Source organism: Alishewanella longhuensis (genome assembly GCF_014653435.1).
Classification (GTDB): Bacteria; Pseudomonadota; Gammaproteobacteria; order Enterobacterales; family Alteromonadaceae; genus Alishewanella; species Alishewanella longhuensis.
Genome location: NZ_BNAO01000004.1, coordinates 128,073 through 185,743 on the forward strand (window position 1 = coordinate 128,073; position 57,671 = coordinate 185,743).

Annotated in this window: 58 protein-coding genes (1 of these 58 only partly in view); 39 read left to right on the top strand and 19 right to left on the bottom strand. The window is 44.4% G+C overall.

The features are described 5' to 3' along the window. The 9 genes from flgL to IE163_RS09685 form a co-directional block, all read left to right on the top strand. A protein-coding gene (gene flgL, locus IE163_RS09645; RefSeq protein ID WP_189432638.1) for a flagellar hook-associated protein FlgL crosses the window boundary here: on the top strand, positions 1–93 show its 3' end. Its footprint begins 1,131 nt before the window's first position; 93 of the gene's 1,224 nt are visible here — the last part of the coding sequence; its start codon lies off the left edge, out of view; it ends in the stop codon at positions 91–93. A 173-nt stretch (positions 94–266) separates the two neighbouring features. Next, complete coding sequence (locus tag IE163_RS09650; RefSeq protein ID WP_189432640.1) at positions 267–1,124, top strand: flagellin N-terminal helical domain-containing protein; 858 nt, start codon at positions 267–269, stop codon at positions 1,122–1,124. A gap of 296 nt (positions 1,125–1,420) precedes the next feature. Then, a complete protein-coding gene (locus IE163_RS09655) occupies positions 1,421–2,275 on the top strand; it encodes a flagellin N-terminal helical domain-containing protein (RefSeq protein ID WP_189432641.1) in 855 nt (284 codons plus the stop codon). Between the two features lie 70 nt (positions 2,276–2,345). Further along, positions 2,346–2,729: a flagellar protein FlaG gene (locus tag IE163_RS09660; RefSeq protein ID WP_189432643.1), complete on the top strand. Its 384-nt coding sequence runs from the start codon at positions 2,346–2,348 to the stop codon at positions 2,727–2,729. A 22-nt stretch (positions 2,730–2,751) separates the two neighbouring features. Next, positions 2,752–4,212 carry a flagellar filament capping protein FliD gene (gene fliD, locus IE163_RS09665; protein ID WP_189432645.1) on the top strand — a complete coding sequence of 487 codons (1,461 nt, stop codon included), beginning with the start codon at positions 2,752–2,754 and terminating at the stop codon, positions 4,210–4,212. Positions 4,213–4,224: 12 nt separating this feature from the next. Further along, positions 4,225–4,662 (top strand): flagellar export chaperone FliS, encoded by a 438-nt coding sequence (gene fliS / locus IE163_RS09670; protein ID WP_189432647.1) that lies wholly within the window; start codon positions 4,225–4,227, stop codon positions 4,660–4,662. Next, the gene (locus IE163_RS09675; protein WP_189432649.1) at positions 4,659–4,976 is read left to right on the top strand and encodes a hypothetical protein; all 318 of its coding nucleotides are present in this window, start codon (positions 4,659–4,661) and stop codon (positions 4,974–4,976) included. The genes fliS and IE163_RS09675 overlap by 4 nt, the downstream gene beginning before the upstream one ends. Next, positions 4,977–7,769: a motility associated factor glycosyltransferase family protein gene (locus IE163_RS09680; RefSeq protein ID WP_189432651.1), complete on the top strand. Its 2,793-nt coding sequence runs from the start codon at positions 4,977–4,979 to the stop codon at positions 7,767–7,769. It abuts the gene before it with no gap. Positions 7,770–7,828: 59 nt separating this feature from the next. Further along, positions 7,829–9,280, top strand: coding sequence for a CDP-glycerol glycerophosphotransferase family protein (locus IE163_RS09685; RefSeq protein ID WP_189432654.1), 1,452 nt, complete (start codon positions 7,829–7,831; stop codon positions 9,278–9,280). A gap of 2 nt (positions 9,281–9,282) precedes the next feature. Here IE163_RS09685 and IE163_RS09690 read toward each other — a convergent pair whose 3' ends face one another. From IE163_RS09690 to IE163_RS09700, 3 genes are read right to left on the bottom strand one after another with little or no spacing between them, the layout of a single operon-like run. Further along, entirely contained in the window at positions 9,283–10,629 is a 1,347-nt protein-coding gene (locus tag IE163_RS09690) for a glycosyltransferase family 2 protein (protein ID WP_189432655.1), read from the bottom strand. Further along, a complete protein-coding gene (gene asnB / locus IE163_RS09695) occupies positions 10,626–12,560 on the bottom strand; it encodes an asparagine synthase (glutamine-hydrolyzing) (RefSeq protein ID WP_189432658.1) in 1,935 nt (644 codons plus the stop codon). The genes IE163_RS09690 and asnB overlap by 4 nt, the downstream gene beginning before the upstream one ends. A 12-nt stretch (positions 12,561–12,572) precedes the next feature. Next, entirely contained in the window at positions 12,573–12,995 is a 423-nt protein-coding gene (locus tag IE163_RS09700; protein ID WP_189432660.1) for an FAD synthase family protein, read from the bottom strand. A 155-nt stretch (positions 12,996–13,150) separates the two neighbouring features. On the opposite strand from IE163_RS09700, the gene IE163_RS09705 reads away from it, so the two are divergent. The 13 genes from IE163_RS09705 (at position 13,151) to IE163_RS09765 (ending at position 25,808) form a co-directional block, all read left to right on the top strand. After that, positions 13,151–14,467: a glycosyltransferase family 2 protein gene (locus tag IE163_RS09705; protein WP_189432662.1), complete on the top strand. Its 1,317-nt coding sequence runs from the start codon at positions 13,151–13,153 to the stop codon at positions 14,465–14,467. Then, positions 14,460–16,253 (top strand): hypothetical protein, encoded by a 1,794-nt coding sequence (locus IE163_RS09710; protein WP_189432664.1) that lies wholly within the window; start codon positions 14,460–14,462, stop codon positions 16,251–16,253. The genes IE163_RS09705 and IE163_RS09710 overlap by 8 nt, the downstream gene beginning before the upstream one ends. A gap of 105 nt (positions 16,254–16,358) precedes the next feature. Beyond that, positions 16,359–17,129: a glucose-1-phosphate cytidylyltransferase gene (gene rfbF / locus IE163_RS09715; RefSeq protein WP_189432666.1), complete on the top strand. Its 771-nt coding sequence runs from the start codon at positions 16,359–16,361 to the stop codon at positions 17,127–17,129. Continuing rightward, a complete protein-coding gene (gene rfbG, locus IE163_RS09720) occupies positions 17,114–18,205 on the top strand; it encodes a CDP-glucose 4,6-dehydratase (protein WP_189432668.1) in 1,092 nt (363 codons plus the stop codon). Before rfbF ends, rfbG begins: the two co-directional genes overlap by 16 nt. Then, complete coding sequence (locus tag IE163_RS09725; RefSeq protein WP_189432670.1) at positions 18,193–18,753, top strand: dTDP-4-dehydrorhamnose 3,5-epimerase family protein; 561 nt, start codon at positions 18,193–18,195, stop codon at positions 18,751–18,753. Before rfbG ends, IE163_RS09725 begins: the two co-directional genes overlap by 13 nt. Then, positions 18,750–19,973: a class I SAM-dependent methyltransferase gene (locus tag IE163_RS09730; protein ID WP_189432672.1), complete on the top strand. Its 1,224-nt coding sequence runs from the start codon at positions 18,750–18,752 to the stop codon at positions 19,971–19,973. Before IE163_RS09725 ends, IE163_RS09730 begins: the two co-directional genes overlap by 4 nt. Further along, positions 19,970–21,124, top strand: a complete 1,155-nt coding sequence (locus tag IE163_RS09735) for a DegT/DnrJ/EryC1/StrS family aminotransferase (protein ID WP_189432674.1) — start codon at positions 19,970–19,972, stop codon at positions 21,122–21,124. The genes IE163_RS09730 and IE163_RS09735 overlap by 4 nt, the downstream gene beginning before the upstream one ends. 1 nt (position 21,125) lies before the next feature. Continuing rightward, positions 21,126–21,803, top strand: a complete 678-nt coding sequence (locus IE163_RS09740; protein WP_189432676.1) for a class I SAM-dependent methyltransferase — start codon at positions 21,126–21,128, stop codon at positions 21,801–21,803. Further along, positions 21,800–22,432, top strand: a complete 633-nt coding sequence (locus IE163_RS09745) for a formyltransferase family protein (RefSeq protein ID WP_229833511.1) — start codon at positions 21,800–21,802, stop codon at positions 22,430–22,432. Before IE163_RS09740 ends, IE163_RS09745 begins: the two co-directional genes overlap by 4 nt. After that, positions 22,408–23,145 carry a WbqC family protein gene (locus tag IE163_RS09750; protein ID WP_189432678.1) on the top strand — a complete coding sequence of 246 codons (738 nt, stop codon included), beginning with the start codon at positions 22,408–22,410 and terminating at the stop codon, positions 23,143–23,145. Before IE163_RS09745 ends, IE163_RS09750 begins: the two co-directional genes overlap by 25 nt. Further along, positions 23,129–23,905 (top strand): cephalosporin hydroxylase family protein, encoded by a 777-nt coding sequence (locus IE163_RS09755; protein ID WP_189432699.1) that lies wholly within the window; start codon positions 23,129–23,131, stop codon positions 23,903–23,905. Before IE163_RS09750 ends, IE163_RS09755 begins: the two co-directional genes overlap by 17 nt. A 90-nt stretch (positions 23,906–23,995) precedes the next feature. Next, positions 23,996–24,733, top strand: coding sequence for a hypothetical protein (locus IE163_RS09760; protein WP_189432701.1), 738 nt, complete (start codon positions 23,996–23,998; stop codon positions 24,731–24,733). A gap of 25 nt (positions 24,734–24,758) precedes the next feature. Further along, positions 24,759–25,808 carry a hypothetical protein gene (locus IE163_RS09765; RefSeq protein ID WP_189432703.1) on the top strand — a complete coding sequence of 350 codons (1,050 nt, stop codon included), beginning with the start codon at positions 24,759–24,761 and terminating at the stop codon, positions 25,806–25,808. A gap of 75 nt (positions 25,809–25,883) precedes the next feature. Here the strand turns inward: IE163_RS09765 and IE163_RS09770 are convergent, their stop codons facing one another. The 16 genes from IE163_RS09770 to pseB are packed head-to-tail and all read right to left on the bottom strand — an operon-like array spanning position 25,884 to position 40,306. Next, positions 25,884–26,873: a TylF/MycF/NovP-related O-methyltransferase gene (locus IE163_RS09770; RefSeq protein ID WP_189432705.1), complete on the bottom strand. Its 990-nt coding sequence runs from the start codon at positions 26,871–26,873 to the stop codon at positions 25,884–25,886. A gap of 38 nt (positions 26,874–26,911) precedes the next feature. Beyond that, positions 26,912–27,655 (bottom strand): phosphocholine cytidylyltransferase family protein, encoded by a 744-nt coding sequence (locus IE163_RS09775; protein WP_189432706.1) that lies wholly within the window; start codon positions 27,653–27,655, stop codon positions 26,912–26,914. Beyond that, positions 27,655–28,251: a gamma-glutamyl-gamma-aminobutyrate hydrolase family protein gene (locus IE163_RS09780; protein ID WP_189432707.1), complete on the bottom strand. Its 597-nt coding sequence runs from the start codon at positions 28,249–28,251 to the stop codon at positions 27,655–27,657. The genes IE163_RS09775 and IE163_RS09780 overlap by 1 nt, the downstream gene beginning before the upstream one ends. Then, positions 28,248–30,572: a PEP/pyruvate-binding domain-containing protein gene (locus IE163_RS09785; RefSeq protein WP_189432708.1), complete on the bottom strand. Its 2,325-nt coding sequence runs from the start codon at positions 30,570–30,572 to the stop codon at positions 28,248–28,250. Before IE163_RS09785 ends, IE163_RS09780 begins: the two co-directional genes overlap by 4 nt. 1 nt (position 30,573) lies before the next feature. Then, positions 30,574–31,137: an adenylyl-sulfate kinase gene (locus IE163_RS09790; protein ID WP_189432709.1), complete on the bottom strand. Its 564-nt coding sequence runs from the start codon at positions 31,135–31,137 to the stop codon at positions 30,574–30,576. After that, a complete protein-coding gene (locus tag IE163_RS09795; protein ID WP_189432710.1) occupies positions 31,130–31,897 on the bottom strand; it encodes a formyl transferase in 768 nt (255 codons plus the stop codon). The genes IE163_RS09790 and IE163_RS09795 overlap by 8 nt, the downstream gene beginning before the upstream one ends. Next, positions 31,890–32,408: a hypothetical protein gene (locus tag IE163_RS09800; RefSeq protein ID WP_189432712.1), complete on the bottom strand. Its 519-nt coding sequence runs from the start codon at positions 32,406–32,408 to the stop codon at positions 31,890–31,892. Before IE163_RS09800 ends, IE163_RS09795 begins: the two co-directional genes overlap by 8 nt. Positions 32,409–32,423: 15 nt before the next feature. Then, positions 32,424–33,140 carry an SDR family NAD(P)-dependent oxidoreductase gene (locus IE163_RS09805; RefSeq protein ID WP_189432714.1) on the bottom strand — a complete coding sequence of 239 codons (717 nt, stop codon included), beginning with the start codon at positions 33,138–33,140 and terminating at the stop codon, positions 32,424–32,426. Continuing rightward, a complete protein-coding gene (locus IE163_RS09810; protein ID WP_189432716.1) occupies positions 33,133–34,488 on the bottom strand; it encodes an ANL family adenylate-forming protein in 1,356 nt (451 codons plus the stop codon). Before IE163_RS09810 ends, IE163_RS09805 begins: the two co-directional genes overlap by 8 nt. 6 nt (positions 34,489–34,494) lie before the next feature. Further along, positions 34,495–34,752, bottom strand: a complete 258-nt coding sequence (locus IE163_RS09815) for an acyl carrier protein (RefSeq protein WP_189432718.1) — start codon at positions 34,750–34,752, stop codon at positions 34,495–34,497. A gap of 26 nt (positions 34,753–34,778) precedes the next feature. After that, entirely contained in the window at positions 34,779–35,363 is a 585-nt protein-coding gene (pseH, locus tag IE163_RS09820; RefSeq protein ID WP_189432719.1) for a UDP-4-amino-4,6-dideoxy-N-acetyl-beta-L-altrosamine N-acetyltransferase, read from the bottom strand. Between the two features lie 3 nt (positions 35,364–35,366). Then, on the bottom strand, positions 35,367–36,416 hold the full coding sequence (gene pseI, locus IE163_RS09825) for a pseudaminic acid synthase (RefSeq protein ID WP_189432721.1): 1,050 nt from the start codon (positions 36,414–36,416) through the stop codon (positions 35,367–35,369). Further along, positions 36,417–37,502, bottom strand: a complete 1,086-nt coding sequence (gene pseG, locus IE163_RS09830; RefSeq protein ID WP_268248627.1) for a UDP-2,4-diacetamido-2,4,6-trideoxy-beta-L-altropyranose hydrolase — start codon at positions 37,500–37,502, stop codon at positions 36,417–36,419. Then, positions 37,447–38,145: a pseudaminic acid cytidylyltransferase gene (pseF, locus tag IE163_RS09835; RefSeq protein WP_189432725.1), complete on the bottom strand. Its 699-nt coding sequence runs from the start codon at positions 38,143–38,145 to the stop codon at positions 37,447–37,449. Before pseF ends, pseG begins: the two co-directional genes overlap by 56 nt. Next, a complete protein-coding gene (gene pseC / locus IE163_RS09840; protein WP_189432728.1) occupies positions 38,142–39,308 on the bottom strand; it encodes a UDP-4-amino-4,6-dideoxy-N-acetyl-beta-L-altrosamine transaminase in 1,167 nt (388 codons plus the stop codon). Before pseC ends, pseF begins: the two co-directional genes overlap by 4 nt. Then, positions 39,305–40,306, bottom strand: a complete 1,002-nt coding sequence (pseB, locus tag IE163_RS09845) for a UDP-N-acetylglucosamine 4,6-dehydratase (inverting) (RefSeq protein WP_189432738.1) — start codon at positions 40,304–40,306, stop codon at positions 39,305–39,307. The genes pseC and pseB overlap by 4 nt, the downstream gene beginning before the upstream one ends. Positions 40,307–40,529: 223 nt before the next feature. On the opposite strand from pseB, the gene IE163_RS09850 reads away from it, so the two are divergent. The 17 genes from IE163_RS09850 (at position 40,530) to fliQ (ending at position 57,666) form a co-directional block, all read left to right on the top strand. Continuing rightward, positions 40,530–41,315, top strand: coding sequence for a flagellin (locus tag IE163_RS09850; protein WP_189432740.1), 786 nt, complete (start codon positions 40,530–40,532; stop codon positions 41,313–41,315). Positions 41,316–41,430: 115 nt separating this feature from the next. Beyond that, a complete protein-coding gene (locus IE163_RS09855) occupies positions 41,431–42,897 on the top strand; it encodes a sigma-54 dependent transcriptional regulator (RefSeq protein ID WP_189432742.1) in 1,467 nt (488 codons plus the stop codon). Between the two features lie 119 nt (positions 42,898–43,016). After that, positions 43,017–44,165: a sensor histidine kinase gene (locus tag IE163_RS09860; RefSeq protein ID WP_189432744.1), complete on the top strand. Its 1,149-nt coding sequence runs from the start codon at positions 43,017–43,019 to the stop codon at positions 44,163–44,165. After that, complete coding sequence (locus tag IE163_RS09865; RefSeq protein ID WP_189432746.1) at positions 44,158–45,537, top strand: sigma-54-dependent transcriptional regulator; 1,380 nt, start codon at positions 44,158–44,160, stop codon at positions 45,535–45,537. The genes IE163_RS09860 and IE163_RS09865 overlap by 8 nt, the downstream gene beginning before the upstream one ends. A gap of 192 nt (positions 45,538–45,729) precedes the next feature. Further along, on the top strand, positions 45,730–46,068 hold the full coding sequence (gene fliE, locus IE163_RS09870; RefSeq protein ID WP_189432748.1) for a flagellar hook-basal body complex protein FliE: 339 nt from the start codon (positions 45,730–45,732) through the stop codon (positions 46,066–46,068). 32 nt (positions 46,069–46,100) lie between these two features. After that, positions 46,101–47,804, top strand: a complete 1,704-nt coding sequence (gene fliF / locus IE163_RS09875) for a flagellar basal-body MS-ring/collar protein FliF (protein WP_189432750.1) — start codon at positions 46,101–46,103, stop codon at positions 47,802–47,804. Then, complete coding sequence (gene fliG, locus IE163_RS09880; protein ID WP_189432752.1) at positions 47,797–48,828, top strand: flagellar motor switch protein FliG; 1,032 nt, start codon at positions 47,797–47,799, stop codon at positions 48,826–48,828. The genes fliF and fliG overlap by 8 nt, the downstream gene beginning before the upstream one ends. Before the next feature lie 14 nt (positions 48,829–48,842). After that, positions 48,843–49,649, top strand: coding sequence for a flagellar assembly protein FliH (gene fliH, locus IE163_RS09885; protein ID WP_189432754.1), 807 nt, complete (start codon positions 48,843–48,845; stop codon positions 49,647–49,649). A gap of 39 nt (positions 49,650–49,688) precedes the next feature. Continuing rightward, positions 49,689–51,035 (top strand): flagellar protein export ATPase FliI, encoded by a 1,347-nt coding sequence (fliI, locus tag IE163_RS09890; RefSeq protein ID WP_189432998.1) that lies wholly within the window; start codon positions 49,689–49,691, stop codon positions 51,033–51,035. Then, positions 51,032–51,490: a flagellar export protein FliJ gene (gene fliJ, locus IE163_RS09895; RefSeq protein WP_189432756.1), complete on the top strand. Its 459-nt coding sequence runs from the start codon at positions 51,032–51,034 to the stop codon at positions 51,488–51,490. Before fliI ends, fliJ begins: the two co-directional genes overlap by 4 nt. Before the next feature lie 103 nt (positions 51,491–51,593). Next, a complete protein-coding gene (locus IE163_RS09900; RefSeq protein ID WP_189432758.1) occupies positions 51,594–53,996 on the top strand; it encodes a flagellar hook-length control protein FliK in 2,403 nt (800 codons plus the stop codon). A gap of 110 nt (positions 53,997–54,106) precedes the next feature. After that, on the top strand, positions 54,107–54,628 hold the full coding sequence (gene fliL / locus IE163_RS09905; RefSeq protein ID WP_189432759.1) for a flagellar basal body-associated protein FliL: 522 nt from the start codon (positions 54,107–54,109) through the stop codon (positions 54,626–54,628). A gap of 12 nt (positions 54,629–54,640) precedes the next feature. Beyond that, positions 54,641–55,729: a flagellar motor switch protein FliM gene (fliM, locus tag IE163_RS09910; protein ID WP_189432761.1), complete on the top strand. Its 1,089-nt coding sequence runs from the start codon at positions 54,641–54,643 to the stop codon at positions 55,727–55,729. 5 nt (positions 55,730–55,734) lie between these two features. After that, positions 55,735–56,112, top strand: a complete 378-nt coding sequence (fliN, locus tag IE163_RS09915) for a flagellar motor switch protein FliN (RefSeq protein WP_189432763.1) — start codon at positions 55,735–55,737, stop codon at positions 56,110–56,112. Further along, on the top strand, positions 56,112–56,645 hold the full coding sequence (gene fliO, locus IE163_RS09920) for a flagellar biosynthetic protein FliO (RefSeq protein WP_189432765.1): 534 nt from the start codon (positions 56,112–56,114) through the stop codon (positions 56,643–56,645). The genes fliN and fliO overlap by 1 nt, the downstream gene beginning before the upstream one ends. 38 nt (positions 56,646–56,683) lie before the next feature. Further along, the gene (gene fliP, locus IE163_RS09925; RefSeq protein WP_373297890.1) at positions 56,684–57,400 is read left to right on the top strand and encodes a flagellar type III secretion system pore protein FliP; all 717 of its coding nucleotides are present in this window, start codon (positions 56,684–56,686) and stop codon (positions 57,398–57,400) included. Next, positions 57,397–57,666: a flagellar biosynthesis protein FliQ gene (gene fliQ, locus IE163_RS09930; RefSeq protein ID WP_189432769.1), complete on the top strand. Its 270-nt coding sequence runs from the start codon at positions 57,397–57,399 to the stop codon at positions 57,664–57,666. The genes fliP and fliQ overlap by 4 nt, the downstream gene beginning before the upstream one ends. Positions 57,667–57,671: the final 5 nt, after the last annotated feature.

The window sequence follows — 57,671 nt, forward strand, 5'->3', positions numbered from 1 at the left end:
ACGGAAATTAAGCGGCAAGAGTTTGCTTTGCAAGCGGTATCACAGACATTTTCAAAAGTTAACTCTACAACGTTATTTGATTTTATCCGCTAGATTAAGTGCAGACGACAAAGTCTGCACTTAATATTTTGATTTATCTAAGTAAAATTTCGAGCAAAAAAATTCTAAAGTTTCCCCGCTAAGCGCCGATAAATATTTAACACGGCAAGAAACAGGCAATACGCAGTTTAGTTTGCCTTAACAGGTTAAATAGCGAGGAATACATCATGGCTTTATTCGTAAACACCAATACATCTTCACTGAATGCACAACGTCAGATGATGAGCTCAGGTAACGCGTTAGACGTAGCATTTAAACGTTTATCATCAGGTTTCCGTATTAACAGTGCAGCTGATGATGCCGCAGGCTTACAAATTTCTAACCGTTTAACCAGTCAGATTAATGGCTTAGATCAAGCGTCACGTAATGCCAATGACGGTATCTCTTTAGCTCAGGTAGCTGAAGGAGCAATGGATGAAATTACAAACTCTTTGCAGCGCATGAGAACGCTTGCTGTTCAAGCACAAAATGGTATTAATTCTTTAACAGACCGCGGCGCGATACAAAAAGAAATCGCTCAACTTACCACTGAGATCAGCCGGATTGCTTCAACTACACGTTTTGGTGATCAGTTGTTGTTAAATGGTGGTACTGATAAAGGTTTTAATTTCTTAGTTGGTGCTAAAGGTGATGCTGACGAATATATTAAAGTTGGTTTATCTAGAACGGGTGGTTGGGGTGCAACGGGTTTAGGTATTAACACTATATCTGTATCGGGTGCCACAACAGCCGCTGCATCAGCTGCTTCAGGGTTAGCTATCACCGCCATCGACTTAGCTATCGCAGCCGTTGACGGGAAAAGAGCCGATATGGGTGCTGTGCAAAACCGGTTCCAGGCAACCATTCGAAATCTGACTAACGTATCAGAAAACGTCTCGGGTGCACGTGCACGGATCCGCGATACTGATTTTGCTAAGGAAACTGCAGAATTAACCCGTGCTCAGATTTTACAACAAACGAGCCAAACAGTATTGGCTCAGGCAAATCAGCGGCCACAAGCGGCACTAAGCTTACTGCAAGGTTAAGCTAAACCAGGCTGAGGCAACAGGGTTATTGCAGTAATCTTGGTTCTTGCCGGAATAGCTTCAGTGGAGTGACTCGCTTATAATAAGGCTGCCTTTGGGCAGCCTTATTACTTTCAAAATTAACCTCTAGTTCCCGCAATAAAATTCCTAATTTTTTTTCGAAATAATCCTAAAGTTCTGATTTACCCTGCCGATAACATAGTTAAGTCAAGTTGCAGCTTGGCCAGAAAAGCGGTAAAACCGTAATTTAAACATAGGTTTGCGATCTAATCAGATCAAAGACTAAGGAGTGACTCATGGCTTTATTTGTCAATACAAATACATCATCTCTGAATGCGCAGCGTCAGTTGATGAATTCAGGCGGTGCCTTGGATGTAGCGTTTAAACGCTTATCATCTGGCTTTAGAATTAACAGTGCTTCTGATGATGCTGCTGGCTTACAAATTTCTAACCGCTTAACCAGCCAGATTAATGGTTTGGACCAAGCGACTCGAAATGCCAATGACGGTATTTCGCTAGCTCAGGTTGCTGAAGGTGCGATGGAAGAAATTACTAACTCATTACAGCGGATGAGAACTTTGGCTGTTCAGTCGCAAAATGGTATTAACTCGCTTACTGACCGCGGTGCCTTGCAGAAAGAAATTCAAGCATTAAAAGTTGAAATCAGCCGTATTGCCCAAACAACCCGTTTTGGTGACCAGTTGCTGCTAAGCGGCGGTACCGATAAAGGCTTCAACTTTTTAGTTGGCGCAAAGGGTGAAGCATCAGAATATATTCAGGTTGGCTTATCCAGAACCAGTGGCTGGGGAGCAGCAGGTTTAAGTATTGCCAGCATTACAGTTTCTGGAGCTACTAATGCAGCGGCATCTGGTAATGCGGGCACAGCGATCACAGCAATAGATGCGGCCATAGCTTCTATTGATGAAAAGCGGGCCGATCTAGGTGCTATTCAGAACCGTTTTCAAGCGACAATCCGTAACTTGACTAACGTGTCTGAAAACGTATCTGGTGCACGTGCTCGGATCCGTGATACTGACTTTGCGAAAGAAACCGCCGAGTTAACTCGTGCGCAGATCCTGCAGCAAACGAGCCAAACGGTGTTAGCTCAGGCTAACCAGCGTCCGCAGGCGGCATTGTCATTATTAGGCTAATACGTTAGCTAAGCGCTAGATAAAGGTCTAACCTTTATCTAGCGCTTAATCATTTGCAAAGGGGTTATTTATGAATACTATACCCAATACAGCTGGAGTATCATTAAACCAGGTTAACGCAGAATATAAATTTGCGAATAACGAAACTACGCTTAAACCAGCAGTTTCGTCTGAATCGGTTCTACCGTCCCAGGTGCAAACTATACCCAGTACTGAACAAGTAACAGAAGCATTGAATGTTGTTAATAAAGCAGCGGTATTTGAGCAGCGTTCACTTAGCTTTATGATGGATGAGACCTCAGGTCGTTCAATTATCAAAGTAATGGATAAATCGACGGATCAGGTCATTCGACAAATTCCTTCAGAGGAATTACTTAAAGTTGCACAAGATATAAAACGGCTGCAAGAAGAAATGGGGCAGTCCCTAGGGTTCTTGATAGATCGTAAAGTGTAACCATATAACTATGAGGTGAGATATGTCTTCAATTAATTTTCTGGGTGCAGCTTCTGGCTTACCATTAGACCAGCTAGTGAGCACTTTTGTCGATGTTGAGCGCAAAACGAAAATGGCCCGCATCGAGAAGACAAAATCCACTTTGAATGCCTCTTTATCAGGTGTGGGGCAGCTACGTTCTGCGTTATCTGGCTTTTTAGACGCCGCAAAAAAGTTAAGTGGTGAAAGTTTAAAAGCGCGCGTCGTAACTCTTACTCAACCTGAAGAAGGTAAAACCTTCATTCAGGCCACAGCAAAAAACACCGCTTCTGCTGCGACTTTCGATATTAAAGTCAATCAATTGGCGAAAGGTAGCCGATTAGAGTCTGCCGATGGGGAGTTTGCTGATGCTAACGCAGTGGTATCGAACACCGCGGGGGAGATGACTTTCGAAGCGGGTGACAAATCTTTTACTGTTGCGGTTACTGCGGGTATGACCTTAAACGAACTTCGTCTGAAAATTAATGATTCGGCAGATAATTTTGGTGTAAACGCTAACATTCTTAATGTTGGTGGCGCAATTGGGACCAAGCTTGTTCTCACGTCAAATATTACTGGCGCAGGCAATGATTTAGTAGTTAGTAATAACAACGCTGAGCTTGACACTTTATCCACAGTGCCAACAGGCGCTACTCCTGGTTTAAGTTTAGCTGCTGTTGCTCAGGATGCGGTAATTGAACTTGATGGTATAGCGATTAGCAGTAGGACTAATACGTTTGAAAACGCAGTTCAGGATATCTCCATTACAGTTTTGAACGAGACGCCGACGGGAAAGAATGCCCAACTACAAGTGGCTACAGATAAAAAAGCTGCTGAAGATAATATTCAGAATTTCATCAAAAGCTATAATGCACTGGTTGACCAAGTGGGGAGTTTAACCAGAAATCGTATTATGGGCGCGGACGGCACTGTAACTCTAGAAAGCGGTGCTTTATCTGGTGACTCTTTACCCAGAAACATTCTAAATCAAATAAGAAGTATTTTTGGCGGTGCAGTAGATGGTGCGCCTGAGCAGCTTAATAGCCTGTATTCTATGGGTATTACCCTGAATAAAAGTGGTAAATTAGAGATTTCAACCAGCACTGAATTTAACAGTGAAACCGGCAAAATGCGTTTTGATAAAGCACTTAACGAAAATTATGATGATATATCCAAGCTGTTTGGTGGAGAAAATGGTTTAGTTAAGCAACTAGATTCATTAGTAACGGAATATACCAAGTCTGGAGGACTAATTGCTAATCGCCAGGAAAATTTACAATCCCGCTTAAGAGAAAATACTAAAGCTTCTGATGCAGCCAGCCGATATATAGTTAGTTTCGAAGACTCTCTACGTAAAAGGTATGCTGCGCTTGATACACTTCTTGGGCAGATGCAACGTCAACAAGCCAATGTTACAGCCGCTTTAGCGAGTCTTCCTGGCTTTGTAGTTAAAAAATCGACTTAAAGGGGTATCCAGATGAGTTATGGAATTAAAGCTTATAAATCTGTTGGTGTGAAGGACGATATTGCTGTTGCCGATCCGCACAGAATTATTCAACTGTTGATGCAAGGTGCTCTTGAGAATATGGCAAAAGCTAAAGGTGCAATAGAGCGCAAAGATTTTGCTGTGAAAGGTCAACTGGTAGGAAAAGCAATTACTATCATTAGTTCTTTACAATCTTGTCTTGATATGGAAAATGGTGGTGAAATTTCCGGTAACCTTTTTGATTTATATGATTTTATGCTTAATCACCTTACCATCGCTAGTAGAGATCTAGATATTAGTAAAATTGATGATGTAATATCTTTGCTTGCCACTATTAAAAGTGCTTGGGATAGCATACCAGTATCTGATCGTGAAGCAGGTTTTATGATGCAATCTAATCTTGAACAACGGATGGTGGTTGGGGCGTGAGTATCACCGCTTGTAAAGCAGATATTGTTGCTTTAATGGGGCAGGCGGAAATCTTAGTCAAGACTGATGATTTTGAACCTGCCGCGTTAAGTGAACTTTTTTTTCAGTTGGCACCATTATTAGATCGTATCGTAAAACTTGCCAATGAACATTCTGAGTTAGTTGACTTTATTCAAGAACAATTAATAATAATGAATAAAATCGAAACACAAGTATCTGAAAACAAGTTAAAAACGGCCAAGTCTCTTGCTGAGCTCAAGTCTTACCAAAATGCTACGAAAAATTACAATGATAATTTAAACTCAGGAGCTTAAATGTTCAATCTTCTGATTGACTACGTCTGTGATGATCATGAAAAACAGGCAGCCTTAGATGAAAAATGGCAAAATAAATTAGACCTAACACTTAAAGCTAACATCTCTTTCTTCAAGCAACAATATCCAACAATTTTTGACCTCTGTTCGCAAGCCTCCCATGAAGAGTTTAAAGTGTTCTGTACCAAAGATAATTACTTAAATATCTATAATACAAACACTAATAAAGTTTTATATATAAGCGAACCGTTAGTAGAAGCAACAGCGGAGGTTGCATCCTTTCTCACTGATGCACCTTTTTTTGAATTGGTAGACAAACAGCAACGCGGCGATTTACGTGTGGGAAAGCTCGAGGAAGATCCAGTAATATTTCTTTTTGGCATTGGCTCTGCAGATCATCTTTTAGCGTTAATTAACCGCTGTAATGTGAAAGTCTTAGTTATATACGAACCCGTTATTGAGTTTTTTAAATGTTCGCTAAGTTTATTTGACTGGGAGTCTTTTTTTTCTCTAGCGACAAAAAAGGGCACTTTGGTATCACTGCAGGTAGGTAACTCTGGCGCCAACATAACCACTGAGTTAACAGAATTAGTTTCGGCATTTCCCGAGACAGAGAAAGTTTATATCTATCGTCATTTAACCCATCCTGTAACGGATGAAGTCATTAATTTCTTACATGCCAATTCTGGCTGCAGAGAAATTTTACTTCAAAGTAAACCACAGTTTTTAGGTTACCACAGCGATGAGCTTTATGTCATGGAACGTGCTAAAGGCGTGCTGGGAAATAAGAAATATAAATATGTAACTAGCAACCAACTAAAAACTAATAATTTACTGGCATTTGAAAAATTTTACCCGAGCATATATAAAAATTTAGTGGGTTACAACCCGAAATCGTGGCATGTTGTTGAAGATGGGCAACACTTAAATATATTTTGCCAGAAAAGAAACGTACTGCTTTATCAGGATCCATATGAAAACTCAGAAACCATTAAAAACAGGTTTCTAAAGTATCCGCTTAGAAATGATATTATATTAAACCAAGGAAGTATTTCAAAATTTAGAGACTACACCCACTTTAAAGCAGTAATTAAGCTTCAACCTTATTTTAAAAGCTTCAATGATTCGCCTTTGTCAGAAAAGGACAAACTGGGTAATCTAGTTTTTGTTGGACTTTGCAGCGGTGTTCATTTAGAAGTAATCAATAAATTTTTTAATGTGGAAAATATCTTTATATTTGAAAGTAACTTGGATTTTTTCTACGCTAGTTTTTATTTTATTGATTGGTCAGAGATATTCGAGTCTGCTGAGGTATTAAATAAAAAAATCTACCTTAATGTAGGGGGCTCAGGTTTTGAATATTTTGATGATATAATGAACCAGTACTACATAAATGGCGAACATACGCTATCAGAAACGTACTTTATTCCTACCTTACATACTCCAAGTGCGACAGAGGCATTTAGAAAACTTTCTGATAATATGAAAGTCATCACTGCGATGGGAGAAAATTTTGATCATGTTCGGTATGGTCTCTCTCATACACTTAATAGCATTGCCAAAAACCATGGATTTCTGAAGAAAAGCAGGCACTCTGAGCAGATTAAAGCTATACAAAATACGCCGGTTTTTATTGTAGGTAGTGGCCCAAGTCTTGATAGTTCATATGAATATATTAAACTGCATCGTGACCATGTGATTTTAATCAGTTGCGGAACAGCCTTAAAATCGTTATACAAGTTAGGTATAACACCTGATATACATGCGGAAATAGAACAAAATAGAGCTACGTATTGCTGGATTAACCAAGTAAACGACCCTGAATGGTTAAAATCAATCTCATTATTATCTGTGAACGGTATACACCCTGAAACGGCAGACCTTTTTAAAAACGTTTTGTTAGCATTCAAATATGGTGAGGCGTCTACAGCTTTTTTCGTTAACGAGTTGGTTAAATGCTCAATTGAACCGGCTTTGTTAAAGTACTCCTATCCAACAGTTTCGAATCTAGCCGTAGACTTTTGCGGTGAAATTGGGTTCAAAAATATTTATCTATTTGGTGTCGATCTTGGATATAAAGACATCAATAATCACCACTCCAAATATTCTGCATATTACAAAGATGATGGGCAAGGAATATTAAACGCAACTAAAAAATTTGATGGTAAAATTATTGCTAAAGCAAACTTTGACGGATTTGTTTACACAAAACATGAGTTTAGCTTTTCTAAAGATGTATTAGAGCTCAGATTTTCTAAGTTACCAAAGGTAGTTAGTGTATACAACTGTAGTGACGGTGTATATCTGAATGGCTCTATACCTTTGCGTCCTGAAAACATCATAATTGAAGCTGTCGACTTGAGGGTAAATGAGGTTTTATCTGAGATTTTTGAAAAGTTTTTTTATCGAGATGAAGTTTCAAAATATACAGAGTTTTTAAGAGAGAAAATAGTTAAAACGAATGTTATACCTTTAACTAGTGCTCTATTAGGTAAATTAAATTATGTTTCTTCAGTAGAGGACGCTAGAAAATTAATTGACGAGCAATGGAAAACGTTACTTGATTCACACAACCCAACAGAAACGCTTTCTTTTTATCTATTTTGCAATAGCGTTACCTATATGTTGTCTGTCTTCACAAGAGTTTTAGCTGATGCTGAAAATGAGAAGAATTTTTTGGACACATTTAATAAAATTATCGACATATGGCGATGTTACTTGCAAGAGGCGCAGGAGAGTTATTCTCTTGAACCCTTAGCTTTTTGCGCTGTTAATGTAAATAGAATGTTTTGATGTGCGTAAGTTTTGCGAGGCGCCATGGACAACTTTTAGGCTTACGCCCTAGGTAATTTATGCTTATTAAAGAACTCAATAAAATTTGTTATGTCGCACCTGCAAATCCAGCAGGGCGACAGTTGCTAGCACAATTAAATATTGAAGGCATAATGACACGTGGAATAGTGGACAATCTTAAATCTGATCCGGGTATAGCTTGTTTAGATATCCCATTAAAGGACGATTGTATTATCATTGTTGCCAGTGGCGTCGCTCAGTTTAATATTGCTATGGGGTTGATGAACCGAGGCGTTAAGTCAAAGCAAATTTTTTTACAAATAGAAAAAACCTTGCAGGTTAAACCTTACCGACCACTTAGTATTTATTTTAAGAACTGCTATTTTAAATTTAAGTGCTTACTCGTAAATTGTGGTATGAAATTTTTTACTACAAAATATGTAGTTTATTACGCCGAAAATTTTATTGATACCAATTTATTACTGCAGTTTCTGGCACATCAACGTGAAAAAGACGATGAGGCTATTTTAATATGCAGGAAGATGACTCGACAGCCTGCGCTGGAAAAGAAATTAGGTTATATGATTGAAAAGCATACCATTTTAGCTTTTTATTACCTTTGTAGAGCCCGAGTTATCGTTATTGATCACGAGTATACTTCAGACTTATTCAGGTTAATCCGGACTAGCAGAGCCGTAGTACAGCTTTGGCACGGCTTGCCTTATAAATTAATTTCTGGAAACAAGCACTACATCAGTAAGCCCGATGAGGTTTTTATATCGAGCTCTGCTTGGTACAACGATAATATTTTTAATCGTTTGTTTTTGGCCGAAAATTTTAGAGATTTCGGTTATGCAAGGAATGATATTTTTCTACAGTCAGCAGATAAGGATGAATTGATTAATGCGGTATCACTTAAAAAGTTAAAAGACACCATAGATAGCACAGGGCAACTATGGGTGTATATGCCAACATATCGTGATAATGAAAGCAGTATTAATTTAGATCTATCCCGCCTGAATGTATTGTGTGATAAATACAACAGAAGTTTGATTTTGAAGTTACATCCTTTTGTATTGCGGGTTTTAGCTTCACAATTTGATTTCACAGAGGACGATGAAGAACTGGTAATATTTAACCCGTTTTCTAATATCTATCTTTATCCAAGCGGCATGAATATTTATCCTTGGTTGGCTCAGAGCGAAGTTTTGATCACCGATTTTTCTTCTGTGGCGACAGACTATTTATTACATGATCGTCCAATATTTTACTATCAGTATGACAAAGATGAGTACTTCGATGTCCGTGGCAGCTTCTTAGTTAATGACGACTATTATTATGCGGGGCCTGTTGCGACAGATTTTGAGATGCTATTGCAGCTGCTTGAGGATTATGCGAAGAACGGTGATCACTGGCAAGCAGCCCGTAGCATGTTGAAACAGCGTTTAGGGCTGACCGAACAGCTAGCAACGCCAGCTATCTATCAACAGATCAAATCATTAGCAGAATAACTCTACTGCCCGGCTAGGTAGTCAATAAGATGCTGTTGCCAGCCGTGTCGTTGGCATTCTTGTCGCAGCATAAGGTAACTATCTCGTGAGCAAATAATGATCCCTTGGTTTTCTTTTACGTCAACATTGTTAGGTTGCAAGCAAGTATATTCTAGATAACGCTCGTTCAGACTCGCGTTAGAATCAATGATGCCTGCAATTTCCACTCTCAGGCTTCGCAACATATGTAACCAGTAGCGACACCAGATCCCCTTTCCCCATAACCATATTGCAGATTTATCGTCAGCCATTTTTAAGGCGTGCGCTAGAACAGGACCATCAAATTGTTGTACTGCAAAGGCGGTACTGTCAGTGCGCAGCCCATAAGCGGGGGCGCAAAGTTCACTGCTAGCAGTAAAGTTTGGACATAAGTCTTTTAATAATGCCCACCAAGCTCGTTCGGTAACACAACAAGCGGTGTCCAGGCGTTGAGCAATAGCGTAACCAAGTTTTTGTGCCCGAGCAGATGAGGCAGGTAAACAAAATTGCGGTGCAAAGGGCGTAAAAAGCTTTAAGCATTGAGCATAATTATCAGATTGCATCGCTAACTCAGCCAGGCTATGTAAAGCTGTTATTTTTAACTGATCATTGAGTTTGTGTTGCAAAATGAGCTGTTGTAGATAGTGCACTAAGATACCGATATAAGCGTTAAAATGGTTTGCCATATCGGTTGAACGGCTCTTTGGCAGTTTGTAGTAGATCACACCGATTTGATGCCAAGTTATTACCTCTATACCTTTTAACGCCAGTTTCCAATGAAAGTCATAATCCTCTAATGCGAGCACGGTATTCGAACTGCAGTCAAAGCCACCAATATCTCTCACGGTGTCCGTTGGGTATAAACCTGCATGAAGAGGCGCCACGTTCCCCATAATAATGCCTTGTAGAAATTGGTCAAATTTCGGTACTCCCTCGATAGACTGTGTCCCTTTTACCAGGCGGTAGCCACTAAAGCATATATGTCTGGGTAAATTGGCTAACAGCTGTACTTGATGGAGTATACAATGCGGTAAAAGCTCATCATCGGCATCTAAAAATTTGATAAAACTCCCTTTTGCATAACGCAACCCATGATTGCGTGCCTCAGCAACGCCAGTGTTATGCTGCTGAATTACACGTACGCGATTATCGGGATTGCCCAATTCAGTTGGGTATTGTATAGCCGGGGTAGAGCCATCATCGACAACAATAATATCCAGATGAGAATAGCTTTGTTGTAGGCAACTTCGCAAAGCACGTGCAAGTAATGCCTGTTGATTAAAACAAGGTATAACGATGGTCACGATTATAGGGTTATGGCTTATTGTCATTTGTCACCCGCCTGCAGGGAAAAGTAATGCTGCAGAAATAATTCAAGATTGACTAGCATCCAAATTAACATTGGCTGTTGTGATATAGGTGCTGCTTTTTCTGACGCTAACAATTTTAATAGTGGGTCTCTGTGTATTAGACCTTTGTTAACCATTAAACCATCAGGAAGAATATCTGTAGCAAGTTTATGCAGTGGTTTGCGCAACTCCCCTGCTAAGGGGACCGGAAAACCCAATTTGCGTCGATAAAGGATTTTTGTGCTTAATTCATTGGCAAAAGCATGTTTTAAAACTGCTTTTGGAGTATCAAATTGTTCTGAGATAGCATCACCACAATAATCCCATGCCAGTTGCCGGCTTTGCATAGATTGCCAAGCTAACTTTACTGTGATGGGGAGCGAAAATGCCAGCTCAACCAAACGGTGGTCTACGAAAGGGACTCTTGCCTCAACACCTGTTGCCATAGTGGTCGCATCTACTCGCTGTAATAGCCCAGGAAGATGCAGGTGCTCGAAACAATATAACATTTTACTGGCATAGTCAGCTTGAGGGCATTCATCAAAAACCTGTTGAAATTGTTGGGTCAGTTGGTTTTGAAACGATTCTTCGGTTAGTGAACTAGTAAATAAGCCCGGCTGTTTTTGTAAATCTTGATAGCGATATAAATACAAAAAGTGCGCTAATTCAGAAGTGAACTCTTTGTTACCATAACGCTTAAATAGCTGTTGCCCTAATGCAGAATCTTTAGCGATTTTTCCTTGATGAAGTAAGTTTAGCTTGGCATAATCATCGGCGCTGCGGAATAAACGGCCATAGCCTGCAAAAATCTCATCAGCACCTTCGCCAGACAATACTACTGTAATGCTATTTTTCAATTGCTTTGACATCAGATACAGTGGAACTTCATTAGGCACACCCAGTGGCGCATCCTTTATACTGATAAGGTGTTGCATATTGCTAAGGTAATCATTACTGCTCAGCAGGATCTGGGTGTGTTCTGTGTGATACCTTGCAGCAACTTCTGCAGCATATTCAAATTCATTAAAACCACTCTCACTAAAACCGACAGAAAACGTTTTGATTGCAGTTTTACTCGTGCTAGCCATCGCTGCGACTACAGCACTGGAATCAACTCCACCAGACAAATATGCACCGACTGGAACATCAGCAATCATGCGTAGGTCAATGGCTGACTGAAACTGTGCGCGTACTTGTGTACTTGCTTGCCCTAAATCAATAGGGGCGGGCGCTGCGGGGATGTGAGCAGCCAAACAATAGTAACGCTGTAAATGACAGTCCCCATCTTTTGTTCGATGCAAGATGTGACCTGGCGGCAAGGGAGTTATTTCATTAAAAAAACTGTTTTTTGTTAAGGGGTAGCGAAAAGAAAAGTAAGCATTAACTGCAAGTAAATCAAGCGTGGCGGCTTCAGGCATTAGCGATAATAAGGATTTAGCTTCAGAGGCAAAACCAAAGTGATTATTTTTTTGATAAATAAATAAGGGTTTAATCCCAAAACGATCACGGGCTAAAGTTAAACTGCCACTTCTGTGGCAATAAATGGCGAAGGCAAACATACCAATAAAATGTTGTAATGCCTCAGAGCCCCAGTAATCCCAAGCATTAATAAGTACCTCGGTATCGCTTTCAGTATGAAAACGGTAGCCAGCACCAGCTAATTGTAACTTTAATTCAAGGTAGTTATAAATCTCGCCGTTAAATACCACGGTATAGCGGCCTTCAGCAGCAGTCATAGGCTGTTTGGCATGAGGTTTTAAATCAATAATACTGAGCCGACGATGACCCAATTGTAAGTTATGCTCCAGCTTTTGATAGCCCCAGTCATCTGGGCCTCGATGTTGCTGCATATGCAAGGCGGTAAGAAAGTCTTGTTGTGATGTCTCACCATACCAGCCAAGAATACCGCACATCAGTGTTTACCTCTAAAGCTCATCATTTCTTAATTTTACCAGCACGTCGTTGATTAAGGTTGACGAAGTTCCTTTGGTATAAGGGAAATAGACAATTCGAACACCGACACTAGTAAATTGATGTTCAATGTCTTGCCATTTTTCGCTTTGAAACCAATCATCGCCAACAAAGATCACATCAAACTTCAATTTTTCCCATGCTGCGAACTTATCCATACTCTCTTGTGGGACAACCGCATCAACATACTCGATGGCCCTTACAATCTCCATGCGTTCTTCAAAATTAATAACGGCCTTTTTATTTTTGTAGGCGACTAAATCGTCAGTGGTAATGCCAACTATCAGCTTGTCACACATAGCCTTAGCGTTACGCAGCAGGTTTAAATGGCCAATGTGAAATAAGTCGAAGACACCTGTGGTATAACCAATAATCATTTTTCAACCCGAAATTGCTTTATTTAACATTATCTATAGCTTAGCTGTATTCTTGAGTCTACTCTATGAATAAGTTAACTTAATAAAAAAGTTGACGTTGACTTTTTACTATCGATAACGATGGTGATGACCTAAATTTTAAGGTATGGCTAATTATGACATTAGGGAATTTGACTAATCCCTTCATTTCTTTGGTAATTCCAACCAGAAATCGCCCCGAGCTGGTTGAGTATTGTCTGGCGTGTATTGCAGCCCAAACGTGCACGGATTTTGAAGTCATTTTATCTGATAACGGAACTGACCGTTTATGCGAACAGCAATTTCAACTATATCGGCATGACAAGCGGTTTAAGTATGTACGCCCATCTGCTGATTTAAATATGTGTGATCATTGGCAATTCGCGGTGTCCTTCGCTCAGGGGGAGTATGTAACGATTCTTAGCGAGAAATTTATGTTACGGCCTGACGCCGTTTTGCTACTTTCGCAAATGGCCAAGCAATACCAAGCGGATATCTTTAGTTGGCAGTTTGAGCGCTATGAGGCCAACGGAAATGACATATCTAAAGGTCATTATCATCCGTTAATGAAGCCGGTTGCACCAAGTTATTACAGCACGGTTGACGAGTTAAAACGACGACTGAATTTTGCTACTCCGACGTTTTGTCGTCAATTTCGCCATAAAACTAGCTACGGAAAAATGTATTCCGGGTGCGTAAAACGCAGTGTTCTACTTAGAGCACAGGCACATTTTGGTAGCGTGTTTCAGCCTTATAGCCCAGACTATACTTCAATGATTGCCTTGCTAAATGAAAGTGAGCTAGCGATAGATGTCGGTCAAAGTTTGATGGTGGTGGTTTTTGGCTCTCAGATTTCCACCGGGGAAGCGACCAAATCGTCGGTACAGGTGGCGGTTGATTATTGTTCAGAGTATAAACATATCATTGAGGACTTTACCCAGAGAACATTGTTCGATGGTGCCTGGGTCGGTCACAACAGCTTTATTGCTTATGACTATCACTTAATGTGTAAACAAGCGACCTATGGTCCTTTATCCGAGCAGTCAGTTAATCGAGCTAATTTACTTAGTTGGTTAATGACAGATATTAACGATATATCGGATTGGGGAAACTATGATGAATCAGCGTTCAAAGCTGCAATCGATTTTCATCTTTCACAATTTGAACCAGCTGAGCAGACAGAGATCTTACGCCGGGCTAAAGAGTTTGAGCATAATAAGCCTTGTTCTAGGGAAATTTATCACTCAGGTTTAGCTAAGTTAATAGATATGCCACCTAATCTGACAGCTGAGGCCTTAGCTCAAATGCACTGGTGTGATGGCATTGCGCCAGCTAGAAAAAATGTACTTAACCAGGATGAGGGGATACTGGCAGCCGTCGATTACTGCTATCGATACAATGCAAGTAGTTGTAAATTGTTGAATATTAAATTATCCAGCATAGAAAATGTTTGAGGTATTGCAAGACATTACAGAGCTATCGCAGTGGTCTACGCAACAGCCGGTGATACCCAGGCTGGGTTTTTTGCTGTTCCCATCAGCAGTATCTAGCCAGTTAACCGATTTTATCGCAGAATGTTGTGCCTATGCTAATGGCGGTGTCCGCTGCTGTGTTGTTTATGCGAACATGGAGCTTACAGCGGTATTAGAACAGCTGGTGGATATGTCGGTAACAATATTGCCTTTGTCGCTGCTACAACAGCACAGCGCTTTACAAGGCAATTGTGCTCTGGATATGTTATTTATTCAGGAAAGCTATTTTGCGCCTGAGCTAACATTGCCCAAAAATTTAGTTAGGGTGGGCTTACCGCACGGTACTGATATTCCGATAAAGAAAACGCTAACCACATATGGTGGCATATTGGAATTTGATTATGTGCTGGCGATCTCTTCCTACCCGGCAATGGATGACCAGGCGTTTTATCACGAATACCCACTGCCGCTGCGAAGCCACCAGCGGCCATATTGTTGTGTCATTCCTTTTGGTATGCCGAAGTTTGACCGGTTTTTGCGTCAGTGCAGACTGGCAGGTAAACCTGATAGTATTATTTTTCATCTTTCGAACCTACGTATCGAAAGACCAGATGTTGTCGCGCTCAGTGCACATCTGCTGCCTCTGATACTGCAAGCTTTTCCCCATTACAGGGTTATTTTCAGGCCATTCCCTGCTGATCTAGCGCACCCTGACGTCAGAGCATTAATTGATATTGGTCAAGGCTTTGATAATTTTATTGTTAGTGACAGCCCTTCTTATATTAATGACTACGCGCGCGGTTCAGTTATGTTGTGCTTTCGCGACTACTCTGAACATTTGTTTGCACAGGCAACAGGTCGGCCGGTTCTGCTGGTGGACGAAGAGTCAGATCAATTGTTGACTAAGATTGAGCTGGCGTTGTCAGATAAGAGTTTAAATACTAATAAGCCGCGAGTATTTAACCCCGGAAACTCGGTAGGCTACCTGCTAAGCCAACTTGATTTCATGCTGACTGCTAAAACACACCCTGAGTGGCAATATTTTCAACTTAGCATGAAGGACAGTGAGGCAGATATTGCTGTGTTAATCCAGCGTCATCTTAGTGGCAGCTCTCCTTTTCATAAGTTGGCGCTGGCAGCACTAACAAAATTTCCAGACCAGTTTCGCTATGTGTTGGCAGTAGTTGTCTCGCTAAGTCGTGCGCCATTGCTGGCAAACCAGCAGTTAGCTCAACTGTACTGGCAAAAAGCAGTTGACGTGCTAACCAGCTGGCTGGCAATTCGTCAAATTGACAAGCCGCAATTAACCTTGTTAGCGTGCTATCTGGCGCAGGCAAATCAAGCGTGCCAACGCTATTTGTGTTATCCGAAGCAATGTAGTGAGGCTTATCGAGCCTTTAGTCTCAGATTGGCGAGGGCATTAAAAACGGTGAAACCACTTACCGTCATGTCTAGGAACTTTCGTCACGCACAGAGTAGTACAACCTTATTATCCGGCGGAGATGTACAACTCTACGGTGCCGGAGAACTGGGACAACGATATGCTCTAAATAGTCGATTCAGAGAGATTTTTAATATTGTCAACTGGGTAGACCAAAGTGAGCGGATGCAAGGGCAAAGATTAGCGGACGTAACGATTTCAGCGCCGAGTACGCTAAGTCAATTTAATGCTCCGGTACTGGTATGCTCGGTTGCCTATGCTGAAGAGATATACTGCTATCTCACAACACAATTAGGCCTGCAGCACGATATCTATTTCGTTGAATAACTGGCCTGATATATGCTATCGACTGTAGATAATTGATCTGGCGTCAAAAAATCAGCTGCATGCAGCTGCCTTTGCTGCAGATGGGTACAGTATGAAGGATATCTTATGACAAAAGCCGTGATACTGGCCGGGGGGTTAGGCACCCGTATCAGCGAAGAATCGCATTTAAAGCCTAAACCAATGATTGAAATAGGTGGTAAACCCATCCTCTGGCATATTATGAAAATCTATTCGGCGCATGGCATCAATGATTTTGTTATCTGTCTGGGGTACAAGGGCTACATTATCAAAGAATACTTTGCCAACTACTTTTTGCATATGTCTGATGTTACTTTTGATATGCGCTCTAACAAAATGGAAGTGCATGAAAAGCACGTGGAACCCTGGCGCGTAACCTTGGTAGATACCGGCGAAAACAGCATGACCGGTGGTCGTTTGCGCCGGGTGAAAGATTATGTTGGTGATGAAACTTTCTGCTTTACCTATGGTGATGGTGTAGCTGATATCAATATTAAGCAGGCATTACAACAGCATAAAATAGCCGGTAAAACGGCTACTGTCAGTGCTATTCAGCCACCCGGGCGCTATGGTGCGTTAAATATTAATAATGGCTTGGTACAACAGTTTCAGGAAAAACCGGCAGGTGATGGTGCCTGGATCAACGGGGGTTTTTTTGTATTGGAACCTTCAGTCTTTGACTACCTGCACCAGGACAGCGATAGCTTTGAAGGTCGGCCACTGATGCAATTGGCTGAGCAAGGCCAGCTGAACGCTTATCAGCATGAAGGGTTTTGGCAAGCAATGGATACTTTACGCGATAAAAATCAGCTTGAGGCGCTTTGGCAATCTGGTGAGGCGCCATGGAAGATTTGGTAGAATCCTGTTTTAACGGTACCTTTGCCAGCAAACGCGTACTGCTAACCGGGCATACTGGCTTTAAAGGCAGTTGGTTAGCATTGTGGTTGCAACAGCTTGGTGCAGAGGTAACCGGCTTAAGCTTGGCACCCGATACTGAACCTGCCCATTGGTCTTTTCTTAATCTTACCGGCCAGCACTTTGCACAGGATGTCTGTGACGCTGGCGCCGTTAGAGAAATAGTGGACAAAGTCAAACCGGAACTGGTATTGCATCTTGCCGCGCAACCGTTGGTGCGGCAATCCTACACTGATCCGATAACGACCTGGCAAACCAATGTTATGGGTACCGTTAATGTACTGGAGGCTTGTCGTTTACAACGCTCAGTGCGCGCTGTTATTGCGGTTACCACTGACAAGGTCTATGACAATACGGAAACGGGCATTGCTTTTACCGAGCAACAACCGTTGGGCGGCCATGATCCTTACAGCGCCTCAAAAGCGGCCTGTGAATTAGTGGTACAAAGTTATCGCCGCAGCTTTTTTGCATCAGGTGGGCCCTTGCTCGCTAGCGCCAGGGCTGGCAATGTTATCGGTGGTGGTGACTGGGCTGCCGAAAGGCTGATCCCCGATGTTGTCAGGGCTTGTCACGCCAGCTCAGCTTTAGTTATTCGCTCGCCCAACGCTGTGCGGCCCTGGCAGCATGTGTTGGATTCCTTGTCGGGTTATTTGCTGCTAGCAGCAGAGTTGCTCCGCGGCAGGCAAGAGCTGGCCTGTAGCTGGAATTTTGGTCCGGCGCAATCAGACAGCAAAACAGTGCTCGATGTATTGACACTAATGCAGCACCATTGGCCAGAGCTATGCTGGCAAAGCGACAATACGCCAGCGCAATGGCATGAAGCTGGCCTGCTGCGGCTTGATACCAGCAAAGCTGGACAGCTGCTACAGTGGCAACCTATATGGAATGTGTCGCAAGCCGCTGAGAAGACGGCACTCTGGTACCAGGCATTCTATCAACAGCAACAATTACTGACACAACAACAACTGCAAAATTATATCGCCGACGCCCGGCATCAGGGTGCCGTATGGACAAACTAAGCCGGCAAAGCACCAAGCTTGCGGGTGTTGAACTGATCACGTCACTGCGACATAGCGATAGCCGGGGTAGTTTTAGCCGCTGGTTTTGCCAACAAGAGCTGGCATCGTTACTGCCAAGGCAACAGATTGTGCAAATAAATCATTCTATCAGCAGCAAACAGGGCACCGTTCGTGGTATGCATTTTCAGTATCCGCCCTACGCTGAGTATAAGCTGGTGCGCTGTATTGTCGGCCGGGTGTTTGACGTGGTAATAGACTTACGAGCGGGGTCTGCCAGCTTTATGCAACATATAAGTGTGGAGCTGTCGCCGGAGCAAAACACTATGTTGTTAATACCGCCCGGCTGTGCTCATGGCTTTCAGAGCCTGACCGATAATGCTGAATTGCTATATCTGCACAGTGCTTTTTATACGCCGGACGCTGAAGGCGGTCTGCGTTTTGATGATCCTGCGCTTAAGATTGACTGGCCTTTGCCGATAAGCTGTGTATCCGAGCGCGATGCGCAGCTACCTTTGTTAAACCAACATTTTTCTGGACTTAAATTATGAATTGTCGGCATTGCCAGCATCAATTAACGCTGCCACTGGTTGACCTTGGTGTTATGCCACCATCAAATGCTTATCTTAGCCAAGCAGATTTAAGTGCCAATGAAGCCTGTTATCCGCTTAAAGTATGGGTTTGTCAGCATTGTTGGTTGGTTCAGACTGAAGATTTCACCAGAGCCGATGAACTTTTTACGGCAGATTATGCTTATTTTTCATCAACTTCGGCCAGCTGGCTGGCGCATGCTAAAGACTTTGCTGATGTCAGTGTAAAAAAACTTGCCTTGGATAAGCAGAGTTTTGTGGTGGAGCTGGCCTCTAACGATGGTTATCTGCTGAAAAACTATGTCGCAGCAGGCATTCCGTGCCTTGGCGTTGAACCGACAGCCGCCACGGCTGCTGCAGCGCGCGAGCTTGGTATTGAAGTTGTTTCTGCGTTTTTTGGTGCGCAAAAAGCGACTGAGCTAGTGCAGGATTACCGCCAAGCAGATTTAATCGTAGCGAATAATGTCTTGGCTCATGTACCCGATATTAACGATTTTGTAGCCGGCATCGCCCGGCTACTGGCGCCTGAAGGCACTGTTAGTATAGAGTTTCCGCATTTGCTCAATCTACTGGAGCTATGCCAGTTCGACACTATTTACCATGAGCATTATTCTTATTTATCCTTGTATACGGTGCAGCGTATTTTTGCCGTTGCAGGGCTGCGCATTGTTGATGTTGAAGTACTGAGCACTCACGGAGGCAGCTTACGAGTTTGGCTATGTCATCAGCATAGCCAACAGTTGGCTACGGCTGCGGTAGGCAAGGTATTGCAACAAGAACGACAGGCCGGCTTGCAAAGTGCTGACGCTTACAGTGGTTTTCAGTCGCGGGTCGATAATGTCGCCGCACAATTAAAAAGTTTCTTAACAGAGTGCCAGCAAAGTGGTAAGAAAGTGGTCGCCTATGGCGCGGCGGCCAAAGGTAACACACTGCTTAACTATGCGGGTATAGAATGTGAACTGTTGGCTGTAGTGGCGGATGCTGCGCCCTCCAAGCAGGGCAAGTTTTTGCCAGGCAGTCATGTACCTATAGTGCCTCCGGCTCGGTTGGCAGATCTGAAACCCGATTATGTGCTGATCCTGCCGTGGAATATTAGTCGCGAGATAATTTCTCAACTCCAACAGTTGCTTGCGAAAGGTACTAAATTTGTCACTGCAATACCGGAACTTAGAATTTTATGAACAGTAAAATTGCCTATACCAAGCCCTCTATTACTGAACTGGAAATTCGTTATGTCACTGATGCTGTTACACATGGTTGGGGTGAGCAGTGTTATCAATATATAGAGCGATTGGAGCAGCAATTTGCCAGCTACATAGGTACTAAATATGCTGTTGCTACCTCAAGTTGCACAGGTGCTTTGCATATGGGGTTGGCGGCATTAGGTATTGGGCCTGGTGATGAAGTTATTTTGGCTGATACAAACTGGATAGCCAGCGTTGCACCTGTAGTGTATTTAGGCGCAAAACCGGTGTTTGTTGACATTCTGCCAGACAGCTGGTGCCTGGACCCTACAGCTGTTGAGCGCGCTATAACAGCTAATACCAAAGCTATTATTGCCGTTCATTTATACGGCAATCTGTGTGAAATGGCACGATTGCAGGCGTTAGCAACAAAACACGGCCTGGCTTTAATCGAGGATGCCGCAGAAGCACTGGGTTCTGAATATCATGGGCAGAAAGCTGGCGGTATCGCTGATTTTGGTGTGTTTTCTTTTCATGGCACGAAAACGATGACAACTGGTGAAGGGGGAATTTTTATTACCAATAATGCGACGCTTTATGAAAAAGTGCTGACATTAAGTAACCATGGCCGAAAGCGTGGTCAAACGAAACAATTCTGGCCAGACGAACTGGGTTACAAGTACAAAATGTCCAATATTCAGGCAGCGCTTGGCTGTGCACAACTGGAACGAATTGATGAATTGGTAAGCGCCAAACGCGCAGTTTTTGCCAGATACCGGGAGATTTTGGCGCAGTGTTCTGAGCTGACACTTAATCCTGAGCCTGAAGGAACTATTAATTCTGCTTGGATGCCGACCGCGGTATTTTCTAAAGAAAGTCGAATAACCAGAGACCAATTACAGCTGGCTTTTTCTGCAGAGAACATTGATGCCAGAGTGTTTTTTTGGCCGCTAAGCAGTCTTGCTATGTTCAAAAATTCAACAGAAGTAGGTCAAGCAAAATTGTCATATGATATTTGCCAGCGTGCTATTAATTTACCCAGTTTTGTTGGGATCAAAGATACTGAAATTAATAGAGTATGCGATGTCATCTTCAATCTCATCGCTGAAAATAAGTCTGACAAGACGGATGTCGCCAGAGGAATGTAAAATGGGCTCTATCTCCGAAAAAATGGAAGAACATTATAAACAGACTTTTGAAAAGCACGGGGCAACCAGTCTGGGAGTTGATTGGGGCGCAGTATCTGCAGATCACCAGCTCAGGTTGCAAAAAATGCTGTCAGTTTTGTTAGAAGGCCATGAAGATGCAACTGTTCTGGATGTGGGTTGTGGATTTGGTAGCTTGTATGATCTTATAGTCAAGAATGACATTTCATTGCGATACAGTGGCGTGGACCTCTGTGAAAATATGATTAACTATGCGAAAAAGCAACACCCCAATTGCGAGTGGATAAATGGTGATTTTTTGTCACTTAACTCTGAACATGGTACGTACGACTATGTAGTGTGTAATGGCATTCTTACTCAAAAACTTGTCGTCGGACAAAAAGAAATGGATTCTTTCGCTAAAGAATTAATAAAAAAGATGTTTTCAATGTGCAACGTTGGTGTTGCATTTAATATTATGACAACGCATGCAAATTATTTTACCGAAAATCTATATTATCGAAACCCGGCAGAACTGCTGGGTTGGATCATGTCTGAGTTAACTGGCAAGGTGAAGCTGGATCATTCCTATCCGCTTTTTGAATATACCTTATATTTGTACAAGGAAGATTTTCCTTTAATGTCGTATGGGGCCCATAGAACATTGAAGGGGGAAGTGTGAAGGTAGGCATCATCTGCTCTAGCGGTGGTTCAGTCATTCATTACGCTGCGGAGATATGGCGCGGTTTAGGGAGAGATCTGGAGTGTTTTATTGTTACCGATAGGCTTTGTGGTGCTGAAAGTGGCCTGAATTTGAGGCGAAAACATATTCGAATTAATGAGACTGTATCAGAAAAGTTCAGCAAGCAATCTGCTCAGTGGTTTGTTGAGAACGAAGTGAAGTCCTGTCTGTTATTATTTAGTCGAATTGTTTCCTCAGAATTATATGGTGTTATTGATACGGTAAATATACATCCTTCTTTGCTGCCTGCTTATAAAGGATTTAAAGCTGTTGAAAGAGCGTTCAATTCTGGTGATCAAATTTTAGGTGCTACTTTGCATAAGGCAAATGATGATGTTGACAATGGACCGATTTTGGCTCAGTCCTGCAATGAGATGACGGGTGTTGATTTATTGACTGATTGGCATAGGGTATCATTTGCTCAGAAGGTTTATTTAACGTTAGTTTGGTTGGAGTTAGTTAGAAACCCAATTCAGCCTTCAGTGCTACTTAGATTAGACACTGCCCGAGCATTTGACGACTTTATTAATAAAGAGGGGATAATATGGAAACCACTACCTGTAAAGTAGTGATTTCTCAGCCTATGTATTTTCCTTGGCCGGGAATGTTAGAGCAAATCCATCTTGCTGACCGTTTTGTATTTTATTCTGATGTTCAATTTGCTCGGGGCTTTTATAACAGGGTGCAGGTTAAAACTACTGCAGGGTGTGTATGGATGACTGTGCCTCTTGCAGAGCAACATAGAGGACAATTGATATCTGAAGTTAAGGTTGATTACCGAAAAAATTGGCAGTCTGATCATCTGAATTTGTTAAAGGAATCTTTTCGCAAATCCCCTTTTGCTGAGGATGCTATAGCGTTATGTGAGCATGTTTGGTCGGCTGGCCATCTCACTCTTGGTGAACTGGCCAAGAGTTCAATGCAAGTGTTGTCAGATTATTTTGACTTAACTGCTTCAACTCATTTCTGTGATTCAGCTCAGACGGGTATTTCAGGGAAAAGTACACAAAGATTGATTGATCTGGCGGGTTCATTTAATGCTAAAACATATATTACCGGTCATGGCGCAGCTAAGTATATGAATCACGAAGCTTTTGAGAAAGCTGGCATCGATGTAGTATATATGAAGTATCAATGTAGACCTTATCCTCAACCATGGGGAGCTTTTACTCCTTTTGTTACGAGTCTTGATTTGGTAGCTAATGCTGGCAAGGCAGGGAGAGAGTTGCTTTGTTCAGGATATATCAGTTGGAGGGAATTTTTACATGAACGAACACGATAAGTTTCAACAGGAAGTATTAGAAAACATCACAAGCTTGAGCAACGATGCAGATCTTCAGGCGTTATCCCGTATCTGGATTCGGGAAATTGCCCCGCATAAGTGGTCATATAATTTTAGCTGGCTTGGCAGACCTGCCATTCAGTTTCCAAATGATGCTTGGGCATTACAGGAAATTGTTTGGAAAGTTAAACCCGATTTAATCATAGAAACCGGTATCGCTCATGGCGGTTCTTTAATGATCAGTGCATCTTTATTGGCATTGTTAGATTACACGGATGCAGTAGAGTCAGGACAAGTATTAGATCCGAAAAGCAGTCGGCGTAAAGTTATTGGTATTGATATAGATATACGTGAGCATAACAGGGATGCTATTGAGCGGCATCCATTAGCGCATAAAATTCAGATGTTTCAGGGTTCAAGTATTGATCCAGAAACTATTAAAAAGGTAAAAGAAGCGGCAAAGGGATATCAGCGAGTGCTTGTTTGCCTGGATTCAAATCATACATACGAGCATGTGTTGTCCGAATTAAACGCATATGCTCCTTTAGTGAGCTCTGGCAGCTATTGCATAGTCTATGACACTATAATTGAAGATATGCCTGCCCAACTGTTTGATAATCGGCCATGGTGCCCTGGAAACAGTCCTAAAACAGCTGTGTATGAGTTTATTCAGCAGCACCCAGAGTTTGTTATCGATAAACAAATAGATGCCAAACTACAAATAAGCGTAGCGCCGGATGGTTTTCTGAAACGGCGGTAGTTATCTTGCCTTTAGCGTTGGGTTTATCCATTTGGCTGGGAGCCGGGTTTGAACATACCTGACTGACAAAAACAATAAGGAGATTGCAGCATGTCGTTCGATGCTAATGGCCAGATACTACAGCTGAACCGGGCGCTGCTGGCAGATACAGACTCGCAGTACCGACATGATATGCATTGCCGGCTACTGGCGGCACAGGGGTATGTCCGGTATTTTTCCATTGTTGAAGGCCAGCTGAGTATCTACCGGCACCCGGCCGTGCAGCTTGGGCCACGCGAGCAAATTATTTCGGTGAACCCTCATCTGGGCGGACCGCTGAAATACTTCAGACAGGCGGCCGGTGCTGAATGTTATATGCATGTGTTTGAAGAGCGTATACATCAATATGCTAATTTATGTCGCAATCTGGCGCATTGGCGCCTCGATGACTGTGTCACGCCGGTATGCGCCGCTATCTGGTCCGGCACAGGTCTGCAGACGATCAATCACGATGGACATAGTGGTATTTTTTATTTTCCGAAAACGACAGCCGTGCAGCAGTGTGACAGGGCGGCTGTCAGCAATGCGCATCAGGCTTACCGGCTGGATGATTATCTGGCAACGCAGCATTTCAGTCCTACGTTGATCGAGTGCGGGCGGCCTGGGTTAGCAGAGCATATCGTCGCTGGTGCTGAGCACACTATTAAAACCTGCAAACCTAAATTGATTCTGGTTGATGCTCCGGGGTGTGAATGGTTGTCATTGGTAAAACAATGGGTACCGGAATACAAGGTTTATTACACTGAAGCGGGCAGAAAGAGAGCCGCCGCTTATATGCTGACACTTTAACCGGCAGCATCGCCAGAGGGTATTTATGCACCAGCAGTTATTTTTACAACAGCTCGCTCAGCTTCCGGTTGCTCCGGTGCCTTTTATCGACAGTCAGCAATGTCAGGGCTTCAAGGTTATTATCGCTGGTGAACAAGCCGATGTTACGCCGGCGGCTCGGTTTTTAGCGGCTGGTGGTGCAACTATACTGGAATTGGTTACGGACTTGGCGTTGGGCGGCCGGATACCGCCGAAGCTTGCAATGCTGCTTGAGGATGACCGCCGTTATGATGCACTGGTATTGGTGAGTCGTGCTGAACTGTCTTTGCTAGAGAAGTTTAAACAATACAGAAACAAGCTGTATTTATATCGGTCGGCAACTGCCCGGCCAGAGCAGGTAAATTTAAACCTGCTGTCTGATGAGGTATCCAGACGCGTCATGAGTCAGCAATTTTATTTGCTGCAACATAACTGCTATCTGGAAGGCTTTTCTGAAGAAGCCGGGGCGCAATATTTTCATCCAATTGTTCATGCGGTAGCTGGTGAAAAGATCCTGTGTATCGGTCCCTATCTGGGCAAACCTTTTCAAGCATTTTCTAGTACCAGTGGTGGGGATTTTACCGCCCATTGTCTGGAAGCGAATCCATTTACTTATGCAGAACTCTGTATCAATTTAGTTAGTTGGGGCATGCAGACAAAAGTGCGTCCGGTGTGTGCCGGCGCTTGGTCTGGTACCGGGATGGTCGCTTTTGCCAGTGAAGGCCATACCGGTGGCGGCAACGTGTTGGCATTAGATAGCGGCCGGGTGGTGAAACCAGGCGAAATCGACATGGCTATCTTCACTTATGCTGTCGATGACTATGTCCGCGAATCTGGTTTTGTACCGAGCCTTCTTGAAAGTGGCCGGATTGGCATTGCCACCGAAGTGGTTAAAGGCGCAAAAGACACTATTATTCGTCATCGGCCTAAAATGATACTGTTGGATTATCCGGATACTGAAGCCATCGCGTTGATAAAGCAGTGGGTGCCTGACTATAAGGTGTACTACAGCGAATGCGGGCGTGAGAGTTACGGCGTATTTTTTCTGTCTGTTTAAGCGCGATATCAATTTGAAATTCAGCACTTTTAAACGTAATCCGGCCAGCTTTTTATTGCTGACCGGGGCTTAGGATTAACTAATTTTAGTAATAATAATGCTCCCCCCCTGATCGGGTACTGGTACTTTTGCCAGTTTGCCATGCTTTGCTTCATAATCGGCTACAGCCTGTTTTACACCCCGAAACTCAGCGTGGTTGTAGTCATGTAGCATTAAGTAGCCGCCGTTAGTCAGCCGAGGGTAAAAGTATTCGATGGCATTGAGCATTGGTGTGTATAAATCTACATCTATCGATACCAGAGCAAACTGATCTTCCAGACCATCGAGCGAATCAGGGAAAAAGCCCACTTTAGGGATGCAACGTTCCGGGTGGGGCATACGCTGCATCACTAGCGCTACACTGGTATCGGCAAAATTATTACTGCGGGTAAAAAATGCCGCATCGGCGTAGCCTTGTTGGATATCAGTTTCTCGTTCAGTGGGGTTAAAACCGGCGAAAGTATCAAACAGATATAAGGTTCTGTCTGCAAACAGCGTATTGATCACTCTGGCAAAGTTACCTCTAAACACACCTACTTCAGCCAGATTACCGCTGATATTTTGCTGCTGAATTTGCTCTGCTAGCAGCTCCAGCAATTTAAACCGGACATAATCGTACTCAGACTTGTACATTGCTTCCTGGTTGGCGGCGTGTTGGTATGACATAGCCAGAGAATAGTAAGCTGCCAAAGGCTGTTCGGGGTTGTCATATTGCGCAAAGTACTCCCCTGATTCTGCACTTAGCACGTCCATTAACGCCTTATAATAGACAAATTTAATTTTTTGCAGCGGAATGGCCAGTGTTCGCAGGGTATAAAACGTTGCGGCGTACTCATTAGCTAATACTACATAATCAAATTGCAGCGCAGGCAATTGTGCCGGTGCCAGTACTGGTAAATTACAAAATGGCGCGCTGTCTGCGGTTGCATTGGAGTCAATAAAACCGAGAATATGGTAGTGTCTATGGTGGTTGTCGTAATACTTGCGGGCACCACTGCCAGTGCCATAAATGTAAACAGATTGCATCTGTTGCTCCTTAGAAGTTTTAAAACCCGCTTCAGGTTTTATTGCTGCAGTAACCGCGCCATATGCTGCTGATAAAGTTTCAGATCTGCGGTCGTATCGACCTCAAGCCAGCCACCATGGTGCAACGCCGCATTGACTTCCATGTCATTATCAATCAGATACTGAATAAAGTCGGTCATATACATTTTCTGTTGTTGTGCCGCAGGCAGGGCGTCGTAAAGTGACAATATTTTGCTGTGCGCTGTCGCACTGAATTTTATCAGGCCGATATACTGCGCCTGAGCTTCTAACAGGCTATTGAGCTTTTGCCCCAGCTGCAGGACCCGGCGATTGTCGGGCGCCATCTGAAATGACTCAGCATCAGCCAGTGGATCTTCCATTCTAAGTTGCCATAAAGCTTGCCAGTCTTTGTCTGCTGCAACGACTACCTCGCCCGGTTGCTGCAAAACAGCCTGCAATACGGCATCGGTATAAATAATGTCACCATAGCACACCAATACATCTTGTTTACTATCAAACAGGCTGCGTGCACATAACAGTGACCACAGCATATTAGTATGCAGATAATCCGGATTGATGATACCGGGTAGTTGATATTTGTCGAAGCATTGTGCCAGATAGCCAGTGAGCAGGGTTATATCAGTAATACCATTACGTGCCAGAGTATCTAGTTGATATTCAAGTAAAGGCTTGCCATTTAACGGTACCAGGGCTTTTGGACAATGCTCAGTATAAGGGCGTAAGCGTGTGCCCATACCGGCGGCAAGAATAATAACCTTCATCAGCTAAAAAACCTCTTAAGCAAATTAATATCGGATATAGAGAAGCCGGGGATCCGTTCCGGATGCCACATAATACCTTGTACCGGCAGGCTCTGGTGGTGAACCGCTTTAATCACGCCATCGCTCGAGTGCGCGCTGGCAATTAGCGGGGGGGGACATTCTGTGGTACCAAACTGGTGATAGCTGTTTACTGTGCGACTGCCTTCATCTGTAATAATTTGCTGCTCCGCGCAGATATGACCACTAAGGGGCTGCAGCACCTGTCCAAAATAATCTTGTATAAACTGCATGCCCCGACATACGCCCAATACCGGTAGCTGGTGTTGCAGTGCATAGTGAAACACTGCCCGCTCGGTTTGATCGCGCTCCGGTGCATCGCCCCCCAAAGCTTGCAGAGTATTACCGCCGCTTAAAATGATACCTTGTACCGGCAGGGCACATAATAGTGCCAGGGCCTGCTGTGGCATGTTTGGCAGCAATAACATATTAAAGCCGGCCTCAAACAATAGCGCCCCCCAGCGTTGGTCCAGCGCATCCCGCCGCTCCTGATAATGCGGGTTAATATCGACCCTTTGTGTTATCGCCAGCCATTTCATTTATTCATGTCCACCTTTTTACAGGCACAATCTATGCTGAGCCAGCCAGCTTTTTGCCAACGCTTAAATAATAATTCTCCAGCACCAATAATGGCAGGTATCCCCAGCTCCTGTGCCCGGATTGCCATATGAGAGTTGCATCCGCCAAACTGAGTTACTAAGGCCGCAATATTGTGCGAAAACAGCCAGTCGTAGCCAGGATCCGCAGCCTCTATAAATACAATTTTTCCGTTTAGGTTGGCGGTGTTGCTGGCGTCGCAACAGTGGCCGCTGACCGATTTTAAGGTGATAAAATTGGGCTCATCTGCAAATAGAGCGAAAGATTGTACCTCGGTAGCCTGACAGATCAGCGCCGGTAACTTAATGCCAAGGCAAAGCCGGTGATAATCTTGCCCCAGACGAATCGAGCTTTGTAGTGTGGCTGCAGCACTGTGGGTTGTGGAGTGCAAACGTAAAATATCTTTAATGTCTGCATAAGCCAACTGCTCTCTGTCAAAACCCACCTGAACACCTAGGTGTTCAATCAACACTAAGGCGTCGCTTAAACTGCGGCTAAAGACAAATTTACTGTATTCTCTCGCTTCAATTGCTTGTTTTATAAAGTTAAACAGAGTTACTGCGTCCAGATTAAGTCCAGCATCGTGCAGCGTTTGGTTAATAGCATTCAATTGTGCCAGCGATAAGGAAAACGCAGACTTAGTTGCCGTATGATGTTCTACAGCTGTGAAGCCAGCAAAGTATTTTTCGGGTTGCTCGTCATAGCGAGGTGACGTAATCTCATATGTTCCTGGTCGCAGATGACCGTATTTTTCCATAAAGGTGTTGTCAGGTAGTCGCTGTTTGTCTGTTACCAGGGCAGAGCTGACGGTGGATACGTCATGCAGAAATGCCTGATAATGTTGTTCAGTGATTAACCCCGTTGTACGCAAAGATCCCAGTAATTGCATTGCGATAAAGCCGGCTCTAGCGAGTCCGGCAAAGGGGAGTGTGCCATACCGTTTGCAATCTTGCAGTAGCCAGTAAATTTTATCTAGTTTATTCAGGTCAGACTGCATTAACTGTGATTGGCGCTGCTCCAGCGTTGTTATGCTCTGGATATCTTGGGTAAAAACGCCATTGTGATCAGCTATAATATTGCGAGTAAGATCAGTTAGGGCTTGTTTAATTTGCTGGCATTCTTCCACAGAAAAACCATTTTCGGCTAATTCAAGTAGGCTGCTGCTCAGGTCAAATGAAAAACAAGATATGACAATGTTAAACTCAACTTTATCATGAAGTTGTGGTGAATGACGCAATTTAGCCAGGTAATAATTCACTAACTTTTCTGCTAAAGCGGTCTCTAGAGTAGCAGGTATAAAAGAGTTGAAGCTAACTCGGATGTCGATAAAAGGGGTTCCGCCCAGCACCAGCATTAGTGCATGATCACGGACATCCCGATAGCCATAATTGCAACGTTGCGTCGACCAGACCGTATCGGTTACCAATTCTTTATATAAGGATAAAGCCAACGGCTTGGGTTTAATGCCGATAATTTCGGCTGGATTCCAGTCAGGCATAACGCCAAAGCAAGTATGAGAACCCATCAAATAGGGATGTCTTTGGGTTAAGCGGCGTAACTTTTTATCAATACAATCTAACTCAAGCTGGTATTGCGCTGCATCGGGTTGATATAACGCGTTAACTAACAAAGGTCGTAGTTGCAGCAAAATCAACTTTTGCTTGCAGTAGGCGAACTCAATATCCAGTGGTTGTTCGCCGAAATGTTGCTTCAATTCGGTAAAGAGTAATACCAGTTGGTTTAACCATGCTTCGGATGGCAGGCTGCCATGGCGGATATACCATGTTTGAAATGTTGCGGCCGCGCCGGATGTGATGCTGTCGGTACTCCCTGTAAAGTCCGCACTGATTACATAGTAAGGCGCCCCAGTGCTGGCATCATGACTAAAGGCTACGCCGGCACATGCTACCTGTTGTAGCATGGGTTGCACAAAGACCTGATCTTCAGAGCTGGGTGCATTATAAGAAGCAAAAACTGATGTTATAGCGTCTGTCAAAGCGGCTTCCGAAGCCGCCACATCGAGTACTGAGCAATACTTGCCAGCAGTGCTGCTCTGTAGCTGATCTTCGTTTTTAGCACTGGAACGCACAGCCATCGGCTGTGTGAATTGTTGCAAAATAGCCATGATCAGCGCTGTTGCATCCTGCTGCCACTGGGCGTAGGTCAGAGTGTACTGTGGTAGAATCGTGGCATACTGCAGTTTCCCGGCCAGCAAAGCCAGCATATCTGCTTTGGACGATGTCATCGCAACTTCTTTCAACATCTCAGCAAGCTCCCTCGGTCAGCGCATTTGGAAAAACCTGACTAAACTGCTGCAAGATTTGCCTGGCGACGGGCTCTATGTTATCACTATCCCCATTGTTGTTAATGATAAGATCTGGTGAGTTTGGTTCTTCAAACAGCAGATCTAACCCGGCCATGTCCTGATTTAAACCAGCCTGATGCTGTTGATATAACGCTTTAGGATCACGTTGTTGGCGTACTTGCTGAGTGACTTTTAAATAAACTTCAAAATAGCCTGGTATGTGCTGACGATTCCACTGTCTTACCTCTGCAAACATGCTGATGGTTGGCACTATTACCAGATGGCCTTGCTGTGCCAGCATCGCGGCTAACCGGCCATAGATGTAGGAACCTCGTCGCCGACTTGCTATGTCAAAACCCCAGTTGGGGTCAGCAATTGCTGCTCTGACCTGATCACCATCCAGCAGCACAGGACGCTTCTTGTGTTCCAGGCATAAACTGACTAAGTGGTGGGCAATAGTGCTCTTGCCGGCACCAGAAAGCCCGGTTAGCCAGATCACGTGCCCCGTTTCTGGTTTAGTCATGGCAAAAAACTCCTGTGGGCTTAGTTGGAACATAGGTATTGGCTGTGCGTTTCATCGCCAGAGCACGTAATACCGGATGCATAACAAAACAAGGACGGTCAGAGGGCGCTTTACTGAACGTCTGACGCGAGAGAGTAAGTACTTCACTTGGCCATTGCTGCCACAGTGGTTTTAGGGTTTGCGCTCTGATAAATGGATCGACAACATAGTCAATAAAATCAGAACTTATTAAAGGCGGCGGTACATTAATCGTAAAGTGCTGGCCATATAAAACAGGGCCTGAGTCTAGCTCCTGTGCTAGCATAAAAGCAGTAGCTGCGAGGCTATGGTCATGCAGTAATGAGTAGTAAAAGCAGGTACTCCCTCTCACTTCGGGTAGCTGTCCAGGATGTACATGAATAAACTCTAAATCATGGTCCAGTAAAGTTTTCTTCACGATACCGCCGCCGCTAAACAACCAGCATCTTGTGGGCTGTGCCAACAGTACTGTAGCAAGCTCCGCTGCATTGATGCTGGTGGCGTTACAATATATTAGCGGGATTTGATGTTGCTTGCAGTATGCTGCAACATCAATATTGGGGTTATAAAACTGATCGATTAATGGGTGTGCAGCAGCAGCGTTCAGACCTTGTTGTGCTAGCGGATTTTGCAGCATGATGATGCAGCGAGGAGGTAGCTGACACTGCTGCATCATATCCAAATAGGCACTGGCACGACAACCTGGAAAGTAGATAAAACCCGGGCGATCATTGTTAATCATGCTGCAACCTGCTTATTGCTATCCGTTCCGTTTGCAAAAGTGTTGTCATATCCTGATGCATCTCAGCCGGCAAAGGTTGTTTAACTGCATGCTGACATATCGTATCAGTCACACGTAACGCGCTGTTAAGTGAGTTAAGATCGGCTCGCTGTTCAAACTCAGCCAGCAGCGCTAATGCCAGCTGCATTTTTACCCATAGTTGAGTCAAATTATCCAGTTGATGTAGCTGAGGCAGCGTTTTAGCGGCAATATCACCACTAATCACAAAGCGCTTTTCGATTTTCCGTAAAATAATGGGGTTGGAATCTAACTGTGCTAACAATTCTCGCACAGGTCCAGGTATTTGCAACGCCGATTTAGCAGGAGAGATTGTCTTTAAGGTATCAATACACTGTTGGCGCTGGTGAAAAAAATTGTGCAAAGTGACATCTACATCCACCTTAGGAATTTGATGTTCATGCTTGCCAAGGCTGCCCTGGCTTAGTGGTGTGCTATCTACACTTTGGCTCATAGTCGTTCCTGGTTCTCAGGCGGTGCTCCCCGCATCGACAGTTAGGGTTGTGCCGGTAACTGCTAAAGCTTGTTCACTAAGCAAATAGAGCACCGCAGCAGCCGCATCATCTGGTGTTGCCAGCCGGCCCAGCGGGCTGCGCCGTTTAATGCTGTCCAGTTTGTTGCCTTGTAAACTATTAGTCATATCGGTTTGCATATAACCCGGTGCTACGCAATTAACGGTAATTCCCGCTTTACCCACTTCACGTGCTAAGGATTTACTAAAGCCTTCCAGCGCTGCTTTACTGGCGGCATACACACTCAAACCATTAAAGCCGGTGCGGGCGATAATGGATGAAATATTGACGATACGGCCACATTGGTTTAGTAACATTGGCCTCAGCAGGTATTTACTAAGCAAGATAGGTGCCTGAATGTTCAGATTAAGTAGACCATTTATCTCTGAATTGTGCATGGTAGCTAATACGCCGTCGTAGCCAACGGCAGCATTATTAATCAGTGCATAGGGCCTGCCGAATTGTTTAATCAGTGCACTGCAAAGCATAGGGAGCTTATCCAATTCGGATAGGTCTGCAGCAACAAAGTGCAAGCCGGCTTGCTGTAACTGGATGAGTGCCTCAGTTTGCGTTCTGGCCAGCGCCACTACAGTGTACCCCGCCTGCAGCAACTGCTGGCAAATGGCTAAACCCAAGCCACGACTGGCACCGGTAACAATAACAAGCTTATTCATGTTGATCCTCGTTGCGCGTCTTGGACTGCTGGTGATCGCTAGGTGGGGTATGGCTGTCATGACGACTGAGTTTGCCGCTGGCGTTGGTCTGCAAGTGACTTACCACATTAAATTTTGTGGGTAGTTGATAAGGTTTTAATTGTTGACGGCAGTGCTGCAGTAATTGTAGCTGTAATGTTTTATTGTCGGTATCTGTTGTAACGACGATATCGGCTACGACTAATTGGCCCAGCACACTGCTGGTTTTGGCATATACCCGAGTCTGTAACACTGCCGGGTGTTGTAGTAATACTTGTTCTACCTGCTCTGGGTGTACTTTGTTGCCGCCCACATTAATGACTCCGCTGGCACGGCCAAGAAAAACCACTCTATCTCCCTGTCGTTTGACTAAATCTTCAGTATCGAGATAGCCCTCGCTGTCCAGCCGAGAGTTCAGGCTAGCGTCTGGCGGGGTAGGTGACTTCAACCACAGGTGTTGTTGCTGATCTAGTTTAAACTGGATATCGCTATGGGGAGTGGTTAACCAACTGGCCGGAAAGCCTGCGCGTTTATCTGTTACGGCAAAGCCCACGCCAGCTTCGGTAGAGGCATAAATATGCAGTAAACGGGCGTGAGGGAATTTGCTGGCCAGCAGATCCAGCAGTGGCTGATCGGCTATTTCACCGCCCAGCGTAATTTGCTGCAATGGCAGGTTACTAAGCTGACCGGTCATTAACAGCTGGCGCCAAAACGATGGTGTGGCCGATATGGCATTGATGTGTTGCTGCTGCATTAATTTAATACGTTGCTGCGCATCGCCATAGCTGCAATCACAAAGACAAGCGCCAGACAGCAGGCTTTGCAGCAATACTTGCAAGCCGGCAAAGCGGCTTGGATGATAGCAAAGTGCCCAGCGGAGTTTGGCTACTTGAGCTGACTTTTTCACGGCCCGGTTTAAGCTGGTAAAACTGTGGCTAATCCATTTTGGTGTACCTGTGGTGCCTGATGTTGCTAAATACCAGTCGCTAGCTGTTTGAGTTGAGGCCAGAGCCGATTCTGTGGAAACTGAACTGGTTTTGGCTGTTGGTATAACCTCGGTTGGTGGCCAGTTTATTACTGTCTCTGGCAAATCAAGGCTGGTATCGGGTAGCAGATAGAGTGCCCGGCACCAACCATCGAAGGCCAATATAGCGATCACAAAGTTATGCAGATCACTAAATGAGAGTGCAATTGCTTGCTGTTGCAGTGTCGGATACTGTAAGCGGAGCTGCAGCGCCTGCGCGATTAATTGCGCATAGCTATAGGCGGTATCGCCGCTGATGGCGGTGGTCTGATAATTTGCTTGTTGCAACCGCTGTAGCAGGTTCATGGCGCTTTAGCTTTCCTGTGCCAATGCTTGACGGTAAATACTGATAAAGTCGCCGAAGGTACGCGGATAAACCGCTATTTGCATCTGGCTGAACGGATCTATGCCTAAATCTTCTTCCAGTTGCGCTACCAGCATCGCAAAGCCTAGTGAGTCGAGCCCACTTTGCAACAACACCGTATTGTTATTGATAGTTTCGACCATCGTACAGTCAGCAATCAGCGCTACCTTGGTTAAGGCTTCTCTAATCTGTTGTTCAAGTTCCATAGGTATTCTGCTATTGTTAAATTGCATTAGTTAAATTGTATCTGTTGGGCAGCACTGCTAATTTGTTTTGGCAGCTTGCTCAATATCATACCGCGATTTTTCTGCCATTGAGCCAACGGGTAGTGGAAGGTATTTACCACATACTCGATATTGTCGCGGCTGCCGCCGGGCTTATCCGCCAGCTGCCGATAACCAAACAATCGGTGCATTTTCAGGACGCTGTGATTAAAAGATAATACTTCAGCATACAGCGTGTGCACGCTACGCTGGCTGGCAGCATAATCCAGCGCGGCTATTTCCAGCAATAAGCCCGAGCCTGGCCAAACATCATCTTCTCCTAAATAACAGCCCCATTCCAGCGTGCCTGCGCTGTGTGGCTGAAAATTCAGAACGCCTATGGCGCGGCCGTCTTGCAAGAATATAAAAAAGGGCTTGCTACCGTCGATTGACCGGCTATGGTACCAGCTAAGATGTTGTTGCCAGCTGATTGCTGATGCATTGTGCATATTACGCTGGATCTGTGGCTGGTTGCGCCATAGCCAAACTTGTTCTAGGTGTTGTTCGGTCAAAGGTACAAAGTGGCTGTCTGGATAGCGCTTTGATGCGGTCATTAGCTACACCAGCTCCCAACTCATAGCGGTACCTTTACTGGTCGCACGTTTAATAGGTTTACCCAGTAACAGGGGCAGGTACTTTGGTGCCAGCCCCAGGCCAGGTCTTACCGAGCGCAGATTAGCTTGGGTAAAAAGCTCACCTGCTTGCATATCTTCGGCAATGTACAGTGAGCGGCGGTATTTACGTGATGCTTGTTCTTTTTCGGTGCCGCCATAAGCCACCTTGCCCAATGCTACAGCTGCGCGATGACACTCCTGCACTAAAGCGCTAAATTCTGCCGGCTCAAGTGAAAACTCGGCATCAACGCCACCTTCGTTGCGATCCAGTACAAAATGTTTCTCTATAACGCTAGCACCCAATACGACACTCGCCACTGCGACACCAATGCCCGCGGTATGGTCAGATAAGCCCACCTGACAGCCGAAAAGTGCTGCAAGATGGGGAATAGTCGCCAGGTTTGCATCAATCGGATCAGCTGGATAATGACTGGTACATTTGAGCAAAACCAGCTCTGTACAGCCATTTTTCCGTAAAACCTCTACCGATTCTGCAAGCTCAGTTTGCGTTGCCATACCGGTAGACAATATTATCGGTTTGCCAGTTTTTGCTACTGCCTCAAGCAGAGCGTGGTCGCTATTTTCAAAGGAGGCAATTTTGTAGCAGGGCACCTGTAACTGTTCAAGAAAATCGACTGCGGATTGGTCGAAAGGTGTGCTAAAAGCCAATAAACCGTGCTGCTGTGCGCGTTCAAAAATAGGCTGATGCCACTGCCAGGGCGTCATGGCTTTTTGGTACAGTTGATACAGTGATTGCCCTTGCCATAAATTACCTGCGTCTTTAATGACAAAGTCACCACTGTTGATATCCAGGGTCATGCTGTCAGCGGTGTACGTCTGTATTTTAATAGCGTTAGCGCCGCAGGCTGCTGCTGCATCAACCATCGCCAGTGCCTTGTCTAAGGATTGGTCATGATTGCCCGACAACTCAGCAATGATAAAGGGCTTCTCACCTGGCCCAACAGGGTAGTGTCCCAGCTTAATTATTGCCATTTAATCCTCTGTTATTGCTACAATCTGCTCTATCACCAAAGGTGTGCCGGCGTTTAGCGGTACTATGCTGGCGGCCGTTTGACTAATGTTACGTAGTAATTTAGGTTCTGATAGGTACTTGTATAGTTGCTTGGACAAGCGTTCTACCGTGATATCAGTCGTTTTTCCTAAGCAAATACAGGCGCCTATTTTGTCCAAATACTCGGTGGTAGCTTGCTGATTTTCTGCAACAATCACCACTAGAGCGGGCAGACCTGAGATACAGCGCTCCCAATGAGTTGCACCACCGGCGCCTAGCATTAACTGGGCCTTTTGCATCAGTGGTGCCATGGCATCAGTTTGAATGTGTAAAGTCAGGTTGGCTTGTTTTTTACACCGCTGTTCAATATCGAAGCGCCAAGGATTATTCATTCCTAGCACTATATCGGCAGTAATTTTTGAAAACTTTAGATTGGAAATAGCTTCGATGGCCAGTGCGGTTAAATTTTGCTCATCACTACCGCCAAAGCTAATCAAAATATGGTTGGGCTCTATACTAGTATGCAACTGGTAGAACTCATCTCTTAAAAGAGCGAATTTAGGGCCGAGTAACTGTTTGCAATGATTTGGCACCCATTTTTCGTACCTGCTTTCGGCATCGGGTAACAGGTTTTGATCCAGTAATACATCACAATCGTGCATACGGTTAGCTAAATCGTCAATGACCATAATTTTATGACAACGTTGCCGCATGAGTTGGCAATATGTCATGCCAAGATGATAATGATCCAAGATAAGCAACTGATAATTTTCTTGTAGTAGCGCGAGTGTTTCAGTGGCATCCTCTTTTTCTGAATTAATCATTTCAGGTAAAAAGAAGGTGTGGAAGCCTGTTTGCTGAATAAGTGATATTAGATTGCCATTTAATTTACGGCATACAAAATGACACTCAGCCCCTTTTTTGGTGAGCGCTTTGGCTAACGTCAAACAGCGCATTATATGTCCGCTGCTTAATGTTACCGATGCATCGCTTCGAAATAGCACCCGCAATTTAAGCGCTTTCCTGCTGTAATAACCGGTACAAGTATTCTGCGCGACGCCAGTCATCAGGAGTATCAATATCTTGTACTAGATGAGATGGCAGTTCAAACAGCCGAGAGTGAGTGCCAAAGACACTTTTGCTAAGGTCAAGCCAAGTTGCAGCTTTGGCCCAATAAAGCTGGCCAGCATCATGAAAAGTAGGTTGTAAATCTTGAGAACGTTTGCCAATGCTAGTTGAATCAAAGGGGATGATACCGCCCGTTTCCGTCAGTACCAGCGCTCTTTGGATCGGAAAAGAAAAACGCGCGGCGGTAAATACATAATCTGCGTTAGTAGTAATAAGTTCCTGTTGCAGTGCCCGAATCAGATTGGCATTTAGCAGTGGCGTAGTTGCGTACAGGCAAGCGCAACTATCCAGACTCCATCCTAATTGCTGTAATCGCAGAATGGCGTCGCGGATGACTGCGGTTGTGCCGGTATAATCGTCGGCTAATTCGGGCTCACGCAGAAAAGGCACTTCAGCACCATATTGCTGGGCAATGGCCGCTATTTCCTGATCATCGGTTGAAACAACAACTTTGTCTATTATACCGCTTTGTAATGCAGCCTGAATCGGATAAGCCAGCATCGGCTTGCCGCAAAAGTCTTTAATATTTTTTCGTGGTATGCGCTTACTACCGCCGCGAGCAGGGATAATAACTATGTTCATTGTTTTTCTTCTAAAAAGCGTTGTAGCGCATCCACTACACTTTGTTGCTCGCTTGTGGTTAAACCCGGATAAAGCGGCAATGTAACGGCTTGTTGATAATATTGTTCTGCCCGCGGGCAATGACCAGCTGCAAACCCTAGTTGTTTATAATAGGGTTGCAGATAGATAGGAATATAATGCAGATGACCAATAATACCTTGCTGGCGTAAAAAATGAATACAGTCTTTGTGCTGAGTTTTACTTAAGTTGGTCAGTCGCACTACGTAAAGATGATAGCTGCTGTATGCATAGGTTTGCTGTTGCAAAGGGGAAATATGCGGATTGCCGGCAAAAGCATTATCATACCATTTTGCTAATTGATGACGTTCTGCGACAAAACGGGGTAATTTGGTTAACTGGCTTATAGCTAAGGCGGCTTGAATATCCGTCATCCGGTAGTTGTAACCTAATGATTGCTGCTGATAATACCACACACCATGGCTGGGTTCGGTTAGCTCATCAGGCTCGGCGGTAATACCGTGCGAGCGTAATAATTGCATTTTCCGGGCAAGTTTTGGGTTGTTAGTAGTTGCTATACCGCCTTCGCCTGAAGTAATTATTTTGACCGGATGAAAACTAAAGACGCAGATATCAGCATAGGCACAGATACCGACAGGCTGGTTTAGATAACTCGCACCAATAGCGTGCGACGCGTCTTCAAGCACAGTAAAACCGTATTCTTTAGCCAGTGCGGCAATCGCCGCCATATCACAAGACTGACCAGCAAAGTGCACAGGTATTAGTACTTTGGGCAGGGTGTTTGTTTGCTTAGCGTGAATAAGCTTTGCCGTAAGCGCCTCACAGCAGATATTACCGTTAGCAAGGTCGATATCGACAAAATCGACTTGTGCTCCACAATATAGCGCACAGTTTGCTGAGGCAACAAAGGAGTTAGGAGACGTCCATACGATATCTCCAGGGCCAACATCTAATGCTAAACAGGCGATATGTAGTGCCGAAGTGGCACTATTTACCGCTACAGCAAACTGGGCTTGACATTGTATTGCGATGGCTTGCTCAAATTCAGGTACTTTGGGCCCCTGAGTCAGCCAGTTAGATTGCAGTACTTCTTGCACTGCGGCAAGATCGGCTGCGTCCAGTTGTTGTTTGCCATAAGGGATCATAATGCTGCTACTTGGTTACATTGGCTTATTTCGTCAATACTTAAAAAATGTGGGTTGGTATCCGAAACATATTCAAAACCCTGTGTCACCATTTTCCCCGGCTCACCCAAAGCATTAGTGGTGAAGTCATTGCTACGATTAAAAAATTTGATTGCGGGGGCTATGACAAAATGGTCAGCAAATTCGTAGGTATGAAATGACATATCTCCTGGACACATCATTTCATGTAGTTTTTCACCTGGACGGATCCCGACAATTTTAATGGGTAATTCGGGGGCCATAGCTTTAGCCAAATCGGTAATACGGATAGAAGGTATTTTAGGTACAAAAATTTCGCCACCCAACATCCGTTCAAAGTTCTTTAAAACAAAGTCTACCCCCTGCTGCAAGGTTATCCAAAAGCGAGTCATCTGCTCATGAGTAACTGGCAGATGGTCAGCGCCCTGTTGAATAAGTTGCTGAAAGTAGGGGACTACTGAGCCTCGGGAACCTACCACATTGCCATAACGCACAACTGAGAAGCGAGGTCTGTTGCTGCCGACCATGTTATTCGCGGCTACAAAGAGTTTGTCTGACGCCAACTTAGTAGCCCCGTAAAGATTCACTGGATTCGCTGCTTTATCAGTGGAAAGTGCAATGACTTTATCAACGTTACAGTCAATTGCGGCATTAATGACATTTTCAGCACCATTAATATTGGTTTTAATGCATTCCGTGGGGTTATATTCGGCGGCAGGAACTTGCTTCAGTGCCGCCGCATGGATCACATAGTCAACGCCATGCATAGCACGACGCAACCGCTCTGGATCTCTGACATCGCCGATAAAATAACGCATACAGCGGTCATTAAACCGTTGCTGCATTTCATATTGTTTTAGTTCATCGCGGGAAAAAATGATGATTTTTTTGGGCTTGGTGCGTGCTAGTAATGTCTGAGTATATTTATGACCAAAAGATCCTGTGCCGCCGGTAATTAGAATGGTTTTACCATCAAACATATTTTAGCCCACCAGTGTTATTGTCATTATTTTACCAATACCCTAATGTTGATCTGGGTGTGTGCTTAAAAAACTGAGTAAAATCATATGGTATCTGTTTAAGTTTAACTACTTTAATTGTTGTTGCAAGCCTGTTGTATTCTTATCGGTTAATACGGCTAAAAAGTTGAGTAAAACGTCAGCAGTAGCTAAGCTTTAAACATAGATTTAGCAAGAGGTCACTATGAAAATTAATACCCCCAACACAAACATGCTAAATAGCGTTTTGCAGCAACAACAAAAGCTTTCTCAGCAATTAGCTGCGGGGAAACGAATTAATAGCGCTGCTGATGATGCAGCCGGTTTGCAAATTGCCAACCGGCTTAGTAGCGAAATTAATGCACAACAACAGGGGCAGCGCAATCTAGCGGACGGTATTGCTTTTGCCAGAGTCTATGATCAAGCTTTACAAGGTATTAATGACAACGTGTTAGAGCTTGAGCGATTAACCATTGCTGCTGGTAATGGTATTTACAGTGCCGCAGATAAACAGGCTTTGCAAGCTGAAGCGAATGGTTATTTGGCGAATATTCAACAAGGCCTTAATAGCGAGTTTGCTGGTAGGCCATTATTTACTGACGCCAAATTGGCTTTTAGTGCCGGTGCAAGCTCGCTAAATATACAAACACAAGACTTAGGCTCTGTGCTGGCGAGCCAAAATATCTTTAACTTGGATTTAACGAATTCTGCGACAGCCAATGATACGCTGAGCACTATTCGTAACGCTTCTGAGCAACTCGGTGCTTTTCAGGCAGAGGTTGGAGCTAGCATCAATGCCATGCAAAGTGCAGCTAATCTTGCTGCTGGTCAACAAGCCGCCACGGCGGAGGCCCGCTCCCGCATTGCTGATTTGGACTTCGCCAAAGCGAGTAGTGAACGAGCAGCTAATAATATTTTGACACAAAGCTCTATCAACGTTGCAATGCAAGCCCGCGTTTCGTCCGAACAAGCGCTCTCTTTATTGACTTAATTGGCTATTAAACCGCTATTTTTTTGACGTAGCGTCAAAAAAATAGCGGTTTACCTTGCAAGGTTGCTTGCAGCTTGTACAATAAAAACAAATAACACTAATAAATTGTGCGCTGATGTCAGATATCCCCAATCTTTATATTTTTGATTTGCAGTCCAATCGTGCTGAGCGCTTGTCTACAGTCTTTAGTTTTATCGGTGAGACTCACCAGCAATTAGATGCTGATGTGGTTAAAGATAAATTACAACTTTATCCTGAATCTGTCGTAGTGCTTGGTGCTACCGCATCACTGGAGCCAGCTGCGCTGATCAGACAATTTCCTGCCTGTGCTTTTATAGTGATTGGCGACAGTTTGGCGTTTTTGCTGGAACATGCCAATGTCATTGGGGTGCTTAGCGAGCCTTTTGCCTATGCCAGCTTAACGCAATTATTGCGCGATGCGCAGCAGTATCACCGCTTATTACCAACGCATAAAATCCAGGACAGCCAGCTCAAATTTGATGGTATGGTTGGGCAAACCCCAGCCATGCAAAAAATCCGGTTTTTAATTCAGCAAGTAGCCAAAACCGAAGCCAATGTGCTGGTGTTAGGGCCATCGGGTACGGGTAAAGAGGTGGTTGCGCGCAATATCCATTTACTGTCCAACCGTGCCAGTGGTCCCTTTGTACCGATTAACTGCGGTGCCATTCCGGCAGAGTTATTAGAAAGTGAGCTATTTGGTCATGAAAAAGGCGCTTTTACCGGCGCTATTTCTACCCGCAAAGGTCGCTTTGAATTAGCGCAAGGCGGTACACTGTTTTTGGATGAAATTGGCGACATGCCACAACCTATGCAGGTAAAGTTGCTTAGGGTGTTGCAAGAACGTATTTTTGAACGAGTAGGGGGCACCCAGATCCTGAAAGCCGATGTACGTATTATTGCGGCCACCCACCGTGATTTAGAAAGCATGATTACGGAAGGTGGTTTTCGGGAAGACTTATACTATCGATTAAACGTCTTCCCCATTGAAACACCTGCACTGAGTGAGCGTACGGATGATTTACCATTATTGATTAATGAACTACTGACCCGCCAATATCAGTCGCATCAAGCAAGGGTGAAGTTTACCGAGCGCGCTTTAGAAAGCCTTAAGTTACACAACTGGCCAGGTAATGTGCGTGAACTGAGTAACCTGTTAGAGCGCATGGTGATTATGTATCCTGATCAAACTGTGGACATTGCTGAGCTGCCTAAAAAGTATCAGCATTTGGAGGTTGACAGTTATCAACCTGTTTATCCGGAAGCCTTGCAAGAGCGTGATTTACTAAACTCCTTGTTTCAAACGGAAGAAGCTGACGAGCAGGCTGAAATGCAGGTTACCTTTGCGACGGTATCTGCCGAGAGTGTCAGTTACCTAGCACAAGATCTGCCGCACGACGGCTTGGATTTAAAAGAATTCCTAGCAGAATTGGAGATCCGTTTTATTTCGCAGGCGCTGGAGCGACATGATTATATCGTTGCCAGAGCGGCAGAGATATTAGGGCTACGCCGTACGACACTGGTAGAGAAAATGCGCAAGTACAACTTAGGCAAAGAAGAATAAAAAATAACATTGTCAGATTTTTGACTTTTTAATTTTTTGATAATCATATAGATAGTCATGGCACGCTCCCTGCATTGTAACCGCTTATTGTTGCTGTAATACAATTGTGGAGCGCTATCATGTCGGTAAATTTCGCTAAAGTACATTATGATGATAATCATACGGGTACGGCGTTACCTTGGTTAGCTGCCCCTGCAGTGAGTAATGGCACCAATCAGCCAGGCCTACATCATATTATCCAGTCTTTACCCTCTGCCGTTATTTTGCTCGATAGCCGTGGTCTTGTCGCTGAGGCAAATCAGGTTGCGATCGATATGCTGGGTGAGCCATTACAAGGCCAACGCTGGCTGGATGTGATAAATCGTTGCTTCAGACCGCGTATCGACGATGGCTTAGAAGTGTCGCTAGCAGACGGCCGTCGGGTTAAAATTGCCATTAGCACGCTGGCGCCACAAGCCGGGCAGTTAATTGTGTTAACTGATCTTACCGAAACGCGTGAGCTGCAGCATCGTCTTAGTCATTTGCAGCGTCTTTCTACCCTGGGTAAGATGATGGCAACTTTAGCCCACCAGATCCGCACGCCACTATCTTCTGCTTTGCTCTATGCAGAAAACCTTAGCAGTCCAAAATTAACTGCCGTTGCCCGTGAGCAATTTCAGCAGAAACTGATTGCCAGGTTAAATGACTTAGAGCAACAGGTTAACGATATGCTGTTATTTGCTCGCTCAGGTACCGCGCAAGCAGTAAACACGCTAAGTTTGCAGCAGCTTTGTGATGATTTGAAAAATCGTAGTGAAGCACTGATCGAACAGCATGGGGCACAACTTTATATTAAACTGACGCAACCTGAGGTTTTACTGCTAGGAAATCAAACCAGCTTAGTTGAAGCACTGCTAAACTTACTACAAAATAGTTTGCAAGCCTCAGCTGTTGGCGCAAAAATTTACCTGACACAGCAAGTCGATCGTGAGCGGGTCGTTTTACAATTCAGCGATAATGGCCCAGGCATTCCAGTCGAAATACAGCCACACATCTTTGAACCTTTTTTCAGCCGTAAGGCAGGAGGTAGTGGTTTAGGGTTAGCGGTTGTACAAGCCGTTATTCACAGTCACCAGGGCGTAGTCCGCTATATCGACAATCATCAGAATACCCTTGCACAAAAAGGTGCCTGTTTTGAAATTGTTTTACCTGTGCACCAACAATTATCCACGCCAAATAATGGTAAACCAATGTTGCCGCCAGTTATCGAGGAGTTAGCGCATGTCTGATATCCGGATTTTAATTGTTGAGGACGATGCAGGCTTACGCGAGGCCTTAACGGACACGCTGCTATTGGCAAATTATCTGGTAAGCGCTGCTGCCAGTGCTGAAGAAGCGCTGCTGCTACTTAAAAAGCAACGGGTGCAGTTAGTTATTAGTGATGTGCAAATGGGTTCTGTTTCCGGACTTACGTTGCTAAAAACACTACGCGAACAACATCCAGCGCTACCGGTATTAATGATGACAGCTTATGCTAACGTCCAGGATGCGGTTGAGGCTATTCGGCTAGGGGCTATTGATTATCTGTCAAAACCCTTCTCTCCCGAGGTTTTGGTAACAACAGTGAGTCGTTATGTGGTGCCTGAGGAAGGGCCGAAGTTTGTGCCTATCGCTGAAGCTGCAGAGAGTAAAGCCTTGCTTGTGCTAGCAGCAAGGGTTGCACAGTCAGATGCCAGTGTGATGATTCTCGGGCCCAGTGGTTCAGGTAAGGAGGTATTAGCCCGGTATATCCATCTGCAATCGTCCAGGGCGAGTGCGTCTTTTGTAGCGATAAACTGCGCAGCTATCCCAGACAATATGTTGGAATCAACGTTATTTGGATATGAAAAGGGCGCCTTTACCGGTGCTATAGCCGCCTGTCCAGGGAAATTCGAACAAGCTCAGGGGGGGACTCTACTGTTAGATGAAATCAGTGAGATGCCGCTTAACTTGCAGGCTAAATTGTTAAGAGTACTCCAGGAGCGAGAGGTCGAGCGTTTAGGTGGGCGTAAAACTATCAAGTTGGACGTCCGCATTTTAGCAACGAGCAATCGTGATTTACGTCAAGCTGTCACTGCCGGTATTTTCCGCGAGGATCTTTACTACCGGTTAAATGTATTTCCACTGCGCTGGCCGGCACTGGCAGAACGTAGCGCTGATATCGTGCCTTTAGCTCAACATTTACTGCAGCGGCACTGTGTGCAACAACAACGGGGTGTTGTAAGGCTAAGTGCGGCAGCCGCGGCAAGGCTAAGCTTACATTCCTGGCCTGGTAATGTGCGGGAGCTTGATAATGTGATACAACGAGCATTAATTTTACAACCCGGTAATGAGATTGGGCTCGACGATATCTTGGTCGAGGCTGAGCCACTGCCTGTTACTGGCAATATTGTAACAGGCCGTGTTGCCGCAGAGCTTACATTGACAGCCGATGCTGCAGCTCAGGGGACTACCGATTTTAAAGCGGAGATCCATGAGCAAGAGCATAAACTTATCCTGGCAACGATGCAGGCTTGCGCTTTTAAACGAAAAGACGTGGCACAAAAACTCGGTATTAGCGATCGCACCCTGCGTTATAAGTTAGCGCGGATGCGCGAGTCGGGTATTGAAATGCCTGCCTGATGCTACTTTTTACAGTGCTTCCTATTTAGCTTTCTGTTTTACCCTACTTTTAATTGGCTTTTGGCGCAAACCTTAAGCCTAATTCCCTGTTTTTACTATTTTAAATATTAATTTAAAAATTTAAATTTGTTGGCATAACTTCTGCTTTAGCCTAGCTAGTGTTTTAGACAGCAATTTTTTGACAGGTGTATTATGGAAATCAAAGGTCAGGCGTTATATGCCCAAATGCAGGCGATGGCAGGTCAGGCCCGGGCTTTGCCTATCGAAGCTGATGCCAATATGGCCGTTAAAGCCGTTAATAACAGTCAGTCTGATTTTTCCACCTTATTTAAAAATGCGCTGGGGTCAGTTAATGATATGCAACAACACGCCAGTTCGCTGAGAAACGCCGTTGAGCTGGGCGATCCTAAAGTATCACTCGCTCAAGCGATGATCGCTTCACAAAAATCCTCTTTAGCCTTCGAAGCCACAGTGCAGGTTCGCAATAAAGTGGTTGAAGCTTACAAAGAAATTATGTCGATGCCGGTTTAACTTAAAGCCGTAGCCTGAGCAGGAGAAGTAAAGTGGCAGAGAATCAATCTACAGAGTTGGCTTTAACCAACACCGATTTTAATAATGAAGCCCCAACAGAAAACAAGAGTGGGCTCTTAAATGCGTTTGGCGGTGGTGGTGATTTAATCCGGCAAATTACACTGGTCGTGGCGCTGACGATTTGTTTGGCAATAGCCATCCTGATTATTCTGTGGGCTAGGGCACCGGAAATGCGGCCACTCGGCACTTACAATACCCAAGAGTTAATTCAAACACTGGATCATTTAGACTTACAAAAAATTAAGTATAAATTAGAAGGGAACGTTATTCTTGTGCCTGAAAATACCTTGCAAGATGTGCGTTTAAGTTTATCTCGCGCCGGGTTAAATCAGGAGCCTTCATTAGGTACCGAATTTTTACTGCAAGATAGCGGTTTTGGTGTTAGTCAACGTTTAGAGATGGAGCGCTTAAAGCATAGCCGCGAACAACAATTAGCTCGAACTATAGAAGAACTGCAAAGCATTGCCAGAGCCAGGGTATTATTGGCCATTCCGAAAGAAAACGTTTTTGCCCGGCAACAAGCGTTACCCTCTGCAACGGTATTAGTCACAGCGCGTGGCGGTAGAGTGATTCGGGATAGTGAGGTTGATGCTATTGTTGATTTAGTTGCCTCTGCCGTGCAGGGGCTAGAGCCAAGCCGGGTAACTGTTACCGATCAAAGCGGGCGCCTGTTAAACAGTGGCTCACAAGACGGTTCTGCAGCGCGTAATCGTCGCGAGTTAGAGATCCAGCGCAGTAGGGAGGATGAATATCGTCAAAAGGTTGACTCGATTTTAATGCCGGTATTAGGGATGGGGAATTACACGGCACAAGTAGACTTAATGATGGACTTTACTGCTGTTGAGCAAACACAAAAAAGGTTTAATCCTGATTTGCCAGCTATTCGTAGTGAAATGGTTATTGAAGAAAGCAGTGTCGGCGGCAGCAGTGGTGGTGTTCCTGGGGCATTATCAAACCAACCGCCAATGCCTTCATCGATTCCTGAGCAAGCGACTGGCGCGAGTGCTCAAGCTGTTGTGCCAGGTCGGAACCATCGGGAAGCGACCCGTAATTTTGAGTTAGACACGACGATCAGCCATACTAGTCAACAAAGTGGCGTGATTCGCCGTTTGAGCGTATCAGTGGCAGTTGATTACCGTCCTGGTAACATAGGTGAAGATGGTATAGCGGTACCAACACCCCGAGCGCAGGCAGAACTAGAGAATATTCGCCGTTTATTACAAGGTGGCGTAGGCTTCGATGCCCAGCGTGGTGATACTATTGAAGTTATTTCGGTGCCCTTTGTTCGCGAACAGCTTGAAATGGAAATTGCGATACCTTTTTATCAGCAAGATTGGTTTTTACAAGTTGTTAAGTTGGTGATGGGCGGTTTAGTTATCATTGTGTTGCTTTGGGGTATAGTGCGGCCTATGCTGAAAAAGCTGATGAACCCAGCTGAAACCGTTGATGCTTACAATGAGCACGCTTTAACCCAAGGCTTAGATTTAGGTGATGACGACGATTTAGGGATGAGTCAATTTGACGAAAAATCAGTTGGTTTCTCAGCAGATGGTACCCTAATGTTACCAGACTTACATGGTGACGAAGATTTGTTAAGAGCGGTGCGTGCCTTGGTGGCGAACGAGCCGGAACTATCCTCCTTAGTAGTGAAAAATTGGTTGGCTGAAGATGAGTGAGAACAAAGAGGTTAAAACCTTCGATATCAGCAAGCTTGATGGTGTAGAAAAAGCGGCCATTTTGCTACTAAGCTTATCAGAAGAAGACGCGGCCCAGATTTTAAAGCACTTAGAGCCAAAGCAAGTGCAGCGGGTTGGTATGGCGATGGCGCAAACAACGGATTTGAACCAGGCTAAGATCGCGGCGGTGCATCGTCGTTTTATTGAGCAAATACAGAATTTCAGCACCATCGGTTTCCAAAGTGAAGAATTTATCAAGCGCGCTTTAACGGCGGCTTTGGGCGAAGAGAAAGCCGCTAATCTGATAGATCAAATTGTGCTTGGCGGGGGAGCCCGAGGCTTAGACTCATTGAAGTGGATGGATTCGAAACAAGTTGCCAATATTATTCGCAACGAGCACCCGCAAATCCAAACAATTGTATTGTCTTATTTGGAACCGGAGCAATCAGCAGAAATCTTGTCACAATTCTCTGAGAAAGTCCGCTTAGACTTAACAATGCGAATTGCCAATTTAGAAGAAGTGCAACCTGCAGCCTTACAAGAATTAAATGAGATCATGGAGAAACAATTTGCAGGTCAAGCCGGTGCGCAAACCGCGAAAATGGGTGGCTTAAAAGCGGCTGCGGATATCTTAAACTATCTGGATACCAACCTTGAAGGTCAGTTGATGGATTCTATCCGCGAACACGATGAAGAAATGGCTCAACAAATTCAGGATCTGATGTTTGTATTTGAAAATCTGATTGATGTAGACGATCGTGGTATTCAGACTGTTCTGCGTGAAGTACAACAAGACATCTTAATGAAAGCTCTGAAAGGCACTGATGAAAACTTAAAAGAAAAAATTCTTAAAAATATGTCTAAACGAGCCGCCGAATTGTTGCAAGATGATTTAGAAGCCATGGGACCAGTGCGGATCAGTGAAGTGGAAGCTGCACAAAAGGAAATTTTGTCTATTGCCAGACGGCTTTCTGATGCAGGTGAAATTATGCTGGGTGGCGGTGGTGGTGAAGAGTTTGTTTAATAGTCAGGTGAAAAATGAGCACTGATGCATTTCGCTACAAGAAACCGTTTTCACCTGATGCAGAGGTTACTGAAGCGATAGAGGCCTGGCAAACACTGGATTTATCAGCTGATACAGAACTTCAGGCCGGCCAAACTAATGCGCTCAATTTACGCCGCCCGCCCCAGGTAACAGCAGCCAGTGCAGAGAGCCTGGCTGAGCCAGAGTTTAAACCTCTGACGGCCGATGATATGGAGCAGTTGCGCCAAGCTGCTTACGATGAAGGGTTCGCGGAAGGTAAAGAAGAGGGCTTTGGTAAAGGTTATCAAGAAGGTCGCGAGCAAGGTTTGCTAGATGGCACTGCGCAAGGTATGGCAGAGGGTAAGAAACAGGCATTTTCAGATGTACAACCTGAGATTGAAGCTAAGCTATCGCAAGTGAGTCAACTGCTTGAGCAACTGCAGCAACCGTTGGCCGGCCTGAATAAACAGGTAGAGCTAGCGCTTACCGAATTGGCGTTAGCGATGGCAAAAGCGGTGATCGGTGTGGAAGTGAAAACTAATCCCACTATCGTTTTACAGGCATTACATGAGGCAACAGCTGCATTACCTCTGAATACAGAGCACATGCTAATTAAGTTACATCCTGACGATCTGACAGTAATTCGTGAACATTATTCTGACTCGGAGCTACAACAGCGACATTGGCAATTACGAGCTGAACCTTTAGTAGAGCGCGGTGGCTGTTTAGTCGAGTCAGAAAAATCCAGTGTTGACAGAAGTTTGACACAACGGCTGCAAAGCAGTCTGGAACACTTCCTGCATCAATCGATAGCAGAATAACCTCTCTCGGGCTACGTGAGTAGCCAACATAGGTAATGTATAGTGGATAGCGCTGCCTTAATAAACTTTGTTCAACAGCAACAGCAACATATTCATGCGAGTCGCCCCGCCGTTTCCGGCCGTTTGGTAAGAGTTGTCGGTTTGACGTTAGAAGCGACAGGCTGCAGCGCTGCTATTGGCCAGACCTGTTTTGTGGACAGTGCCCGTGGTCAAATTATGGCTGAGGTCGTAGGTTTTGCTCAAGATCGGGTGTTTTTAATGCCGCAAGATGATATTGATGGCGTGGTGCCTGGTGCGCGTGTTACGCCATTGTTGCAGAACAAAGGTGTTCCCCTCAGTATGGCGCTACTTGGCCGGGTTATCGATGGTATTGGCAAACCTTTAGATGGTAAGGGACCCGTTATCGCCACACAGTATGCTAGCGGTAAAGGCAGACCCATTAATCCGTTGCATCGTCGTGCCATTAAACAACCGCTTGATGTCGGTGTCCGCTCTATTAACGCTATTCTTACAGTAGGCAAAGGTCAGCGAATGGGGCTTTTCGCGGGTTCTGGTGTTGGTAAAAGCGTGTTACTAGGGATGATGACGCGCGGCACGGCGGCTGACGTTATTGTTGTGGGGCTAGTCGGTGAGCGTGGTCGTGAAGTTAAAGAATTTATTGATGAAATTCTGGGAGAAGAGGGTAAAGCGCGTTCCGTTGTGATTGCGGCCCCCGCGGATGTTTCTCCGCTAATGCGTTTAAAAGGTTGTGAAACTGCGGTGCAAGTAGCTGAGTATTTTCGGGATCAGGGCATGGATGTCTTGTTATTGATCGATTCAATTACCCGCTATGCGCAGGCGCAGCGTGAAATAGCTTTAGCGGTAGGTGAACCGCCTGCTACTAAAGGTTATCCACCTTCTGTGTTTGCTAAATTACCTGCTCTGGTGGAACGGGCAGGAAATGGTAGTGGTGCTCAGGGCTCAATTACCGCTTTTTACACCGTTTTATCTGAAGGTGATGATTTACAGGATCCGATTGCCGATGCATCGCGAGCCATTTTGGATGGTCACATAGTGTTATCACGTGATCTGGCCGATGCCGGCCACTTTCCCGCAGTAGATATAGAAAAATCGATTAGTCGTGTTATGCCAGCGGTTACCAGTGAAGCACATCAATTAATGGCTCGCAGTATTAAACAGCTTTATGCCAGTTATCAGCAAAGTAAAGATTTAATTGCTATAGGCGCATATGTACGAGGCAGCGATCCGCAGCTTGATTTGGCGATTGGTATGCTGCCACGGATAAATCAATTTTTACAACAAGGCATGAAAGAAATTGTGCCTTATGATGAATGCCTAACGTTGCTAAGTCAGTTAGCCCCTCAACCTAAGCGAGCCAATGCATGATTACAGAGCGTTTAGCATTATTAATCAAAGTGCAAAAAGAACGGGAAGAGAGCTTGCAAGCACAATTTGTGCGAGCGCAGCAACTCTATCTACAGGCAGAGCAAAAATATCAGGGTTTAGCCAACTATCGTACCGAGTATATTCAGCAAAGCTTACAACAAGGTTCAGTTGGTTTAGGTGGACGGCAATTTAATCAATACGTCAGTTTTATTAGCAAGTTAGATCAGGCTCTAACGCAACAAGGGCGAGTGGTGCAACAAAGCCGTAATGCTGCTGAGCAGCGACGGCAGAGTTGGTTAAAGATGCAAACTAAGCGCAAGGGGTTGGAGAAGTTGGTTGAGCAAGCGCAAGCTAAAACGCAGCTAATTGCCGACAGACAACAGCAAAAACTGGCGGATGAATATGCGTCGCAACGTTTTTACCAAAGGCAACAAATTGCTGAGCAAGGGGGATAGCATTGAGCTGTGGTTGCTAACATTACAACTGATTAAAAAGTGGCGCAGTTTTTGAATGCTAAATCGTAGATAAAGTACAAATTAGATGTAAGGCGGAGTAAAAATGACGCAAGGCTTACAGTTTTCCCTATTGTTTAATGGGCTAGATTCACACGCAACGGCTGATAGTGCTGTGGTTGTACCTGAGCGGCAAGCTATGGCTTACAGTGAGCAAGCTGTCGCTTTTAGCCAGGTATTAGAGGGTGAACAACAAAACAAAGCGCCGAACAAAGGGCAAACTGTTGCCGCATCTCAATCTTCGAAACATAGAGTGAGTAAAGAAGCCACTACTAATAATGCGCCTAATGTAAGCGCTGCTGAAGTACCTAAGACAGCCACGATACCTCGAGCCACAGGGGACTCCTCAGCCGAGCTTGCTGATGCTGCCGAAAGTTCGGCAGATCAATGGTTAGGATTAATTCGTCAAGCAAGTGACGCAAGTACGTTACTACGTCAAAAAGCCGAGCCCTCGACACTTTTACAAGCTGCAGGGTTTGTTACTAATGCTGCACAACTTGATAGAGTTAACGCAGGTTTCGATAATACATACTCAGAAATTACCCCAATGTTAACAGTAGAGCCAAGGTTGCTTGACAGCCATACATCAAGTGAGAAAGCTTTGCTTCTAGAATATGAAATACTTGTTTCGCCGAGAGAATCTATCCACGCTTTATTGTCCCCGCTTGATGTTGCTGATTCAGATGTGTTGCCCCCGCTTAAGTCTTCTGGTGTAGAAATACAATACAAGAATGAGTTGCTAGTTGAACCCAAAGAGGTTTCTACCTCTAAAATAAACCAGCAAGTTTTAGTGCCAGAGACGGAGTTAGTTTATATTAACAATCCTGAGAAAGTAATCAAAGGCATTGAAACTACAACAGTTATATCTAAAAGTACTTCAACTAACCGAGCGAGTCCGCTTACTAATCAGCCTGTCATGGATATTAATCAATCCTTCTTGGGCTCATCTAAAGTAAATCAGACAACAGCCATTGCTTTCGAAAAGGCACCAAGTGGTATTGAAAACACTAGTAATCAGCTAGCATCCTATGAACAACAGGCTAAGCAATCGGCTTCGATGGGACAACCGGTAACGTTGTCAGAAAACTCCTCGGGTATTGCTCAGATGACTGAAGCAAAATCAGACATGCTACTGGAAAATAAAAATGCAGCTTTAGCAAATGATCCTAAAGTCAAAGCCGCCGAATCTGAACTGACCAATAGTTATCTTAAAAAGACGCAAGAGAGTTCTGAAACATTATCCAGTGTAAAGACGCTGACTGACATAAACAGTACAACAGCATTAAAGTCGGGTATTGCCTCTGATAGTCATATGCAACGTAGTCCAGCTGCACCTGGTGACGTTGGCGAAAGAAAGAGCCCAACAAATTTGACCGACAATGCTATTGCTGCAGGTATTAAAATCTCGTTATCTAAGAGTAATGATCCAGAGTCCACTGGTTTACTGCAAGAAAGCGCGGCCAGTGGAGACGAACCGCCGTTAGATGCGTCTTTTATTGTAAATAATAACATCCAAAGTAAGTCACCTAAAGAGATGACTGCTGCAGCTCGGGCGACATCCAAATTGCAAGACGAAGCCGCAATACTTCGTGGTGTAAGTATAGAGCAGCAAGCAGAGCAAAAAAATGTGAGAAATTCGGATGAACATCAAGCAGAGCTTGCAGCCCTCGGCGGCGCGACTCACACCAACACTAATGCTAATAAGGCCGGCTCAAGCGCAGCGGAATATTCGGGAAGTGAAAGCAGCAAACAGAATATGATAAAAGCGACAGCTGATACCGCAGAGAAAGGATCACAGCCTGAACAGCAACATCAACAGCGCCAAGAGAACCGCCAGTATCATTTTAATCGGCTAGAAATAACGTTACAGCAAAGTAGTTCTCAAAATCCGACATTAACCCAGACTGCTACGCTTAATAACACGGCTGAAACCATTAATCCGTTGTACCGAGCTGAGCAATTTAGCAGCGTGTTAGAGCAGCTAAACCGGCCTCAAAGCCTTGCAACAGCGCCGAGCTTAGCGGCGCAGTTAAAGCAACTCAACTTACAACAACAAGACGCCGCGGGGCAATTGCGCGAGCGAGTGCAATTGATGGTTCGCCAAAATGTACAATTTGCTGAAATCCGGTTAGATCCTGCTGAACTTGGCCAGATGCAAATCAGGATCAACTTGCAGCAAGAGCAGGCGTCGGTGCAGTTTATCGTGCAGCAGCAGCATGCTAAAGAGTTGTTAGAGCAACAAATGCCTAGGCTAAGGGAATTGTTACAGCAACAGGGTATGCAATTGGGTGAGGGGCAGGTACAGCAACAAGCAAAAGATGATAGGCAATCGACGGGGCAGCAGTCAGGACAACAACAGCCTGGACAAGTAGCTGAACAAGAGGATTTGGGGCAAATGGCATCTATTCAGGTTAAACATAGCGATCGCTTGGTTGATTATTACGCTTAATTGCGCAATCTGCATGGGGCATTCTGCTTTTCGTTTACAAACCCCCTGACGAGTGAGCATAATGGCATTACTTTAGTCAGTTTTTTGACAGCTTTGGGAGCCTTCGTTTCATGGCAGATAATGATTTAGAAATTGTAGATAAAGGTACAACGAAGAAGAAGCTTATACTGCTTATCGGTGTACTTGTCATAGCTATCACTGCTGCAGCTGGCTATTTCTTCTTTTTAGGTGGTGAGCAACAATCTGACAATTTAACTGTCCTTTCTGAATCGGGAGGTGATGTGGCTTCTTCTGCCACGGGCAGCGCACAAGGTACCGCCTTGTATGTACAATTACCGAGGCCCTTTGTATTTAATGTTGCTGGTGCCTCACGTGACCGGCTAGTACAAATCAGAGTACAGTTGATGGTGCGTGGTGATGCAAACCAAGCTTTGGCATTACGACATATTCCATTAATCGAAGGTACGTTATTGGCAACCTTTAGTGCAGCTAACGCGGATGAGTTGATTTCTGCCACCGGTAAAGAAGAGTTAAAAAACCGGGCATTAATTGAATTACAAAGCGCTATGTTAGATGTGGTGGGTTCTGTGGTAGTGGCCGAAGTGCTATTTACCGGTTTTGTTATGCAATAAGAGTGAGCAAACGTGTCCGATTTACTATCGCAAGATGAAATTGATGCGCTGTTACATGGTGTCGATGAGGTTGAAGAAGAAGACATTGAATCGTCCGATGCTGGTCAAAATGGCAAAACGATGCAATTCGACTTTTCGTCACAAGATCGTATTGTACGCGGCCGGATGCCTACGCTGGAGATGGTTAATGAACGCTTTGCCCGCCATATGCGCATCAGTTTATTTAATATGATGCGGCGTACTGCCGAAGTATCGATTAATGGTGTGCAAATGATTAAGTTTGGCGAGTATGTGCATACTTTATTCGTCCCTACTAGCTTAAATATGGTGCGTTTTCGTCCCTTAAAAGGTACTGGTTTAATCACCATGGAAGCGCGTTTGGTCTTTATCCTGGTCGATAACTTCTTTGGCGGCGATGGTCGCTATCATGCCAAAATTGAAGGCCGAGAGTTTACTCCAACCGAACGACGTATTATTCAAATGCTGCTTAAGCTAATTTTCGAAGATTATAAAGAAGCTTGGGCACCGGTAATGGACGTGTCCTTTGAATATTTGGATTCGGAAGTGAACCCGGCGATGGCTAATATTGTCAGTCCAACGGAAGTGGTGGTCATTAGTTCATTTCATATTGAACTCGATGGCGGAGGTGGTGATTTCCATGTTGCCTTACCGTATTCGATGCTAGAACCGATTCGTGAGCTATTAGATGCCGGTGTGCAGAGCGATAAGGAAGATACTGACTTACGCTGGTCTAAGGCTTTGCGAGATGAAATTATGGATGTAAAGGTTGGCCTGAGTACCAAAATGCTCGATGTCGATTTAACCTTGCGTGACATTATGGAATTAAAAGCGGGTGACATTATTCCTATTGATATCCCCGAGCATATTACGGTAATGATAGAAGAATTACCGACCTTCCGGGCGAAAATGGGGCGTTCACGCGATAATGTGGCATTAAAAATTATTGAGAAAATTAAACGTCCTGAATCTGTAAAATCCGAAATGCAGGTTTTTACAAAAGGAGGCCGACGTTTAGACAATGATGCGGATATTTCTGAGTTAGAAGCCGATTTAAATTTTAATGATCGGGATAAAAGGTAAATCTCATGGCAAATGATCAAGATACGATGGATGAATGGGCAGCGGCTATGGCTGAAGCTGAAACGGATGCCAAAGCAGTTGAGTTAGAGGAATTACAAGATGATCGTGACTCCGCAGTTGATAAGCGGAAACTTGATACTATTTTAGATATTCCGGTGACCATTTCGATGGAAGTAGGTCGCGCCAAAATTAGTATTCGTAATCTATTGCAGCTAAACCAGGGTTCGGTGGTTGAGTTAGAGCGGATCGCTGGTGAACCTTTAGATGTCTTAGTTAATGGCACCCTCATCGCGCATGGTGAAGTGGTTGTGGTAAACGACAAGTTTGGTATTCGCCTGACGGATGTGATTAGCCAGATTGAGCGTATTAAGAAACTACGCTAATGCTGAGGATGCTTGGTAAGATAGTTTGCGTTTTAGGATTACTGTTTACTCTGGTAGCAGCGCAATCTGTTGCGGCCGAAACAGTAGAGAGTGCTTCGTCAAATGCTTCGCAGCAAGACAGTATAAACGAGGCGAGGAGTGTTGGTGAAGAACCAGAGCAAACGAAGACGCAGTCTGGGAGCCTATCACGTGAGAGTGTGTTGCACCCAGGGACCGATAACAACAACTCAACGATGACGTTAGCAAAAATCGTCATTTCTCTGGCGCTAGTCATTTTGTTGGTGCTGGGATTAGGCTGGATGTTTAAGAAATTGTCCTTGCGCATGCCAGGCAACCGACAAATTAAAGTTATTTGCGCCTTACCGCTCGGTCAGAGAGAACGCATCTTAGTTATTGAAATACAAGGAAAACAGCGAGTGATTGGGGTGACACCACAAAGCATCAACTTGCTGTTCGAATTAGAAAATCCTCTTCCAGAAGAAAAGTTGGCATCAGATTTTCATACACAGTTGCAATCATTCCTGAAAAAGTAAGCTTTTCTATGTTGCGATTGTTGTTTGTAGTGGTGCTAATGCTATTTAGTAGCGATATTCTAGCCGATAATACTACCTTATCGGCTTTAACCGTCACCACCAATGCGGATGGATCTCAGTCTTATAGCGTCACACTGCAAGTGTTAGCTATTATGACGGCGCTTAGCTTTATTCCTGCGATGGTCATTATGATGACCAGCTTTACCCGTATCATTGTCGTGTTAGCCATTTTGCGTCAAGCCATAGGTTTACAACAAACTCCCTCTAATCAGGTGTTAATTGGTATTACCTTATTTTTAACCTTTTTTATTATGGCACCGGTTTTTAAAACGATTAACGAACAAGCCATACAGCCCTATATCGCAGAGAGCATTACCCCTGTTCAAGCATTAGACGCCGCTATAATCCCTATTAAGGCTTTTATGCTACATCAAACCAGGGTAAAAGACTTAGATACCTTTGCTCAAATAGCGGGTTTAGATGTTGCAGAACAGCCACAAGATTATCCGATGACGGTGGTCATTCCTGCTTTTGTCACCAGTGAGCTAAAAACCGCCTTTCAGATTGGTTTTATGTTGTTTATTCCGTTTTTGATTATTGATTTGGTTGTCGCCAGCGTATTAATGGCGATGGGTATGATGATGCTCTCACCTATGATTATTTCACTGCCTTTCAAGCTAATGATGTTTGTATTGGTTGATGGCTGGATTTTAGTGATGGGGACTCTAGCAACAAGTTATGGGGTGGGTACATGAGCCCAGAAACCTTTGTAGACGTATTGCGAGATTCGTTGTTTATTGTGATCTTGCTAGTTAGCGCTATTATTTTGCCTTCACTTTTTGTTGGCTTAGTGGTTGCGGTCTTCCAAGCGGCAACCTCAATCAACGAACAGACATTGAGTTTTTTACCGCGTTTGATTGTTACCTTATTAGCCTTGATTTTTGGCGGACATTGGTTAGTACGGGTGATCATAGATTATACTACCGAGCTCTATCAAAGCATTCCACAAGTAGTGGGCTAGCGGAG

Coding starts and splice junctions, on each gene's coding strand:
- IE163_RS09805 (WP_189432714.1), bottom strand. CDS start 33,140: ATGAATAAGCTTGTTATTGTTACCGGTGCCAGTCGTGGCTTGGGTTTA.
- pseC (WP_189432728.1), bottom strand. CDS start 39,308: ATGATCCCTTATGGCAAACAACAACTGGACGCAGCCGATCTTGCCGCA.
- pseI (WP_189432721.1), bottom strand. CDS start 36,416: ATGGCAATAATTAAGCTGGGACACTACCCTGTTGGGCCAGGTGAGAAG.
- IE163_RS09725 (WP_189432670.1), top strand. CDS start 18,193: ATGGACAAACTAAGCCGGCAAAGCACCAAGCTTGCGGGTGTTGAACTG.
- IE163_RS09815 (WP_189432718.1), bottom strand. CDS start 34,752: ATGGAACTTGAACAACAGATTAGAGAAGCCTTAACCAAGGTAGCGCTG.
- rfbF (WP_189432666.1), top strand. CDS start 16,359: ATGACAAAAGCCGTGATACTGGCCGGGGGGTTAGGCACCCGTATCAGC.
- IE163_RS09685 (WP_189432654.1), top strand. CDS start 7,829: ATGCTTATTAAAGAACTCAATAAAATTTGTTATGTCGCACCTGCAAAT.
- IE163_RS09680 (WP_189432651.1), top strand. CDS start 4,977: ATGTTCAATCTTCTGATTGACTACGTCTGTGATGATCATGAAAAACAG.
- IE163_RS09690 (WP_189432655.1), bottom strand. CDS start 10,629: ATGACAATAAGCCATAACCCTATAATCGTGACCATCGTTATACCTTGT.
- IE163_RS09865 (WP_189432746.1), top strand. CDS start 44,158: ATGTCTGATATCCGGATTTTAATTGTTGAGGACGATGCAGGCTTACGC.
- IE163_RS09660 (WP_189432643.1), top strand. CDS start 2,346: ATGAATACTATACCCAATACAGCTGGAGTATCATTAAACCAGGTTAAC.
- fliS (WP_189432647.1), top strand. CDS start 4,225: ATGAGTTATGGAATTAAAGCTTATAAATCTGTTGGTGTGAAGGACGAT.
- fliH (WP_189432754.1), top strand. CDS start 48,843: ATGAGCACTGATGCATTTCGCTACAAGAAACCGTTTTCACCTGATGCA.
- fliO (WP_189432765.1), top strand. CDS start 56,112: ATGCTGAGGATGCTTGGTAAGATAGTTTGCGTTTTAGGATTACTGTTT.
- IE163_RS09860 (WP_189432744.1), top strand. CDS start 43,017: ATGTCGGTAAATTTCGCTAAAGTACATTATGATGATAATCATACGGGT.
- IE163_RS09810 (WP_189432716.1), bottom strand. CDS start 34,488: ATGAACCTGCTACAGCGGTTGCAACAAGCAAATTATCAGACCACCGCC.
- fliD (WP_189432645.1), top strand. CDS start 2,752: ATGTCTTCAATTAATTTTCTGGGTGCAGCTTCTGGCTTACCATTAGAC.
- IE163_RS09650 (WP_189432640.1), top strand. CDS start 267: ATGGCTTTATTCGTAAACACCAATACATCTTCACTGAATGCACAACGT.
- fliN (WP_189432763.1), top strand. CDS start 55,735: ATGGCAAATGATCAAGATACGATGGATGAATGGGCAGCGGCTATGGCT.
- asnB (WP_189432658.1), bottom strand. CDS start 12,560: ATGTGCGGTATTCTTGGCTGGTATGGTGAGACATCACAACAAGACTTT.
- IE163_RS09705 (WP_189432662.1), top strand. CDS start 13,151: ATGACATTAGGGAATTTGACTAATCCCTTCATTTCTTTGGTAATTCCA.
- rfbG (WP_189432668.1), top strand. CDS start 17,114: ATGGAAGATTTGGTAGAATCCTGTTTTAACGGTACCTTTGCCAGCAAA.
- fliE (WP_189432748.1), top strand. CDS start 45,730: ATGGAAATCAAAGGTCAGGCGTTATATGCCCAAATGCAGGCGATGGCA.
- IE163_RS09780 (WP_189432707.1), bottom strand. CDS start 28,251: ATGAAATGGCTGGCGATAACACAAAGGGTCGATATTAACCCGCATTAT.
- IE163_RS09750 (WP_189432678.1), top strand. CDS start 22,408: ATGGAAACCACTACCTGTAAAGTAGTGATTTCTCAGCCTATGTATTTT.
- IE163_RS09655 (WP_189432641.1), top strand. CDS start 1,421: ATGGCTTTATTTGTCAATACAAATACATCATCTCTGAATGCGCAGCGT.
- IE163_RS09710 (WP_189432664.1), top strand. CDS start 14,460: ATGTTTGAGGTATTGCAAGACATTACAGAGCTATCGCAGTGGTCTACG.
- IE163_RS09850 (WP_189432740.1), top strand. CDS start 40,530: ATGAAAATTAATACCCCCAACACAAACATGCTAAATAGCGTTTTGCAG.
- pseB (WP_189432738.1), bottom strand. CDS start 40,306: ATGTTTGATGGTAAAACCATTCTAATTACCGGCGGCACAGGATCTTTT.
- IE163_RS09755 (WP_189432699.1), top strand. CDS start 23,129: ATGAACGAACACGATAAGTTTCAACAGGAAGTATTAGAAAACATCACA.
- pseF (WP_189432725.1), bottom strand. CDS start 38,145: ATGAACATAGTTATTATCCCTGCTCGCGGCGGTAGTAAGCGCATACCA.
- pseH (WP_189432719.1), bottom strand. CDS start 35,363: ATGACCGCATCAAAGCGCTATCCAGACAGCCACTTTGTACCTTTGACC.
- IE163_RS09790 (WP_189432709.1), bottom strand. CDS start 31,137: ATGACTAAACCAGAAACGGGGCACGTGATCTGGCTAACCGGGCTTTCT.
- IE163_RS09765 (WP_189432703.1), top strand. CDS start 24,759: ATGCACCAGCAGTTATTTTTACAACAGCTCGCTCAGCTTCCGGTTGCT.
- pseG (WP_268248627.1), bottom strand. CDS start 37,502: ATGACTGGCGTCGCGCAGAATACTTGTACCGGTTATTACAGCAGGAAA.
- fliQ (WP_189432769.1), top strand. CDS start 57,397: ATGAGCCCAGAAACCTTTGTAGACGTATTGCGAGATTCGTTGTTTATT.
- IE163_RS09770 (WP_189432705.1), bottom strand. CDS start 26,873: ATGCAATCTGTTTACATTTATGGCACTGGCAGTGGTGCCCGCAAGTAT.
- IE163_RS09785 (WP_189432708.1), bottom strand. CDS start 30,572: ATGTTGAAAGAAGTTGCGATGACATCGTCCAAAGCAGATATGCTGGCT.
- IE163_RS09735 (WP_189432674.1), top strand. CDS start 19,970: ATGAACAGTAAAATTGCCTATACCAAGCCCTCTATTACTGAACTGGAA.
- IE163_RS09775 (WP_189432706.1), bottom strand. CDS start 27,655: ATGAAGGTTATTATTCTTGCCGCCGGTATGGGCACACGCTTACGCCCT.
- IE163_RS09700 (WP_189432660.1), bottom strand. CDS start 12,995: ATGATTATTGGTTATACCACAGGTGTCTTCGACTTATTTCACATTGGC.
- IE163_RS09730 (WP_189432672.1), top strand. CDS start 18,750: ATGAATTGTCGGCATTGCCAGCATCAATTAACGCTGCCACTGGTTGAC.
- IE163_RS09795 (WP_189432710.1), bottom strand. CDS start 31,897: ATGATTAACAATGATCGCCCGGGTTTTATCTACTTTCCAGGTTGTCGT.
- IE163_RS09760 (WP_189432701.1), top strand. CDS start 23,996: ATGTCGTTCGATGCTAATGGCCAGATACTACAGCTGAACCGGGCGCTG.
- fliG (WP_189432752.1), top strand. CDS start 47,797: ATGAGTGAGAACAAAGAGGTTAAAACCTTCGATATCAGCAAGCTTGAT.
- fliP (WP_373297890.1), top strand. CDS start 56,684: ATGCTATTTAGTAGCGATATTCTAGCCGATAATACTACCTTATCGGCT.
- fliJ (WP_189432756.1), top strand. CDS start 51,032: ATGATTACAGAGCGTTTAGCATTATTAATCAAAGTGCAAAAAGAACGG.
- fliL (WP_189432759.1), top strand. CDS start 54,107: ATGGCAGATAATGATTTAGAAATTGTAGATAAAGGTACAACGAAGAAG.
- IE163_RS09900 (WP_189432758.1), top strand. CDS start 51,594: ATGACGCAAGGCTTACAGTTTTCCCTATTGTTTAATGGGCTAGATTCA.
- IE163_RS09800 (WP_189432712.1), bottom strand. CDS start 32,408: ATGAGCCAAAGTGTAGATAGCACACCACTAAGCCAGGGCAGCCTTGGC.
- IE163_RS09855 (WP_189432742.1), top strand. CDS start 41,431: ATGTCAGATATCCCCAATCTTTATATTTTTGATTTGCAGTCCAATCGT.
- IE163_RS09740 (WP_189432676.1), top strand. CDS start 21,126: ATGGGCTCTATCTCCGAAAAAATGGAAGAACATTATAAACAGACTTTT.